This window comes from Bacillus sp. ISL-57, from assembly GCF_018613135.1.
Classification (GTDB): Bacteria; Bacillota; Bacilli; order Bacillales; family DSM-1321; genus Peribacillus; species Peribacillus frigoritolerans.
Genome location: NZ_JAGGQV010000032.1, coordinates 1 through 44975, shown reverse-complemented (window position 1 = coordinate 44975; position 44975 = coordinate 1). Strand labels below are relative to the sequence as shown.

Annotated in this window: 47 protein-coding genes and 2 pseudogenes; 21 read left to right on the top strand and 28 right to left on the bottom strand. The window is 35.1% G+C overall.

The genetic code is table 11. From position 1 onward, the window contains the following. From J7I90_RS25485 to J7I90_RS25375, 23 genes and pseudogenes are all read right to left on the bottom strand, one after another. Window positions 1-193: pseudogene (locus J7I90_RS25485) on the bottom strand (GNAT family N-acetyltransferase); the annotation flags it as partial. Window positions 194-352: 159 nt separating this feature from the next. Further along, entirely contained in the window at window positions 353-1195 is an 843-nt protein-coding gene (locus tag J7I90_RS25480; RefSeq protein ID WP_214774477.1) for a permease prefix domain 1-containing protein, read from the bottom strand. Further along, window positions 1182-1532: a PadR family transcriptional regulator gene (locus tag J7I90_RS25475; RefSeq protein WP_214774475.1), complete on the bottom strand. Its 351-nt coding sequence runs from the start codon at window positions 1530-1532 to the stop codon at window positions 1182-1184. Before J7I90_RS25475 ends, J7I90_RS25480 begins: the two co-directional genes overlap by 14 nt. A 752-nt stretch (window positions 1533-2284) precedes the next feature. Further along, on the bottom strand, window positions 2285-2449 hold the full coding sequence (locus tag J7I90_RS25470) for a hypothetical protein (protein WP_214774474.1): 165 nt from the start codon (window positions 2447-2449) through the stop codon (window positions 2285-2287). Between the two features lie 175 nt (window positions 2450-2624). Next, a complete protein-coding gene (locus J7I90_RS25465; protein WP_214774471.1) occupies window positions 2625-2918 on the bottom strand; it encodes a hypothetical protein in 294 nt (97 codons plus the stop codon). 202 nt (window positions 2919-3120) lie between these two features. After that, window positions 3121-3417 carry a DUF4181 domain-containing protein gene (locus tag J7I90_RS28200; protein WP_214774469.1) on the bottom strand — a complete coding sequence of 99 codons (297 nt, stop codon included), beginning with the start codon at window positions 3415-3417 and terminating at the stop codon, window positions 3121-3123. A gap of 383 nt (window positions 3418-3800) precedes the next feature. Beyond that, entirely contained in the window at window positions 3801-4658 is an 858-nt protein-coding gene (locus J7I90_RS25455; protein WP_214774467.1) for an ATP-grasp domain-containing protein, read from the bottom strand. Window positions 4659-5397: 739 nt separating this feature from the next. Next, the gene (locus tag J7I90_RS25450; RefSeq protein WP_214774465.1) at window positions 5398-5679 is read right to left on the bottom strand and encodes a hypothetical protein; all 282 of its coding nucleotides are present in this window, start codon (window positions 5677-5679) and stop codon (window positions 5398-5400) included. A gap of 955 nt (window positions 5680-6634) precedes the next feature. After that, window positions 6635-7411 (bottom strand): VOC family protein, encoded by a 777-nt coding sequence (locus tag J7I90_RS25445; RefSeq protein ID WP_214774463.1) that lies wholly within the window; start codon window positions 7409-7411, stop codon window positions 6635-6637. A 133-nt stretch (window positions 7412-7544) separates the two neighbouring features. Further along, the gene (locus J7I90_RS25440) at window positions 7545-8012 is read right to left on the bottom strand and encodes a VOC family protein (RefSeq protein ID WP_214774461.1); all 468 of its coding nucleotides are present in this window, start codon (window positions 8010-8012) and stop codon (window positions 7545-7547) included. Between the two features lie 460 nt (window positions 8013-8472). After that, window positions 8473-9246: an SDR family oxidoreductase gene (locus J7I90_RS25435; protein ID WP_214774459.1), complete on the bottom strand. Its 774-nt coding sequence runs from the start codon at window positions 9244-9246 to the stop codon at window positions 8473-8475. 126 nt (window positions 9247-9372) lie between these two features. Further along, complete coding sequence (locus tag J7I90_RS25430) at window positions 9373-10146, bottom strand: GNAT family N-acetyltransferase (RefSeq protein ID WP_214774457.1); 774 nt, start codon at window positions 10144-10146, stop codon at window positions 9373-9375. 162 nt (window positions 10147-10308) lie between these two features. Then, the gene (locus J7I90_RS25425; RefSeq protein WP_214774455.1) at window positions 10309-10926 is read right to left on the bottom strand and encodes an NUDIX hydrolase; all 618 of its coding nucleotides are present in this window, start codon (window positions 10924-10926) and stop codon (window positions 10309-10311) included. A gap of 193 nt (window positions 10927-11119) precedes the next feature. Then, window positions 11120-11398, bottom strand: coding sequence for an alpha/beta hydrolase (locus J7I90_RS25420; protein ID WP_214774453.1), 279 nt, complete (start codon window positions 11396-11398; stop codon window positions 11120-11122). A gap of 499 nt (window positions 11399-11897) precedes the next feature. Next, window positions 11898-12290, bottom strand: coding sequence for a hypothetical protein (locus J7I90_RS25415; protein ID WP_214774450.1), 393 nt, complete (start codon window positions 12288-12290; stop codon window positions 11898-11900). 191 nt (window positions 12291-12481) lie between these two features. Continuing rightward, a complete protein-coding gene (locus J7I90_RS25410) occupies window positions 12482-12685 on the bottom strand; it encodes a hypothetical protein (RefSeq protein WP_061465007.1) in 204 nt (67 codons plus the stop codon). Window positions 12686-12872: 187 nt separating this feature from the next. Then, window positions 12873-13415, bottom strand: a complete 543-nt coding sequence (locus tag J7I90_RS25405) for a sunset domain-containing protein (RefSeq protein ID WP_214774448.1) — start codon at window positions 13413-13415, stop codon at window positions 12873-12875. 232 nt (window positions 13416-13647) lie between these two features. Further along, the gene (locus J7I90_RS25400; RefSeq protein WP_214774446.1) at window positions 13648-14208 is read right to left on the bottom strand and encodes a hypothetical protein; all 561 of its coding nucleotides are present in this window, start codon (window positions 14206-14208) and stop codon (window positions 13648-13650) included. A gap of 36 nt (window positions 14209-14244) precedes the next feature. After that, window positions 14245-14623: pseudogene (locus J7I90_RS25395) on the bottom strand (IS1595 family transposase); the annotation flags it as partial. A gap of 412 nt (window positions 14624-15035) precedes the next feature. Next, entirely contained in the window at window positions 15036-15848 is an 813-nt protein-coding gene (locus J7I90_RS25390; RefSeq protein ID WP_214774444.1) for an alpha/beta fold hydrolase, read from the bottom strand. A 196-nt stretch (window positions 15849-16044) separates the two neighbouring features. After that, window positions 16045-16245 (bottom strand): hypothetical protein, encoded by a 201-nt coding sequence (locus J7I90_RS25385; protein ID WP_214774442.1) that lies wholly within the window; start codon window positions 16243-16245, stop codon window positions 16045-16047. Window positions 16246-16432: 187 nt separating this feature from the next. Beyond that, entirely contained in the window at window positions 16433-16666 is a 234-nt protein-coding gene (locus tag J7I90_RS25380; protein WP_063235820.1) for a hypothetical protein, read from the bottom strand. A gap of 273 nt (window positions 16667-16939) precedes the next feature. Next, the gene (locus tag J7I90_RS25375; RefSeq protein ID WP_214774440.1) at window positions 16940-17800 is read right to left on the bottom strand and encodes a LysR family transcriptional regulator; all 861 of its coding nucleotides are present in this window, start codon (window positions 17798-17800) and stop codon (window positions 16940-16942) included. Window positions 17801-18023: 223 nt separating this feature from the next. Between J7I90_RS25375 and J7I90_RS25370 the strand changes: the two genes are divergently transcribed. Continuing rightward, the gene (locus J7I90_RS25370; RefSeq protein ID WP_214774438.1) at window positions 18024-19190 is read left to right on the top strand and encodes an MFS transporter; all 1167 of its coding nucleotides are present in this window, start codon (window positions 18024-18026) and stop codon (window positions 19188-19190) included. Window positions 19191-19444: 254 nt separating this feature from the next. Here J7I90_RS25370 and J7I90_RS25365 read toward each other — a convergent pair whose 3' ends face one another. After that, window positions 19445-19705, bottom strand: coding sequence for a VOC family protein (locus J7I90_RS25365; protein ID WP_311381019.1), 261 nt, complete (start codon window positions 19703-19705; stop codon window positions 19445-19447). A 357-nt stretch (window positions 19706-20062) separates the two neighbouring features. Here J7I90_RS25365 and J7I90_RS25360 point away from each other — a divergent pair, with 357 nt between their 5' ends. The 3 genes from J7I90_RS25360 to J7I90_RS25350 all read left to right on the top strand — a co-directional run bounded on the left by J7I90_RS25360 (window position 20063) and on the right by J7I90_RS25350 (window position 21588). Then, window positions 20063-20362 carry a hypothetical protein gene (locus J7I90_RS25360; RefSeq protein WP_251025476.1) on the top strand — a complete coding sequence of 100 codons (300 nt, stop codon included), beginning with the start codon at window positions 20063-20065 and terminating at the stop codon, window positions 20360-20362. Between the two features lie 238 nt (window positions 20363-20600). Beyond that, window positions 20601-21011, top strand: a complete 411-nt coding sequence (locus J7I90_RS25355) for a hypothetical protein (protein WP_214774436.1) — start codon at window positions 20601-20603, stop codon at window positions 21009-21011. After that, a complete protein-coding gene (locus tag J7I90_RS25350; protein ID WP_214774434.1) occupies window positions 20998-21588 on the top strand; it encodes a hypothetical protein in 591 nt (196 codons plus the stop codon). Before J7I90_RS25355 ends, J7I90_RS25350 begins: the two co-directional genes overlap by 14 nt. A gap of 594 nt (window positions 21589-22182) precedes the next feature. On the opposite strand, the gene J7I90_RS25345 is transcribed toward J7I90_RS25350, so the two are convergent. Together J7I90_RS25345 and J7I90_RS25340 are read right to left on the bottom strand one after the other, a co-directional pair. Then, window positions 22183-23826 carry a helix-turn-helix domain-containing protein gene (locus tag J7I90_RS25345; RefSeq protein ID WP_214774432.1) on the bottom strand — a complete coding sequence of 548 codons (1644 nt, stop codon included), beginning with the start codon at window positions 23824-23826 and terminating at the stop codon, window positions 22183-22185. Next, window positions 23826-24311, bottom strand: a complete 486-nt coding sequence (locus J7I90_RS25340) for a hypothetical protein (protein ID WP_214774430.1) — start codon at window positions 24309-24311, stop codon at window positions 23826-23828. Before J7I90_RS25340 ends, J7I90_RS25345 begins: the two co-directional genes overlap by 1 nt. Before the next feature lie 1400 nt (window positions 24312-25711). On the opposite strand from J7I90_RS25340, the gene J7I90_RS25335 reads away from it, so the two are divergent. Further along, the gene (locus tag J7I90_RS25335; RefSeq protein ID WP_214774428.1) at window positions 25712-26836 is read left to right on the top strand and encodes a hypothetical protein; all 1125 of its coding nucleotides are present in this window, start codon (window positions 25712-25714) and stop codon (window positions 26834-26836) included. Window positions 26837-27891: 1055 nt separating this feature from the next. On the opposite strand, the gene J7I90_RS25330 is transcribed toward J7I90_RS25335, so the two are convergent. After that, window positions 27892-28794, bottom strand: coding sequence for a hypothetical protein (locus tag J7I90_RS25330; protein WP_214774425.1), 903 nt, complete (start codon window positions 28792-28794; stop codon window positions 27892-27894). Between the two features lie 723 nt (window positions 28795-29517). Here J7I90_RS25330 and J7I90_RS25325 point away from each other — a divergent pair. From J7I90_RS25325 to J7I90_RS25285, 9 genes are all read left to right on the top strand, one after another. Next, entirely contained in the window at window positions 29518-30768 is a 1251-nt protein-coding gene (locus J7I90_RS25325) for a ParM/StbA family protein (RefSeq protein WP_214774423.1), read from the top strand. 57 nt (window positions 30769-30825) lie between these two features. After that, window positions 30826-31287 (top strand): hypothetical protein, encoded by a 462-nt coding sequence (locus J7I90_RS25320; protein ID WP_214774420.1) that lies wholly within the window; start codon window positions 30826-30828, stop codon window positions 31285-31287. A gap of 467 nt (window positions 31288-31754) precedes the next feature. After that, the gene (locus J7I90_RS25315; protein ID WP_214774418.1) at window positions 31755-31898 is read left to right on the top strand and encodes a hypothetical protein; all 144 of its coding nucleotides are present in this window, start codon (window positions 31755-31757) and stop codon (window positions 31896-31898) included. Window positions 31899-32284: 386 nt separating this feature from the next. Further along, window positions 32285-32566, top strand: a complete 282-nt coding sequence (locus tag J7I90_RS27585; protein ID WP_214774486.1) for an amidohydrolase family protein — start codon at window positions 32285-32287, stop codon at window positions 32564-32566. Between the two features lie 318 nt (window positions 32567-32884). Continuing rightward, complete coding sequence (locus J7I90_RS25305; protein ID WP_214774416.1) at window positions 32885-33184, top strand: hypothetical protein; 300 nt, start codon at window positions 32885-32887, stop codon at window positions 33182-33184. Window positions 33185-33439: 255 nt separating this feature from the next. Beyond that, window positions 33440-33589: a GNAT family N-acetyltransferase gene (locus J7I90_RS27580; RefSeq protein WP_251025475.1), complete on the top strand. Its 150-nt coding sequence runs from the start codon at window positions 33440-33442 to the stop codon at window positions 33587-33589. A gap of 143 nt (window positions 33590-33732) precedes the next feature. After that, window positions 33733-34170 (top strand): GNAT family N-acetyltransferase, encoded by a 438-nt coding sequence (locus J7I90_RS25295; RefSeq protein ID WP_214774414.1) that lies wholly within the window; start codon window positions 33733-33735, stop codon window positions 34168-34170. 146 nt (window positions 34171-34316) lie between these two features. Beyond that, window positions 34317-34832: a hypothetical protein gene (locus tag J7I90_RS25290; RefSeq protein ID WP_251025474.1), complete on the top strand. Its 516-nt coding sequence runs from the start codon at window positions 34317-34319 to the stop codon at window positions 34830-34832. A 306-nt stretch (window positions 34833-35138) separates the two neighbouring features. Further along, window positions 35139-36499, top strand: a protein-coding gene (locus J7I90_RS25285; RefSeq protein ID WP_214774412.1) for an IS3 family transposase whose coding sequence is annotated in 2 segments (ribosomal slippage) — window positions 35139-35595 and window positions 35595-36499 — 1362 coding nt in all. Because the reading frame shifts where the segments join, the coding sequence is not laid out codon by codon here. A gap of 433 nt (window positions 36500-36932) precedes the next feature. On the opposite strand, the gene J7I90_RS25280 is transcribed toward J7I90_RS25285, so the two are convergent. Further along, complete coding sequence (locus J7I90_RS25280; protein ID WP_214774410.1) at window positions 36933-37790, bottom strand: LysR family transcriptional regulator; 858 nt, start codon at window positions 37788-37790, stop codon at window positions 36933-36935. A gap of 502 nt (window positions 37791-38292) precedes the next feature. Here J7I90_RS25280 and J7I90_RS25275 point away from each other — a divergent pair. From J7I90_RS25275 to J7I90_RS25245, 7 genes are all read left to right on the top strand, one after another. Beyond that, window positions 38293-39738 (top strand): aminotransferase-like domain-containing protein, encoded by a 1446-nt coding sequence (locus tag J7I90_RS25275; RefSeq protein WP_214774408.1) that lies wholly within the window; start codon window positions 38293-38295, stop codon window positions 39736-39738. Window positions 39739-39944: 206 nt separating this feature from the next. Continuing rightward, on the top strand, window positions 39945-40958 hold the full coding sequence (locus tag J7I90_RS25270) for a TauD/TfdA family dioxygenase (protein WP_251025473.1): 1014 nt from the start codon (window positions 39945-39947) through the stop codon (window positions 40956-40958). A gap of 126 nt (window positions 40959-41084) precedes the next feature. After that, a complete protein-coding gene (locus tag J7I90_RS25265) occupies window positions 41085-42332 on the top strand; it encodes an MFS transporter (protein ID WP_214774406.1) in 1248 nt (415 codons plus the stop codon). A gap of 20 nt (window positions 42333-42352) precedes the next feature. After that, entirely contained in the window at window positions 42353-42964 is a 612-nt protein-coding gene (locus J7I90_RS25260) for a flavin reductase family protein (RefSeq protein WP_214774403.1), read from the top strand. Between the two features lie 260 nt (window positions 42965-43224). Next, window positions 43225-43569, top strand: coding sequence for a VOC family protein (locus J7I90_RS25255; protein ID WP_214774402.1), 345 nt, complete (start codon window positions 43225-43227; stop codon window positions 43567-43569). A 232-nt stretch (window positions 43570-43801) separates the two neighbouring features. Further along, window positions 43802-44338 (top strand): helicase, encoded by a 537-nt coding sequence (locus J7I90_RS25250; protein WP_214774480.1) that lies wholly within the window; start codon window positions 43802-43804, stop codon window positions 44336-44338. A 225-nt stretch (window positions 44339-44563) separates the two neighbouring features. After that, window positions 44564-44956, top strand: a complete 393-nt coding sequence (locus tag J7I90_RS25245; protein WP_214774400.1) for a hypothetical protein — start codon at window positions 44564-44566, stop codon at window positions 44954-44956. Window positions 44957-44975 lie beyond the last annotated feature (19 nt).

The window sequence follows — 44975 nt, the reverse complement described above, 5'->3', positions numbered from 1 at the left end:
AATGTAATAAAAAGAAACCTATAGGTTCATTCTCACTTAAAATAACAATCCGATGTTCCCCTTCTGTCGCCTCTAAAATCTTGTTTGGTAATGCAGTGAACTGCACTTGTTCTTCAGGAAGTTCAAAAGAATTTAATACATCTAAATATTCATTCGAAAAATGTTTTAACTCAACGTAATCAACTTTTTCCATAACCTTATTCCCCCTCAATTTATTTACAGATTATCATCCAAACATACAATTGTAAATTATTGTTAGTCAACTAACCTGCCCCTTTAGTTCCATAAAGAAAGAGCTGCCTTAAGACAGCTCCGATCTTCAGCTAACGCACCCGTTAGTTCATTAAGAAATTCAGTTTATAAGTCCTTTTAAATATGTTTTATGATATTTTTTTAAGAATCCCCAAACAATAATTAGAACCCCAAACACTACAAAGAACAAAATCGGCAGCTGAAAAATATCCATGTAATCTCCTAATGCCCATGAATTATTTGCTTCAATAACATTCTGGTAGGTATCCTTATATTCATATTGAACAATCCAATTATCCTTTGTACTCGCCACTGTTCCTAAATCATAATCATCGCTAACAATTCCTTCTTTATTAAAAATTTCATACGGATCTTCTATCATAAATGTTGCATACTGATATTCAATGGGGTAAGTGGTAGAAGGTTTTTGTGTTATATTAAATTCTTTCAACCAATCTTTTAATTGAGCGTTCTCTTCTGTGTTAAATATTGCAAGATAATTCAAATGATCCTTATGTTCGTCGAAAAGAGTTTGAATATCCTCTTTTTTGGAGTCAGAAATCACATCATCATCACCTACAATGGTTAACACATCGTTCATGATGATGCTTCTTTCTTCCTTGAAATTATATATTTCTAAGGAGGTATTTACAAAAATGATAGCTCCTAGCACAAGTGAAACCAATGAAAATAATAAGATATAACGAGCAAATCTCTTTTGTACACTAAAAAATTCTGATAATCCTTTAATCATGTGTTTTTTATCTCCAAAGTTTTCAATAGCCATTCTGCTCGCTTCTTCTTCTGATACTCCCTTTTCTTTTAACTCATGGGCAGCCTCTAATAAATGCGATTGCATTTCCTCTTTTAATTCGTCAATTTCATTTTTATCACCATCAACATTTCGATAAACAGAATTAACATACTCTTCAATTTGCTTCAATCTTTTCTCCCCCTTCCAAAAACGTATCGATTAATTTTTTTACAAATTTCCATTCCGAACGCTTTTTTTCAAATTCTTCTTCACCCATGGCTGTAAGCTTGTAATATTTTCTTCTTCCTCCTGGCCCTTGTTCATCCCCCCAGTAAGAAGAAACCCATTCATTCTTTTCTAATCTCTTTAAAGATAAATAAAGCGTACCTTCTTTTAATTCAAATTGGTCATCACTCTTTTCTCGGACGATTTTGGCTAATTCATAGCCGTACATATCCCTCCTATGTAAAAGAGAAAGGATGAGAGTGTCTATATGACCTTTCAAGACTTCCTTATTAATTTCCAATTTTCCCACCTCTTGGTATAAATATATTTTACATTACCTTATAATGCAAGGTATTCCTTCAAAAAAAACAGGTTGTTCCTTAATTAACTATCCTGCCCCGTTAGTTCCATAAAGAAAAAGCTGCCTTTTAAAGTCAGCTCCGATCCTAAGCTAAAGCATCCGTTAGTTAAATTAGAATAGTGATATTTCAATTCCCATTTATGTCATTGAAGATATATAAACCTACACCCAATATAAAAATAAGAATAAACACAATCCACTTTGTATAATACCAGCCCTTTATTCTATCAATAACCACAAAAAGAGTAATAATAATAATAAGAGATATACCCAAGGATACACCCAATGTTATCCATATGTTCCTATATTGGATAGGAAGTAATTCAGTTATTAGATAAAAACTTCCAAAAAAAAACAAAATGCCTGGAGGCTGCTTCCTTTTATATTTTTCAGTTCGTTTGGGGTATAATTCCATTTACTCTTAAACACCTCAACTATAATTCCTAAAGTGATAAAGTTCAATTAACTCATATTTTCTTCAACTCTTGCACCTGTTAGTTGGAACAAGCTACTTACATTTAATTACTGTACTTTTATTATATCATCTTAATGAAATAAACTGCCCCGTTAGTGCCATAAGAAAAAAGCTGCCTAAAAGACAGCTCTGATCTTAACACACCCGGTAGTTCAACAAGAACACAGCTTAATAATAGAGTTTAGAGTTTTATTTCAATCACTTATTAGTACAATTATTATTTTTCCCTAAGATGATTTAATAGTGCAATAGCTAATAAAATTATTGATAAGCCAGTCCCTGAACTATCAGGTCCTTCATCGAAGAAAATTGGAGAAACAAAGTGATTTAAAACTGTAATGATTACAGCAAATGTAACCAAAGAAATATTTGTTATCTTCAAAGGAAAAACCCTCCTATTAAGTATCGAAAGCAAGTAAAAATTCTCCTATTATAACTCTTATGGAACTATCCTGCCCCGTTAGTACCATAAAGAAAAAGCTGCCTTAAAGACAGCCCCAATCTTCAGCTAAGCACCCGTTAGTTCTATAAAAAACATTACGAGCCACTTGTAAATGCTATACCAAAAATACTACGAACCATATAAAAGCAATACCAAAATCTAATAACATCTGACTCTTATTTTCCTTTTTTAAAAAACTTTCAAATCCATCTATTATTGAACCAATTCCTAATAAAAGAATTATATATTTTATGAAATTAAAATTAAAATCATTAATTATAACTAGGATTAAAATTAAGCCCATTAATATTCTCATTAAATATCCAATCAGTATAAATGGTTTAGTACGTTTAGTACTTTCTCTTTTTTCAAAAAACAATCCCATTACATATTTCAACTTATTTGACACTAAATTTCCCCCATAAACTACAAACTGAATTTAATAAACTATACCATAAAGCAAAAGGGTCTTCGTCAACTAACCTGCCCCTTAAGTTGCATAAAGAAAGAGCTGCTGAATCAGCTCCTGGTAATGAAGTAAAGCACCCGTTAGTTCTATAAGGACACAGTAAAAAAAGTCCCTTATTGGGGCTGTTTTTATTTAGATAATATTAAATTAAATAAAAGCCTGTGACCAAAACAAAAAGGTAAATAAACATAGAGTATAGAGTTAAGATGTATTCCTTTTTTTCTCTTTTATATTTCCATTCCATGAAAGTACGAAAACTTAATGAAATAAGGAAGTACCCAATAAGCAAGGGGATAGTATTATCAACAAACCATATTAAGATAAGAAACGCTATTAGCATAGACATTTCAATCCACTTGTGATATTTATTAACACTTTTATAAAAATGACCCTCACTTTTACCAATCTTTAATTTCTTCTTCAACCAACGTTCAAACACTATTGCAATAATTAAAAAAGCTATAATAAAAATGATGTAATTTAACAAAAAACTCACCTGCCCTGGCTACCAATTATAAACTATTTAATGATGTGAATTATTTACATTGTTCCTTTTTTTAAGCGAAAACCCAGCAGCTAATAAAGATACTGTCGCTAAACCAACTCCAATAATCATAGAATAGTCGAAATAATTTATAAGTGCCATACCACTAGAAATAGCTACAATAAACAAAAGTAAAAAGAAAACCGTATAATTCTTTTTTATAATTCCTCACCACCCTTTAACTATATTACCAAAAAAATCAAAAAAACTGTTGAACTAAACTGCCCCGTTAGTCCCATAAGAAAAAGCTGCCTTAAAGACAGCTTTTTCTTATGGGACTAACGCACCCGTATTCTTTTATTATTTTGATTAATTTCAAGTGCCTTTATTAATGATTTTTTCAATGTTTCTATAAATTTATCGCATACTTCAGGCGATAGCATAGATAAAGACAAATAAGGATTTAAATCTTCGTGTTCAACTAGTAAAAGATTACCATTATTAGTTCGACAAGCATCTACCCGTTCAATTCCCCAATCTAGATTGTTCCATTCAACAAAACGCTGTGCAAATGATAAATCCTGCTTGGTTGGAATATACTCTTTTAGTTCCCACCTTTTGTATTTGTCTGGTGCATAAAGGGCATATTGAAACACTTTGTCAATGAAGTAGAAAGAAACCTCATATTCAAAGTTAACAAAAGGCTGTATTAAAGTATTTTTTTTATTTGAGTCAACTTTAATATCAAGCTTACTTTTAGAGACAAACTCAAAACCTATTGAATCTGCTCCATCTTTTGGTTTTATAATGTACTTTTCTACATCAGGTAAATTATCTAAATCATCCAAAGTGTCAATAGTTGGAATAACAGGGTACCTAGCTTTTGTTAGCTCAATTAGATACTCTTTCCCATTCATGTCACCTTTCCCATTAAAGGAATTGTAAGTTTTTAAATTATTAGAAACCACCCTATTACGAAATGCCTGATATTTATCCTTGTAACGTACAACCGGCCCTGCATTTCTAAATACAATTAAGTCAAAGTCTTTTTCAAACAATTCGGTGTCTTCAGGATGACAAATTACTACTTTATAATCTTTCCTTAGTTGAGAAGTAAGAAATAAATCTTCTTCACAGTAAACTCGTGATCCTTGCGCTTCATAATATAAGTCTGTTACAAACAACAATCTTTTCATATAACTCCTCCTGCTGATTATTTATATAGATCTGAACGAAATCTTAATTAGAATAGTGAACAACACATCTATGTATGTATTTATCTAATTTATTTACTAAATCCTAAAAAGTACCTAAAAATAAATAGTAACTATACATTTATCTTTAGGTGCTTTTTTAATAACCTAATAATTTATTTTGTCAAAAGTCTTTTTCTCTTAAACAAACCAAATAAAGCTTAACTCAATAATCTTCATAAAACTTGTTTGTTCTTCATCTGCCTGAAGTAATAGCCCCCTCCTAAACGAAAAGTTTATCCCCCTTTACAAAAAGCAAATTTACACTCATTACAAAAGACCCAAAAAGACATTTGTATATTGGAAAGTTTTATATACCGACTTTCTATATAGTACTATTTACATATAAAGATAAACAAGGTAATTTCGACCTATCTACACAAATTCCGTCATTTTATACGTTAAATTATTGTATATGTGTAAAAGAAAGATGGTTTTTATCAAAAGAATGTTAATTTGTCTACATCTACACGAGTAGCAATGCCAATTTGATTTCTGTATTCATCAAAAATTTTTAATTGTTCATTTCTTCCCCATTAAAAGTTTTAATCTCACCTTATAACTCTTCCCAATGCTTAATCAACTAATCTGCCACGTTAGTGTATAAAGAAAAAAACTGCCTTAAAGACAGTCCCGATCTTAAGCTAACGCACGTGATATTTCACAAGGTCTAAATAGCGTTTTATCCATTAAAGGGCGAAACAGCAACAATGAATGAAAAGATTATTGCTAATATTGCATCTTGTCTCGTAGTTGTTCTTATCAGTGGCATCCAGCTAATCTTACCCATTAGGCTAACAAGTCTTGCAATAATAAAAAAGATAACAAAAAAACTAAAAAACGTTCCAATCATAATATCACCTTGCTTCATTTTTCTTTTATTGTAACATTCATCTTCAACTATCCTACCCCGATAATTCCATAAAGAAAAAGCTCCATTAAAGATAGCTCTAATCTTCAGCAACCTTTATCAAAGGCTGTTTTCGTATAGATTGTTGTTTTTAGTTAAACAAGGAATGATATGCATTTTATGGTAATTTATACGGTATATTCAAAGAGCAGGTTGGTTAAGGAAGAATTTTTATATTTAAGGAGACAGCAATGAAGGCAAGCATACAGTTTAAATTAATGATTTCAATAGGAATAACATACATTCTTTTTGGCTGTTCAACTACGGATGAATGGAAAGAATCAGTTTCTAAATCTTCTCCTATTAGTAGTTTTTCTTTTTTGACAAGTCATTCTCCAAATTTTCTTCATATTGCTTTTTTCCTTCTATATCAATATCCTTTGATGTATTGGGTAATTTGTGTCACCTTAATAATTACTTTTGTTCTTGGGATTTACTTTATTCTAGCAATGATCTAACTCCTCTTTGATATGCTTCATTGAAAAGCTCTTCCCATACGGTTTAGATTGATCTAAAAATGCCTGAACTTGGCTTCTCCTTTTGCCACATCCAGACCAACAACTGGATTCATTGTTTTTTCCTCCTCTACTTACTAACCAGTACCCCTAGTCCTCCATGTAGTGTCATAGCTTCGCTTGTTATACGAGATCTGCGTCCCAACCAGCCTCAAACATGTTTCTACAAGTAGGGGGCCGGACAGTTTAGTTCACGGGATCAAGTCCCACGCACCCGTACGTCCTACCCTGGCTACTGATATAATAGATTCTATTAAAAAAAGGTCAACCAGTAATTTTTACTGGTCGACCTTATAATACGAACGCACCCGTTAGTTTAAGTAGATTTCTTCACAAACTTTTTAGTATTTCAGTTAATACAGGAATGCTGCCCCGTTAGTTCCATAAGAAAAAGCTGCCTTAAAGACAGCTCCAATCTTCAGCTAACGCACCAGTTAGTTCTATAAGTAAAATCTTGCCTCGGCAACCCAGGTTTTAAAACCTCTATCAGTAGTTTAAATAGGTAAATTTAAATTTTCTATCAATGAGTCATTAAATTCAGGAGAATGTTCAATACAAAAAGTATAATTATCCCTTTTTAAAAATAGTTTCTTAGAGTCTAAAAAAGAGTTATCTATTTTTTTTGAAAGGTCATTAATAAACTTTCTATTGGGTGTGCCGAATGTCACCACCATCTTTGGTGGTAATGCCTTCATAGCGATAGGGATCCAAGGTCTTTGTTTTGAAACAACTATTGCATGTGCTGTTCCACTAATTACGAAATTAAACATATCTTGATCTTTTTCCGTTTTCATTCCCAAGTCACTTTTCAACCAATCTCGAAAGCTTGGGACCGAATCCACAGGAAATCCAATCTCTCTTAAATACAGTGTTTTTAACATACCGGATGTGTTTATTTGATCCTCATTTACATAATCATGTGCAATAATTTCGAGTAGGTGACCATCACCATCACGAAAATATAGATTTTTTCTCCCATTCGTTTCGTCGATAAACTGGCCATGTTCTTGTCTTAAAATCAATAATCCTGATTGTTTTACAAAAGATGCTACTTCGTCAAATTGAGAATATGAAACTTGAAAAGCAAAATGCGCTGGAGGAATAGGTTCACACGCTTCTTTAAAACTTAATGTCGTATATGGCGTAAGCTGAAATCGAATAAAATCTTTATATTCAGATATAATGGGTAGCTGCAGGCGGTTAGCATAGCATTGTTTTACACCTTCTATAGAGACTGTTATTAATTCTAAATCTGAAAAATGAGTAATCAAATTCTTTCCCCCTGCTACATATAGTCTAGTTCTCTACACTAACTATTTTTTATATTCTGCCCGTGAGTGCCATAAGAAAAAGGATAGCCTCGCACCCCTTGTCAAACTCAAGCATACGTTACTTGAAGCAGAATCAGTTGTGAGCAGTATTTCGTCTATACCAATCCTCTAATGACATGTCTCCAAAATATTCCTCAAAGTCCAATCTTAAAGGAGCAATCAATTCAAGAGCATTTCCGTCTGGGTCATCAAAATAAATAGCTGCGTGAGCTTGTGGATTGTTATCAAGAACTAAAGGTTGTTGTTCTTCAGTTAAGTCAAAGGTTGTACGAACTTCGATTCCTTTACTATTTAACCAATCTTTTGCTGATGTCATGTCCTCTATATCTATTTGTAAAGCTACATGTCGTATTGAAGGATGGTACGGAATTTCTACATGGTTTGTTTCCCAAAGACCAATCCAACTTTTACCTTTCTCAATCCAGAAGAAAGCTAATCTATCATTTTGATATGCAATTTCTAAATCTAACTTTTTATAAAATTTTATTGAGTTTCCTAGATTACTTACAGGTAAATGTGCCTCGTAAAGACCCTTTATCATTTCTCGTCCCACCTCGTTATGATATCTATAAATTCCTTATATTTACTGTATCATACTAATATTTGGATTCTCTAGATATAAGCCTGAATGTACGAAGACACAAAGATAAGTACATTGGGGACATGAATTTGAGTACATAGAGTTATTAATCCACTCAAAACCGCGCCTATTCAATCTCTAACTGTTTTGAGATACAAAATCGAGTACATTATAACCAATACAGTTATTTAATTTATCTGTAAACACAAAGGGGGAGGCAATATCTATACCCTCCCCTTTTTTGAACACAACTTATTTTTTTAATCTTCTTGATTATTTTATAAAAAAGATTGATCATATTTGTGATCCTTAATCAACTAACGCACCCGTTAGTTTAAGTAAAATCCTTCACAAATTGATATCTATCCTAGAATTCAATACAACAAAAAGGTTCTAGAACCAAAGCCTTTTTTCGTTTAATTTACCTTTTAAATCCACCTTCTGAATGAATAATCTGACCTGTAATCCAATCTGCTTCATCGCTCACTAGGAATTTAATAGTTTTTGCAACATCTCTCGGTTTTCCTATTCTACCGAAAGGAAACATCGGTTTTAATTCATTTTTTATTTCCTCTGTCATCCACCCTGTATCAGTTGGACCTGGATTTAATGCATTAACCGTTATTCCTAAAGGGGCTAGTTCAGCCGACAATGTAATAGTTAGAGCATCAACTGCTCCTTTTGTTGTCGCATATGCTAATTCGCCAGGCATTGGTCCTTGAAACTGACCTGAAGTAATATTGACTATTCTTCCACCTGATTTCTTATTAAATCTTTGAGCAAATTTACTACTTAATAGTGTCGTTGCACGAACATTTACCATGTAATGTTTATCTAATTCATCGGCAGTTAAATTAGAAAAATCGTTGTTAGTTGAGTATGCTGCGTTATTAATCAAGATATCAGGATAACCAAGTTGTTCAGAAACTTTATTTATAAGTTGTTCAGGTGCATCATATTGAGTTAAATCCAACTCCATACATGATACCTTAACACCTTTTTTTATTAATTCCTCTTTTAATTTCATGGGCTCATCTAATTCAATGCTCCAAGGCATTTTTTTATCATATTCCGTCCAATAAGTAAAAAATATATGATATCCCGTTTCAGCTAACTCCTTACAAATAGCAGCTCCAATCCCTTTCAGACGGCTTACACCCGTAATAATTGCAATTTTCCCTTTTAATTGGTCCATTATAATATTCCTCCATTACAAAAGTAAATTTAAGTCTTAATACTTCACTAACCATTCATAACAAAAAGAATGCTTCAGCAACCTCTATTATTGGAGTAAAACATTCGTTAGCGAAATAAGAACTTTTTACCTTCTAACGAATACCGAATATTCCATTGGATTTTCGAATCCTAATCTTTCAGCCAGCTTTATCGACGCAAAATTGTTAACATCACAGTCCCAATTGGGTTTCAAATTTCTTTCAATACAATGTTCAATGAATATTTCTGCAACATTTTGAGCTAGGCCCATTCCTCTATACTTATTTTGAGTTGCAATATCAATTTCAGCAAATTGTGATGAACTAAATATAGATGTACACTCACTTACAACGGTATCATTATGTAACAAACAATAACCAAAACCATTCTCTAGAAAATTTGATACTGAACCCCAATATTCATTATAATAAGATTCATTAAATTCCAGACTTTCAGTAATTATTTTTTCATCTATTCTCTTTACTATAAAATCTTTAGGGACTTTTTCCTTTTTTATTGTTGAATATGTATCCTTATTAAAATGAAAAGAATATCTTTGCATTTGTCTTAACTCTTTTTCAAACAACTTATTTATAACTTGATCCCATTCTTTTGATGGAGAAAACAAAGTGAATCGCTTTTTATCATTTTTTCTACTTCTATAAATCTCTAAAAATATGCTGTTAAGACCATTGTTCATTTCGTCTCCACCAACAACAAAAATACCTGAATCAGTACCAACTAAAACTGTTTTTTTTAATTCATCCATATAAACCTGTCCAGGAATATAATTATTTAATACAGAGTAAGCAAATGTCGGATAAGTTTCTTTATCATTTATTTTCAGTAAATTTATTACCTTTTCAAATTCATTATTCATACACTGGTTCCCCTTTTGTTTTTTGCTATTCCTCATACTTTTTGCAATTTCCTTCTCACTAACTTGCCTCGATAGTTCCTGATGAAAAGAGTTCCAGAGCAACCTCCTTATTGAAGTAAAGCACCCATTAGTTCAATAACTGAATGGAACTCTATTAAAAAATTAATCAAAATAAACGGGTTCTTGAGGATTTTTTAAATTCCTAAATGCCATCTCAATTTGTGTTTTTGTATTCCGAGCTATTGATAACTTTGGTAGTTCATTTTCAGCAAAAAACTCAACTGCACTCGTTTCTATGCCTTTTACTGGTCGTCCGCCAATTATTTCACATTGGATAAACATTTTATAAACGTGATAAAGCGAAGGAGGATGCGGGTGACACTTCTTATCAAGTACACCCAACAATTTGATTGCTTTTACTTCAAATCCTGATTCTTCTTTTACTTCTTTAATTGCGACTTCACTTGGAGTTAATCCGATGTCACCCCACCCACCAGGTAGCGCCCAGCCACCATCAGTATTTTCTCTTACCATTAATATTTTATTGTCCCTAAAGACCACAGCCCTAATATCTACCTTAGGGGTTGCATAACCTGTTTCACTTGCAAATAAATCTTTTATTACTGTCCTATCCATATCTGTTTGTTGTGATAATATTTCAACGCTAATATTTCTTATTAATTCAAATCTCTCTAAGTCATAAACATCTTTTGAATAAGTAAGTCCAGCTTGTGCAATGGATTGAAGTTGTTTCGCCCAATCAAGCCATTTAGGTTCCATTTACATCACCGCCAATTTTTAATTACTAATATTACCATATATACCTCGATATTGATAAATTCTAACTGACTATCCAGCCAATATAGTTGCATAAAATAAAGCTGCCTTACAGACAGCTCTGATCTTCAGCTAACGCATCCGTTAGTTCAACAAGAATAGGTGATCATCTTTATCAGAATCGCCACCGTTAATTTTATTGCATTATTAGTGGTGGGTAACCTGCCTCACCCAAAAAATATGCGAATATTGTAAAGCCTAAAATAAGAAGTGCAATAATGATGACTGCAATCGATAAAATTAAGTTTTGTTGGCTTTTAACCGAGCATATACCAGCAATTAAACTTGATAACCCTATAAATAAACAAACGAAGGCGGCTACCATATTATTTATTTTTGGTAATAAAGTTCCAAAGAATAAAATAAAGAAAACTACTTGCAGACTAATTCCAAGTTGAGGAAAGTTTCGAGCCATTAAATTACCACCCTAACATTGATATTGAAGACAATTTCCTGAAAATTATACCATAAAACACCAATTCCTTATGGCACTAACCTGCCCCGATAGTTGCATAAGAAAGAGCTGCCTTAAAAGACAGCTCTGATCTTCAGCTAACGCACCCGTTAGTTGAAGAAAGATTTTTATTTCTTACCTCTTTTCTGTTCTAAAAATATAGAAAGACCAAGTACAATTATTGCAATTGACACCACCGTAAATAGCCAAAATAAGTCTATATCTGTAAAATACTCAATGGTACTTATTATCAAGTTTATAAATAAAAGTATGAATAGTAATACATCTTTTTTTGTTAGTTTCCTTTTTTCAAAAAACAAACCCATTATATTCACCGCCTATGGTTTAAAAACTAATCAAAATATAACACATTATTCTTCCACTAAACTGCCCCTTTAGCTGCATAAAGAAAAAGCTGCCTTAAAGACAGCTCCGATCCTCAGCTAACGGACCCGTTAGTTCAAGAAGGATCAGATTCTATAAACTGTTCATAATATTTTTTAGGGTTACTTATTTTGTTTTCAATGAAAAATTCAGCCTGGTTTTTAACCATATCAATATAGTCACTATCACTTTGACCCTTACGAGTATTCTCGATACTGCCGTCAACCTTAACATAATTTGATTGTACATTTACAATTACCGTCATAATTTTCTTATCTTTAAACGAAACTGTTCCTATAACTTCTTTATTTTCTAAATCAACAGAAGGATAGTCCACTGTTATCCCAGAGGATTTGAACACAGTAAACCCTGGTATTGGTACCTTTGGTCTAATATATTTAAATGTAATATAAAGACCAATACCAACAATCGGTATCAACAAAATTTTCAAGACAAGCGAACCACCCATTACTGTCCTCCTAACAACAATTCTCTTTCCTAAATAATACCATAAAGTTAGAGTTCCTTCTTCAACTAACCTGCCCCGTTAGTGCCATAAGAAAAAGCTGCTTTAAAGACAGCTCCGATCTTCAGCTAACGCACCCGTTAGTTCATTAAAGGCTGTCGAGGGTTTCTCAACAGCCTGAGCCAATCAATGTATTAATGATCGGCTTTTTTCTTACCAGAATCTCCAAATAACCAAAGTAAAAGTGAAAGAAATGCTACGAAATAGAATGCGTATGCTAAATTCCCTAACCAATTTATCGTTTGTCCCCTGAAGTATTGCAGACCAGAGCTTGCAAGATACTTGAGTATGATACCCACTATACAAATAATGAAGAATCTTTTCTTTGTTATTGCCATAAATTCATACCACTCCTATTCTTTGGCGGGCAATCCAACTAACCTGCCCCTTTAGTTCCATAAGAAGTAAACAACTTTATTATTTTTTATATAACTATATTGTAAATTAAACATCTATATTATAACTGCACAAAACCTTGATAAATGAAAAAGGGTGCTACTTAATTAACAGTAGCACCCTTTTTTCTTACCTTTTAGATTCTCTATAACCAGCAGACTTTGCTTCTCCTTCAGTACAAAAAGTCTGTTCTGGATTTGTCTTGTCATAGAATTGTCCACCTGGTACATGGTAGATTTTTTCTCCCGAGCTTGATGTATTACCTTTAATATTAAGGCATGCTTTTTCAGTTTTCGCCTGATCTGCTTCCTTTTTATCCTGTTCTGCCTGTTGTGCCTTTTCTTGTTCCTCTTGTTCTTTCTTAGCTTGTTCAGCTTTATCCTTTTCTTCTTGTTCCTTTTTAGCTTGTTCGGCTTTTTCTTTTTCTTCTTGTTCTTTCTTAGCTTTGTCCTTTTCTTCTTCCTTTACATTGACGACTTTATTATCTACCTTTTTATCGGAATCATCTTCATCGGTACCACCAAATAGTGCAACACAGCCCCCTATGAGTACTATTAAGATGAAACCTAAACAACCGCAACCACCACAGCCCCAATACCACTTTTTCTTTTTCTTTTCTTCGCCTTCTATAGGTATTGCAACCTTTTTCTTATCTTCCTTTTCTACTGTCATAACTATGTATCCCCTTTAAGTAACTAACTTTCCTTTGAATATAGCATAGTATTTTAATAAATAGGTAATCAGTCTGAGATTTTCCAATTTAATTTTGCGAAATTTTTTTCCGGAAAAACGGATATACAACGTAAAGAGGTACTCTGTTAAATAATATTGTTGATAAAAGAATATAAATTGAGGACCTCAAATCAGGTCCTTGATTTTGTTCCTATTTAAGCTACTCCGCCCATCAAATGTCACTGTTTTCCAAATCAAGCGAGTAGGCTTCCGATATATAGTGTGTAACTTTTCTAGGGGAGTTGTATTTGTCATTCTTACTAAATATAGTAAGTCCAACCTCGTGTACATCAATAAATGTATCGACCTTTTCAAAATCAAGGTTTTTAAATTCAGTAGGTTTATCCCAGCTTCTTGTTGGAACTAAATTCCCTTCAGAAAGTCCCTGTCCAAAGAAAATAAACACGCTCAATCCATTTAAAACTAAATCAACCGTACAATCACAAATTACTTCTAGTGTGTCAACCGAATCAACTTTGATAATAAAACCGTCAGAAGCAAATTTGTAGGAAGGGATTCTCTTTTCTAAAATAATCCTTTCAATGTGTTCAAAAATCACAGATTCCAGCACAAAGAAAACAGGAAAGCTTAACATATTTTGAATCAACGTAAAAAGAAAGTCAGTTTCTATGTCTCTAATTCCAACATCGATTGATTTAAATATATCTTTGGGAAGGGCAAAATCATTTATTATGCTATCGTGTGAGCTCTGAACGAAATAATCTTTTTTCAAATTCTTCCCTCCTACTTAGGTTATTTTTAAGGCAAGCTATAACTTAAATGTCGATAATCTTAATTTATCATAAGTAGCATCGGTGGATAACAAGCACCTATCAATAACCATTTTGCTTAACGTTGTAGAATCATTACGGAATCTAATTAAATCCAGGAATTGAAACCAACTCAAATAATGGTCGAGGTATTTTGTTGCCACACCATTAAAACGGTCCATCCAACCTTTCAGACGGCTGTGATAGTTATTGACATTTTGGATATGGTAAAGCCCTTTTACACGTTCCTTCCCATCTGATTTGAAGGGGATAGTGCTCCAATCCTTTATCTTTTGCATAGGTTTTGAAAGCCCGCCAAGCATCTGTACAAAGGGTATTCGATTTAGATAACTTGGAGCCGATTGCTTTCTCTAATCGTTTAACATAGCCTTTTCAATAATAGATTTATTTAATCCTACTTGTCTTATGCAACTAACCTGCCCCTTTAGTTCCATAAGAAAAAGCTGCCTTATAGACAGCTACGATTTTCAGCTAACGCACTCGTTAGTTGAAGATGATTTAAATTATTTTTTTGATAACTTCTACAATTTCATCCCTTGTATATAACAATTTATTTTTTATAATTTCAGAATCGTGATCTAAAATGCAACAGACAAAACCGTTCTCGAAGACTAGATTCACAGGTGCAATTTTATTAGCTAAACTACACCCTAAATCCTTGGTTTTATGTAAACCTCCAGAAAGTCTTGCACTAGTATAAGTTTCCTATTCACTTTAGGAAAAAGTACCAATTACCTTATTTCCTTCAGTTTAAGTTCCGTCACGGATATTAACGTAAAACCTCGTGCAGTCTCTCAGCAAACTTCTTATGAAGCTCTGAATTGTAGCCCCCATGATGCCCAGGAAACTCCACAAAATTTGCTCCTAGTTGTTCCGTTAATGCTACCGAGCATCCATAAGCAAAAAATTCTCTTGAAGCAATGCCACCGGCTGGAATTACCTGCATCGATGAAGATTTTAATGCAGTCTTCAATGTATCGATATCTAGTGAATAGTTTATAATTCCCGGGATTTCATGTTCAACAAAGTAAGTTGAATTACTTAAAAGACGCTCTGTTATCACATCCTTCGATTGCTCGGAATTACTTGTGTCCCTTTCCGAATTTGACAATAACTTTAAGACTTCACTTTGATGATTATTCTTAAGGGATTCCAAGAATTGCTTTGCCTGTACGAGCTCATTACCGATTAATAATTGTAATAAAACTGGTTCGTGTGGTATCAATATTCGTATTTGCTCCGGGTGGCGCATGGATAAATCGAGTCCGATGACTGCACCAGAGCTGCTTCCAAATACGTACGCCGGTTCATCAGTCAATTTAGCTAGCAGGCGGTGAGCATCGTCACTATGTGTCTTCACCTGGTAATTCTGAGTTTGATTGAAGAGACTACTGCGGGAATGTCCACGGCGATCATAGGTAACAACTGTGTACCGGTTAGCAAGATTGTCTGCGACAAATTGGAATTTATCTGCATCTCCACCTCCACCATGTATCATCAAAAGTAGAGGACCAGAGCCACGTACTTCATAATAGAGTGTCGCCCCAGACACTGCCAAAGTCCCTTTCCTGATTCCAAGCATCTATAACTCCCTCTCCTATTTTTCTTTTCCCTTTTAGACATTACATATATACCGATGTCGTAATTCTATATATTCTTGGGTAACATTTATAATTCCTTCTTCAACTAAACTGCCCCGATAGTGCCATAAAGAAAAAGCTGCCTTAAAGACAGCTTCGATCTTCAGCTAACGCACCCGTTAGTTTAAGTACAGTTCTTCACAATCTTGCTAATGGAATATAAAAAAGGCGACCTTCCTCTTGAAGAATCGCCTCCGTTACTAAAATATCCTTACTTTTTTGCTTTCTTGAAAATTTAATCAAGAACACAATCAATGAAATCAATAGTACAAATATAATAATTTGAAAACCTACATCAAACCAGTTAATTTGGCTCCCAACATTAATTACTTCATCCAAACAAAAATCCCCCCAGTAATACTTAAATAATAATATGGCAACTTAAATTTATCCTACTTGTGTCCCCCTTTTCAATTTAGAATTATTCTCAATATCCTCGTTTTCTTCTTCTACAAACCTGCCCCTTTAGTTCCATAAGAAAAGGAGCTGCTGATCAGCTCCGGTAATGAAGTAAAGCATCCGATAGTTAAAGAAAGACATACCTAATGAATGAATTTCCAGTTGTAAAAATGAGTAATACACCACTACCGATGAAAACAATCCGCCAGAACCAATAACTACCTATAAAAGGTAAAATATCAATTTTTCCTTCTTCAACTTCCTTTATACCCTTATACAACCACTTGTACTGAAACAAACCAATCCATAGAAAAATAACTCCCGTTACAAAAACAAATGAACCACCTATCATTTCCTCCATTTCATCGAACTCCCTTTTTCATCCTACCATTATCTTAGTATATATTACTCTTCAACAAATCTTCCCCTATTGTTGCATAAAGAAAAAGCTGCCTTAATGACAGCTTTGATCTTCAGCTAACGCACCCGTTAGTTCATTAAAAAAGCGATTCTTATTAAAGAATAGCGCCCGATTGTTAAACTGTCTTACTTCATGCTTTATTTTCACCAAATAAGAAACGCAAGATCAATAATAAAAGTGAATATTAATCCATTAGCTGTCTGTATTATAAAACTAACCAACAACTTTTGATAAAGATTGATATAAGTGCTGCCCGAGTTTGGTGTTCTGGGTAGCCAATGAAATAGATCTCTTTTTCCCGAAGTTAGTAATCGGTAAAGCGAAAAGCTGTTGATGACCAATATGCTTAGCCATCATTTCAGGGACAATAGTTATTCCCATTCCAGCCGTTACAGCTCCAAAAATAAAGTCACCAAAAGCTACCTCGCTTATTATATTAGGCTTTTGACCCAACGAATACATTTGTTCGATAATACGCTTCCTTGTATCACAAGGGGCTTGATGAACAATCAGTGGCTCTTCACACAGTTCAGCTAGATCAACCGTTTTTCGCGATTGAAAACGATGACCTAAAGGAAACACCGCATAGTAAGACTCCTTAAACAATTCACAACTCCACAACGAATCTTTTATATACAGTGTATCAAGAACGACTGCGTCGAGTCTTCCTTCTTGTAATGACTGTACCAGTTCTTCAGAAGTGTTTTGAATCATTAATGTCATAGGTCTATTTAAAAACTGAATTCCCTTGATCCTTGAAGGTAAATAGTAAGTTGCCAAACTAGACAAACTTCCTATTGCTATAGGAGTCGTCCGGTAAAATTGTCGTAACTCTTGACGAACCGCGTTAAGTTCGGCAATGACAGGTATAATACGATTGTGGAAACGCTTGCCAGCTTCCGTCAGTTCAATACCTGTAGAAGTCCTATGAAACAATACTACGTTAAGGTCATTCTCCAGATTGCGAATATGTTTGCTCAATGCTGGCTGGGAAATGTTAGTTGATTTAGCGGCCTTTGACAAACTCTTTTGTTTAACTGCTTCAGAAAAGCTTTGCAACCACTCTGTATTCATTAATTCCACCCCAATGGGTATAACCATTGGTTATACCCTTATAAAATAATGATTGTTCCATTCCTCTTATCCCTCTGGTAATATTTCTAACATCTTAACTCATTCTAACATACACATTGTTTTAGGGATCAGAACATGGATTCCCTAATGTCAAAACAATTGCAATAGCCTAGGTCGATCAATCTATCAAATATACATGTTTATATACGAGGGGGGTCCATTTATGAAAAAAGTTATATTATTGTCAATTGGTATGTTCGCCTTAGGGTTTGATGCCTACATAATCGCAGGTATCATCCCAGGAATTAGCGATACTTATCATAAAAGTGCTTCTCAGGTAGGGCAAGCTGTCAGCGTGTTTACTTTGTTTTATGCTGTATCTGCTCCGCTCTTTTCGTCTCTTCTCGCTGGAAGACCGATAAAAAAAGTATTGTTATGTTCTATGTTAGTTTTTGGAGTATCTAATGGGGTAACAGCATTGGCTTCTAATTTTTCCATCTTCTTATTATCAAGAGCAATAGCTGGTGTTGGAGCTGGTTTATTTTCACCTTTGGCTATAGCAGGGTCAACTCAATTAGTTCCAAGTGAAAAAAAAGGCAGAGCAATAGGTTTAACCATAGGAGGCATGAGTATGGGGACAGTATTAGGTGTCCCACTAGGCCTTTACATCTCTAACTTATTTGATTGGAAACTAGCCATTTGGTTTGTTGTCATACTCAGTTTTATTGCTGCTTTAACTATTTACAAGTTTCTACCTGAAGTACCTGTTTCTGCACCTCCAGCTATGAAAGAAAGATTATTAATGTTATTAGATAAAAGAGTCACTATAACCGTTTTAATCACTTTTTTTGCAAGTGTGGCTAGCTTAGGTCTATATACCTATTTAGCACCATTGTTACAGGATCTTACATCTTCAAGTGAACTAACAGTTTATTTATGGGTATGGGGGGTAGGAGGATTATTTGGTAGTCTGTCAATTGGTTATTTAATTGATCACTTTAAAAAGACTAAGTCTCTACTGACAATAATTTTAATTACGTTGATTCTATCTATAATATGTATCCCTATAATGATTAATTTATCAATAGTGAAATACTTACCCTTTTTCATCTGGGGAGCAATGGGATGGGCAGCTCAGGCGCCCCAACAACATATTTTGTTGTCTTATCACCCAAAACAAGGAAGTACAGCAGTAGCGCTGAATAGCTCAGTTAATTATTTAGGTAGTGCTGTAGGGGCCACATTAGGCGGATTAGTATTAGCGATGGGAATAGGAACCATATCATTGATTTATTTTGCCATTATTTCTACAGGGATTTCCTTAAGTCTTCATTTTTATAGTATGAAAGGTATGTATAGGGTGAGGGAGAGTAGCAGGAGCCTTAAGTAATAGTCAATACTTACAAAAAAGCCCAAGTGCATGCTGTACCTAATATGAACAATTGGCGCTGATCCTTATTTCGGATACGCGCCCGTTTGCGGAACAACTTTATCGACGCGATTACAAATTTCACTGGCGGTATGTCAAAATCCATCAATTATTGGCCCAACAACTATTAATTACCCTTAATTTATTTGATTTTCTCCGCCAACTCTAAAATAATTCCTTCTGGTCCACGACAGTAGCATAACTTATAACTTTCTTCATAGTGTTGTATCTTTACTAAAGACTTCCGTACCTTTCTTTTTCAATTTGGCAACAACAGCTTCAATATCTTCAACAGCAAATGCAATATGCCGGATACCCAGGGTATTTGCATAAGGTTGCTGAATTTCTTTTTCATCTGAGGGCGTATAAAATTTAATTAGCTCTATCCATGCCTGACCGCCTGGCTTCCCCAATCCTACACATGCTACTTTAACGTCATTAAGCCCACTCATCTGATCCATCAACTCTCCTTCCATTTCCCATTCCCCTTGCACTTCAGGATAGAAAATTGGGTCTGAAACTAAACTACGGAGTTTTTGGGGTTAAAAGGTGCTCAAGCAACTATATTGTCGAAACAAAAGTACTTTGATTTAAAGAAAACTAGTCCGTTTCTCGTCCATTGAAATCCATACTTTGGCTATTACAAGAAAAAACTCATAACTTTATAATAATCTAATCTAATCTAGTCTATTGTACAATTCCAAAAACCAGTTTAGACTAAACTAGTTTAATTATTTCCAGATCAAACTGATTTTCTTGTCCGATGATATATGACCAAATGGCATTTTAACCAGAAGACGTCCATATACTATTGGTAAAAGGGAGGCAGGAAAATGGTGTATAGACCTACCGTAAGATACCCCGATGCTTATAAAAATTATATAGAGAATGTTTATAAAGCGACCGATCTAGATCGAAATCAAATTATCCGTTTAGCCTTATTTGTCGCCGCACATTCAAAAGAGTATAAAACTATCCTCCAAAAACATAAAATTGCTGACGTCCCTCTCCCCTGCCCGGATTGGGGGCAGGATGAAGATGGTTACTGGAAAGATCAAAACTATATAAAAAAACAGAATCTAGCTCCATTTAAAATCACTGAACAGGGTGGAATTAAGATTATTTTGGGTTAATTATTTTTTTTTAGATTCATTTGTGCTCTTTACGTAATGTAACGTGGATGCCTTATTAGCAAGCTTTTCAGCCAGTTCTTTTGATATATTTTTACTCATTTCGTATCACCTCACTTAAAAAAAGCCTTGCCACAATTCATAGCAAATATACCTCCCTTCACTCTTGGGATTGCATAACGACGTAACCAACTGACCAACCAACCCAAAGAAAAAGACAATTTTGAAAGGGGAATAACAAATGGGAAAGGTTAACCATTTAAATCCAGTTCTCTCTTCTTCTAAAAAAAAAATGATTGAACCACAAAAAAGAAAAGTTCGTTCGGATAAGCTGCATGACATAAAAATTCCCGTAGACGAACGCGTGGACATGATATTAAGAAGGGAATCCCGACGATACTGGAATGGCTCTAAAACAGCCTTGGGAACGGAAATACTGTTATTTGGACTTGAAGAGGTGCTCGTTTATCCTGACGTCACCTATACAGACCAAAATTACACAGTTCATTGCAAAGTAAATCATGAAACTTATCAAAAAATAGGCGATTATGCGGCCGTTTGGAAATGTAGCGTTCGAAAAGCAGCTCATCGAATATTTGTAGAAGCATACAATAAAAAACAACTAGGGGGCGTAACCGATGGGGAAATATAGCCAAGTCAATCTTATAGATGAAGAACTATCTTTGATCGGATCATCAAACTTTATCGGAAAACTTCTCCATAAAGCAAATAAATCTTCAACTGTCATACTGAGTATAGAAGTTCCCTTGAATCTATTTTTAAGAGCAGAAGTTTTCTGTGAAGATATTCAAGACCTATCAGACATGCATTTCGAACAAAACGACTTAATGAATCTTTTATATAATGACTTCTTACTTTTTGCGAAAAAAAATCCAGATTCAAGGGCCTTATTCCGATTGCTCACCTCATTGGATAAGTATGCTGATAAAAATTCAAGACTTGAAAAGTATGGTGAATCTACCTTTAAATTAATCCATATAGATAAGAATCAAGAAATGAAAACATTGAATTTACGCATGAGAAGGAAATTCGCCTTGCGTGGAGAGGTGTTGCTTGCCGATATGGAGGAAGTTCAGCCTGAACATGGCTACACACTTGAGAAAGTATTTGAGCTTCTTTATATAGACTTTATTGATAAATTTCGAAAAGGTGATCATGCGGGCGTCATAGAAAATATCCTGCGCCTGCTTGATGATGAAACCGAATAGAATATATACGAAAGGCTAGGGAAAACATTTGAAGGGGAAAATCGATTAATCTCAGACTAAATTTCAAAATATGAACTAATGCATTCACAATGCAATTTGCATAGGTATGAACTTGTATAAGTTTCTCCAAGCTCATTACCTATGTTTTTTGGTGTTCTGCACTAGCCCCCTTCGTTAAACCAATAACCTCTCTTCTATCTTTTCACAGTTTGTTGCTGCTATGTAACATTAACCTTTTGCGGGAATAGTATATTCCGAGCAAGGCAACTTAGTCACCAATAGCACTTTCACCAGCGATCCTTGCTCTCTGCTTCAATCACAAAAAATTTTAATGTCCTGAACCTTTTTTGCTTGTTCAATAAACTATAAACGTTCTATTGATTCTTGTTTAAATCATTTAAAATCATCCCTTGAAACACACATTTCACCATAAACATTCAATGCCATTTTTTCACAAGCGAAATAACAGATCCTTCATACACCCTGCATGATTTATGTCAGTGCAAAATAAGATGCCTTTATCTTTATTTCTTGAGGTGATGCTCGCATGATATGTTAGAAAATCCTCAAAAAAAATAAGCACCTTTTTGATGCTTATTTTGCATTTAACCACTCTTTCATCTTTTCTAAACTAACTGTATATGGGCGTTTAATTAGATTCCTTTCATACCTGGACAAGGTACTATGGGAGATTCCCATTTCCTTAGCCGCCTCAAAAATGCTTAATCCCCGATCCGTTCTTTCCTTATTTATCGTTTCAGGAGAAACTTGCTTTTCTTCAACCATCTCCTTGGTTGCACCAGTCTCCCTGTCCGTCATCCCCTTCAACATAGTTAGAAAATTGTCCTGATCCTCGATCAATAATAAGTCCTGGTCATCTCCCATTCCCGTGATTTCAGTAGGTGGGATGATTTGGACACGTGCCCTCAACCAAGTATTCGCGAACCAATTTCTCTCCTGCTCAATTTGTTTCTCTAGGTTTTTTTCCTTATAGCTCCACCCTTTAATGATTCCATCCTGTTGCAGGGTGTCCAATATTTCCTCAAATTGTTCTCTAATCCTTGAACCGTATCGCGGATTCACGTCCAAATCCATGACTTTTAAAAGCCCTTTGTCTCCCCCAATATGATAAGCCCTGAGATAATCTGCACTCTTCTGGCGAATCCTCCACTGCCAGGACAGGTACCTGGATAACCGTTTATGGTACTTTTGTTTAATTGGATGGTATTCTAGCGTCTTTAATGCAAGCAGCCCACTGCTCCTTTGGGAACCGTATAAAAAGTTTGCGAGCATTTCCCCTGGTCGAATGCTGCATTCATAAATACCAATCGGGTTATCCCCCCGATAGGCTACCGTCACGCTATCCACCAAAAACAAGGGATTAAACTGGACTTGTCCAAGTTCTTCAAAATCTCCCTGGTCCTCATTAATGAACCTCAAATTCTCTTTTTCAATTCTTATCCATATCGTTGTGAGAGCGGCCAACCTTTTCATGATATCATCACGTTCTTTTTTTCGATAAGACATTTGATATCCGTCTAAATCTTCTTTCCGACCTTGCAATCTCCTTAGATTCAAAGCATCATCCGTATGAAAATGAATCATTTGGTCCTTATGAGTAGCCTGTTGCATCCAAAGAATCGAGACAATATCAAAAATATCTGCGGTTAAGTCGTCCATCGACGTGATGGCTTGAGAGGTGAGATTTTTCCATTGTTCGATGGCTACATTGGATTTCATCATCAGATAATCATTTTCTGCCCTCACTTGAGCCGTCGCTTCTAAAGCCCTCTCCGCAATCCTCGCAGTAGGAATATCAGTCGTAATGTCGAATTCATTTTTACTGATGGTCTCCCTTAATTTATGAAATAATAAGGCCGAACCGGACTCAGCAAAATTTTGATTCAACAAGGCATTTATCACTTCCCTGTTGTTTGACTTTGGGGAATGTGCTGAATTCTCTTCTCCTATAATCTGTATGTATGGAAGGACAAAATCTCTAATTTCTTCTATGTAATCATCAACCCATTGTTCCATTTCCTCGAACTTCAATCCATAATTTTTCACCAAGCTATCCAAAATCACAAAAAATGCTTTTAATGTTTGGCTAGGCTGGTAATCATCTTGACCGGACATAAGATGGTTGATATCCATATTCCAATCGACAAAGAGTTGAGGAAAATCCGGGAAAATCGTTTTCATGACATTCAAAAATTTCGTTTGCAGGGGTTGTAACATTACTCTTTAACCCACCCTTCTTTTGTCGACTCTATGTCCTCAAATGAGTACTGTTGGATGTAATCTTGAAAAACAACGGTTTCCAAAATACCCAAATCGTGCAGAAAGCTAACGGACTCAAAAGAAAGGAACTGAACGATCGGATTTTTTTCTAAGATGGCATTTTTCAACTGTTGAATGTCCTTTTCCTGATAAAGAATATAATTTCCCATCTGTTCTTTAATGTCCATAGGTGAATAGATTGTATCTTTGAAAGGTTGATTACGCATACATTCATAGACCATCTCATCTTTTATATAATAAGTCCTGACACCAAATTCTTTCCCATCCTTAAAAAATTCGATTTGTTTTCGAAACCATATGGGACCACTGTATAAATGGACCACTGGTTTAGGAAGCACGCCACGCAGCTGATAGGTGGAGACCTTTCTCCGATCCCATCCGAGAATTTCCCCCACCTCTTTAACTCCTACTAAAAAATCCATCTAGGTTCCCTTCTAATCTAGTAATATGGTAATTATGAGTGAGCATTGTTGCTTTTGTCAACACACGGTTTAAACGTGCAACTTTTTTTATTTTGACGTTTCCTTTCACAATGTGCACAAAACACTTCTTTTTTGTTCACTTGCAATATTTCCCCTTTAAACTTGCGAAGCGCATCAGTTCACCAAAGGGGATGCTTTTACCCATTTGCAAGCAGAATGAAAAAACGCATAAACAATCGCTCCTGCAAGTTGGGCACTTAGTTTTTTAAATTGCGCTAGCGTCCGAAAGTATAAAGTGTGGTGCCCGTTGATCTATTGGCTGCCTTCTTGGCTTCCTGCCGGAAAGGCTCTAAGAAGGTTAGGCTTGCGATGCTTCACCATTGGGAATGCAACTGATAAAAATAAATCAAAAAAGCAGCCGATTGGATACTCTCCATAAAATTGCTACTTATCTTTCCTTTGACGTTTCCTCTCACAATGTGCACAAGCCTGATTATTGAACTTCTATTAAAATATAGGTTCTTTACCTAAAGCCTTGCATAAGGAATCCCCTCTGGTCAAATAAAAGGGAATTAACGTTTCCTTTCACACGTTATTGTGCAAGTTTTACGATTTTAGTTCGATTATAAATGGCTTTTTTCATTAGATTGTTGATATACCGGGGATAACCTCCTCCCTAAATGATTAAAGCATGACGTTTCCTTTCACAATATGCACAGCATTATATAAGATTGCAACTTTTCCTTCAATGGGCGTTTGCTCTCACAATGTGCACAATGATAAGGGGATGCAAGTTTATATCCGTTAACAACCTCCCCTAAGCTCGGCTCTTTCTTGCATCTAGCCTCAGCCATAATAAGCTGTGCAACTTTTTCAGGTTTGACGTTTCCTTTCACAATGTGCACAATTCTCCTTTTTTGAATTGAGATTTTTCCAAACATTTTAATCAACCAACCTTTTACACCCCTAAATCACCAACAAAAATTCAGCAAAAGTGAAAAGCCCAAACAAAATAGTGCCTAAATTTATCTCTTTTTGTTCTAAAATGAAGAAAAATGACGTTTGCTCTCACACAAACTTGCACACGTTTCTGTGCAAGTTTTTTTATTCTTTTCCATTTATGGATGGACTATTTCATGAAAACATTGATATATCAGCGTTTGTCCTAATGTGCTTATCTATTAATTCATGACGTTTCCTTTCACAATATGCACAAATGGTGTGAAAAAATGACGTTTCCTTTCACACAAAAATTTTTAGTGTTTTTTTCAATCCCTTGCCCCCCAAGGGATGAGCACATGTTGTGCAACTTTGAATTTCCCTTAATAAAGGACAGCATTTCCTGTTTTTCCATTCTGCTATAATTCAAACTAGAAAAATAGACGTGAGGAGGGCCTAAAATGAAAGAATCCAGAATAAGAATCGATGGTTTTAGAATGCATCACGCCATCTTAAAAGAATTCCATTTTCTTCGTGATCAGTCATTTGAGCGCCCTCCTGCCTCTGCCTATGTCGTATATATGACCATGTTAAACCAATTACAAGTAGAACAAAACCAACGAGGCATACTTAAGGAATATAATCTTTCTTACTGGGCAAAGAAACTTGGAATCTCTTATTCTACCCTTTGGGGAGGAAAAAAGTTTTTAGAAGATCATCATTTTGTAAAAGAGGAAATCCACGAAGGGTTACCTGTTATCATGTTAAAAGATGTTGACAAGTATAATACACCTGAACTTAATGGTGTATCTCTCAACTACCTAATCATACCGCACGCCCTTTTTGAAACGAATATTTTAGCGGAATTCGTACGTACCTCGAACCCAGAAGGTATCGAACTACTCTTATCCTTACTTAACCAGTTCCGGACTGGTCTGTCTTTCAGCAAGACAGGTGAAATGGAGAAAATAAAACAAGAACGGACAATGAAGACACTTAAACTTCAACTAAACAAAAATGCAAAAGGGGTTCGTAAAACTTTAAGCGTTTTAGAAGCTCTTTTTTCCATCGAATTCACAGGGATGGAGATTCGTGGCAAGCAAATATGGATAAAAAAAGCCTCCTTTTCCTTGAAGCCAGAATGTGTGGAAGAAAACACGGATGAATTCAATGTCAACTCACTCATGGCGAAACTATCAAAAGAGCTCACCTACTTCTTTGATGGACATCAAATTAAATTTAAACCAAGAGACCAAATCGATGTCATGATTTCCTTTAAGCAGGAAGTAATGAAAAAACTGAATTATCTTATGGATGATGAGGACTATGAAAGCTTCACCATACGTGATCGATTCATGAAAAACTTCTTTTTACAAACAATGGATCAGATAGGAATTCATATACATACAGAAAAACAACGAAAAGGTTCATTCCATTTCTACTCGATTGGCGCCTTTTTCAGAATGGCCTTTAGAAAGTATCTTCCTGGGGCCTTAAAAAAGATTCCTTATGAATTAATCCATGAAGCCAAAATCAGGGAATACACCAAAACCGGCCAAACACCAGAGCTACACGGTGTAATTTAATAGATTAACCAGCCTTGTGAAAAAATAGGACATTCACAGGGCTATTCGAATATACTAAAAAAAAATAATGAGGTATTCCCTTAAAACAAAAGTCTTTCCTTCCCTCTTCTGTCACGATTTCTGGCAGAGTTTTCGAGAAGGATTATTTTTTTACGCCTAATAGATTCCGAATGTAGCCTTGTGAAATAGTGGATATTAAAAATACCATCCTGTGAAAATGTAAATAGTTAAAAAAAAGCCTTGTGTATATGTGACTTCTTTTACATTCTATATGTGGGAAAGTGGAAACTCTGTTAAAACCACTCTTAGGAATGGCCAGAACCCTTGTCCCTCAATGGATATACATAACAATTGAAAAATGCCTATCACTTCTGTTTCTTTTATTAAATCTGTTTTCTCTTATTAAATTTGCCTTTTTATTAAATTTGTTTACTTACGAAATAAATCACTTTAAACAGAATTTAAAATATTAGATTATTAAGAATAATGTACTCGATGTAAAACAATGTGACTTTCAAAAATTACATATTGAAAACTAATGAAAAGATTAATCAACCATATTAGTTAGATTAAGGTTCATTTATTATAAATTTTAAACAATCACCAGAATAACCTTCCAATTAGTTGGGGCGAGCTTAAAACGGCACCTATGAACATTCAGCATAAGTGAAATGAGCAGCACTCTATAACACCTTTCACGAAATCGCTTTTCACCAAAAATTCTGTAAGTAATACCTAAAAAAAGAAAATACTTTGTAACAAAATTAGACCACCCAAGACGGTGGCCTAAATTTATATCATTTTCCTGCATTCAACGTATTTAAATAAGGGTCAAGGGCCCTTTGCCCCTCTTAATTGCTATATAGCTCTACAGAGCTCATAGAGAAGCTATAGACCCTCATTGATCTTCACAAAGCAATAGGACACGCTTATTCCTAATTTCACTCTACAAAATGAAATGTTAAATATCCAACTTCAAGCAAGTGTACTACATATAAAACTTTGGGAGGCTCCAATTTTCCTCCTTAATAGACCGAAAAAATAAAAAAGAATCATTAATCTTCCATAGATTGTTCTAATACTTCCCTTTCATTTGTTAGGAGTGCTGTTTCAGATTTCAACCTTTTTTCTAAAGCAAGTGATTCTTCTTCAATTTGACTAATCTTCTGCCTTATTGTGTTAATTTCATCAATGAGTTCCACTTCTATATGATCAGCTTTGATATCCCTTTCATCCACTAGTATTTCAGATTCTATATTCAGAGTATCTTCTGTATTTTTTTTTGAAAAGAAAGAGAAAAAACCTGTACTTTTCTTTTGCTCCAAACTTTTTCGTAACACATTCGCTGCTTGTCGATCCATTTTTCGATTTAACCGATGATTTTTAATCTTTTCTTCTATAACTTCAATTTGTCTTTGTCTATCAGCTATTCCAGTTCTCCTTCTCAGCAACTCCACTTCAATTAGATTGATTGTGTTTTGTAGCGTGAAGGTTCTCATCATTACATTCTGCCTTCTATCAAATTCCGAGAATAATTGATCTAAGGTATCCTCGTTATATTTACTCCCTTTTGCTTTTCCACCATTTTGTTGAGGAATCGATTTTAGCGATAACTTAACTTGAATATCGGAAATCGTTTCTCCCCTCTCAATTGCCAGTAAAGTCATATGGATTTTAAATACAGTGAGAAATGGCAAACGCTTCTTTCTACCTTCTACATAAATCTCTAAGTATCCCTCTAGCATCCTAACGTAATACCTTAGCGTGGAATTAGCGATATTAAAAATCTTATCGGAACAATCGGTAGTTGAATACATGGCATTGGGATCCAACTCTAGTATATCTTTTTTGAATAGTTTGGCACTGTATTCCTTATCAAGCACCAACGAAGTGAATAAAGCATCGTCACGAAGTGCTTCTATAATGAAATCTTTATTAGCCTGGACTCTATTTGACACGATAACCCTCCTCTTAACGCTAGTTTAACTATAGCTTATTTTTATCAACCTATCGCTAAGCGTCAATTTATCTGTATCTATAGTTTACCTACTAGATAAAGACTAATCAACTAAGTTTGTTTGCTTTAATAGAAATAATAAACGATTCCGTCTAATTTAATCTAGACTAGATTAAATTAGAAGCACGATAATAATAACCAGTCTAGTCTAATCTAGTTTATATTTCCGGCGAGTTTCTTCTATATTTCTTACGTTAAATAACCGATAACGCTAATCTAGCGGTAGAATACAACAATATACAATTATTAGCGTTAATATACGGGTGATAATCTCATTTCTAAACCAATCTAATCTAGTTTAGTATGGTTTGTATGGGAGTGAATTCTCTTATACAACCAACGTTAAATGATCGATAACGTTAATTTGACGATAAGTAGCAATAACGCGGATTAGTTTAGCGGTAAATCGCGGACAGTTATCTAGTGATAAAAGAAGTCGAAAATTCGATAACGCCAAATTGTCGGCAAATATATAGTTAAAATGACATAACCGTTCGTAGAGGTTGTGTTAAGCGTTGAGATAGCGCTAATTTACCGATATAATATTGGCGATGGAATATCGATAACGACAATTTAGCGCTAGTTTTTCGTTGACTTTAATAGGAAATCTCTATATATTGGATAGTAAGTAGACTAAACTAGATTAGTCCGAAGGAGGAAGATCATGACAAAACTTGATTTTTTATTTAAAGAGGATTATTTAATTGCAGGAGTGGATAGTGGGAACATTTCTAATAAAATTACATATATCGATCAAAAAGGAAATGTTGTTTCATTAAATATCGCGAGTATTATCGGGGAAAACGCGGAAACGACTGCAGAAGATATGCCAGATGAAAGCGCAGATAAATCTTTTCCTGATGATATGATTCTTCATTTACATATTAAAAGTAAAGCCTTACCAAAGAATCGAACAAATGCTTATTATACAGTAGGGGAATATGCTCAAATTTCAACGAATGACAAAAATAATTTAAGAGAAACCAGCAGTGATGCTAGAGATAAATTAGGGAATGAAATCCATGTAGTAACAACTTTAGCGGGATTAGCCTTAGCTGCTTGGAAATCAGGTAAGACCAATAAGGTAGACGTTCCATTGAGTTTTGGGCTTCCAATAGAAGAGGCTAAACAGGCGTCTTCCGAAAAAATCAACTTATATATGGGGGAACATGAAATTACAGCAATAAAAGGACCTTATAAAGGCAAAACTATAACCATTAACATTACGGATGTTCAGCTTAATGTAGAAGGCGTAACGAGCTACTTGGCATTGGCTTTTGATTTAGTGGATGGGGAAGTGGTGGAAACTGAATTTTCATCACAAATCCATGATGAGTTTGCCATAGCTGATTTGGGAGCTGGAACATTGGATTTAGCTCTTTATGATGAAAATGGTTTAAATTCAACTAAATCTACAAACCATCTGATAGGTACAAATAAATATATTGATTTAATCATGAAAGAAGCAGCGGAACTAAAGGAATTCGACAGCATAAGGGCTCGGTTTGAAAGGGTGAATAAAACTCCTAAGATTTCGTTTACACGTGAAGAATTCATGAGGAAGTTCATCAAGCCGGAAATCGATAAAATGGTTAAAAAACCTAAATATTCTCCTGTCTTTAAAGCGACATGGCAGTCCAAAACAGCAGATATCACAAAGATTGTAGAAAAATATACAAAACAATATGCTGAAGAAGTGAAAGATAAAGTCATCCGGTATTTTGTTGATACAAACGTTGGGCAAATGATTATCGTCGGGGGAGGACTTCTCTTCGCCTATCAATACCTAGCGGAACTTAAAGAAGAAGATTGTCTGTTTCCCCCGAATATCGATCAAGCCAGTTTCTTTACAAGTAAGGCATATCTCTTGAAAAATATTATTGCTGAAATTGAAAAACAATCAATTGAAGCATAAAAATTCAAGGATAGGAGTAGCATCTTCTTTTAGTTGTGATACAAGGTGGTGGTAACGTTGTCCAATAGAAAAATCATTCCAGGTCGGGGAATTCAATATACCCCAAAAACCTCGATAAAATGGGCTAATGAATTTAATGAGTTGGTAGACAGCTTTAAAAGCAGAAATGAACTTATTAGCGCGCTTATTGAAGATGGATTAAAGGTTCGGAATGGGTCTTATAAAGAACAAGGTATATACCTTCCACTAGACACCTTTGCGAATGATCAATTAGCACTTTTGAAAACCGAGGAAGGGCAAAGGATTCTTTATAATATCGTGTCTTTAATTGTAGGGAATCCCGAAGGGACGGCGCTTGCCCAGCAAATGGTGCAGCCGGTATCCCATAAAAGTAAGCCAGCTTCTTCACCAATCGTTCCATCTGAAGCGCCAGTGAATCATGAAGAAGGTAAGGGTCAATCAAACGAAGCCCTTTCTAAACTATTGAAGTTGGGGAAGATGACCAATTTAAAAGGGTAAAACATTTTTTATAAATAGAGCTCAGATATATGTAAGAGGTTGATTCAAAAGGTCGTTGAATAACGACAAATTTGAATCAACCTCTTTTTTTTGTTAATCTTACTCCCAAATCAAAAGCAAAGAGCCCTTTTTAACTGGAATTTTATATATAGGGGGTTCCAGAGAGTGACTGGATCTTTAAACGAAGTGCTCAAAGCATAGACGTACCCTTTCATATTCGAGGGTGTTGTCGAAAGTTGTATGATAGTAATACTGGAGAATGTAAGCGTTTTCTTTTATGATTGAAACAGGCGAATGGCGTGTGTGGCCATCATGGTATCTTGGCGTAGGCGTGGCTAATACTACATTTTTAAAAATGTGACTAATTAAAAAAATTACTTTTTCTAAAGGAAATGTAATGAACTTCAAAAAGGGTGAGCGATTAAAGATCTGGATGATATAAAAAGTAAAGTGAAGGGGAGGAAAAGATGGAAGAAGAAATTAAAACCCCATTTGTCAATTTTATTCAGGAAGATCGATTTGAACTAAACTCCTATCTTAATTATTTATTTAACCAATTTAATGAATATGTTCCAAAGCATTTGGGCGACATTGAGATTCTCGAACAATAACGATTTTTGTTTTCTTTCTTCTTAAATAAAGGTTTTTACAGTTATGATCTTAAAAATCTTAATTAATCAGATTTAGCGGTTGATCTAGCCAGAAAAGAATAGATTAAGGATTAGTAAAAAGGATAATAACAAGACTAAAGTCTCAAGAATGCCAACCAGAAAAGTTAGGGTTATATGACTACGAATCCTATAAAATGGTTCATTTTTTTTAGTTTTTTGGTTGATTTTATCAATAAAAGGAATATCGCTGGTAAAGAGAAGCGTCAAAGGTATTGCAATAGAATCAAATATCACGTGAGTTTCTTGCAATATCATATTACCTTTTTCGCAAGACATTTCAGGTCTCTACAAGATGAGGAAAAGACATTTTAAAATAGTGGAAATGGATATCAGGGAGTGCAGAGTGTTCTAAGCTATTTGCTGTAGACCTTACAAATCTCAAAACGAACGATGAGTACGTCAAGGCAGTGGCTGATTTCAAAAAGAAGAATCCTGATGCTAAGATCATCACTGGTCACGGGTGGGCAAACGGACTATATGAACAATCAGATAAAACCAATCCCGGTCCAACCAAGGAAGATCTTGATAAGATCGTTTCTGATATCCCTGTCCTTTTAAAGTCCATTGACGGACACTCGACTTGGGTAAACTCCAAAAAGAAACCCTAAAAAATGGGTTCCAGACACAATCATTTTTGGGAAGAAGATATATATTCGTGGGCGGTAATTGCAAATTTAACGCGGATTTATACCGTTAAGGATATTCTAGTATTAAATAATCCCAATCTCTCAGTGATATAAATGAGAAATAGGGATTTAATTATTCAACAATTGCTTCCTATTGAGGAACAAGTGTATTTAATTTCACCATTATACGAGATAGTGTTGTAAGTAGTTGTTGTTATATAGAAATAAAGTATATGGATGTAAACAAGCCCATTCAGAATTAAAGTGGGGTGATGATTTTTTAAATTTTCACATGTTTTTATGAGAAATGATTCGATTGAAAGATCGGTCAACGATTCCATGCTTACGATTGCTGACTTTATTCTACAAATGATTGAACAGTCTAAACAAAAAAGTTTAGATAGGAAAAGTCTCATGAACCAGGAAAAGATGAGTTTGAAACAAGATTCCACTTCTTGGTCAACCAAAGAAAAGACAGAGGCTGAATATGAGCTATATTACACCATGATAAAGGAACATCACCCTCAGTTATTTGAAATAAAAGGGGATTCCATTGAAACATTCCCAGTCGATAAGGAAAAAAGTGTTTTTTCATCCTGAAGGATAAAGGTGCGTATTTCGGGGTCTATAAACAAGAATCTAAGGAAGCGCACATCGTCACACCAGCATTTTCAACCAAAGAGGATATGCTTCAAAAAACACTTGGAACCTCTCAATTTGAAAAGTTTAGAGTGCACTCATTCTTCATTGTGGATAATGGAAAAGCATTCTCCCTCCATGACAATAAACAACTACGGCTAAATTTAGCAAAATCTTATAAAACCCTAACAACTTAAAGCAGATAGAATAACAGTAATGAATGACCTTTATGTAGTCAAAGAATTTAGAGAAACAGGTGTAGCTCAAGAACTATTTAAAACTTGTGAAAACTATACTAAAGACAACGGCTATGTCCATATGTCATGGATAACAGCTACCTATAATTTTCCTGCTCAACGCTTTTGAAAAAATGGGAGGAATTCGTGGTGATTGGTTAAATTTTTCCATTTAATATCAGGTTGATGCCAAAAGATTTACCTTTTAATAAGGGGAATAAGGATATTATGCTAAACTTTATAAAAGGATATTGAAAGGACTCGACATTATTAATGGATATTAGAAAACCTAACGATTCGGAACTCAAAAAGGTTATATTACTTTCTCCACAAGCTGTATTTGATGGCACATTGGGTGAAGTAAAACCTACAAATGAAAAAATCAAACATCTTGTTGAACCTCTATTGGAAAAGGGAAGCTATTATTTAATAGCAACAGAGATGGATAAATTAATGGGATGGATTCTTATAGGGGCAAGTAAAGATCAATTTACTGATAAGATGAGTGGATTTATTTATGAACTATTTGTTATAGAAGAATTTAGAGGGAATGGAATTTCTAAACGGTTAATGAGAACTGCCATTGACCATTTAAGACAAGATGGATACTCTGAAGTCCACCTCAGTGTATTTGCAGAGAATCAAGCTATTAAACTGTACGAAAAAATGGGATTTAACATTAGGGCAGTTACTATGAGTTTGCCATTATAAGCAACGGCTTCTTTCACTAATGGTTGCTTTACTTCAATAAGGGGGTTGCTACGGCAGCCTTTTTTTATGGCACTAAAGGGGCAGTTTAGTTGATTAAGTAAAAAAATGATAAACAACGAAAATGGGATAATATGGATTATTGATGTATGATTGGATTGAAATTAGAAAGGGTGAAAAATAGGGGGTATGAAATGAAAGGCTTTTTTAGATTATTTATAGGAATGTTTTTAATTTTTATATTAACAGGATGTATAGGAGAAGATTATGATGTTGGTGTTCCAACTGCTCATTTATATTCAGAAGACCTTGCTACATCTGTGCAATTAGCAGAAGGAAATGTCAGTTGGAGTTCATCAAGTGGAGATGTAGATCAAAAAATAGATGATATTCAAGAATTCGGATTATCACAAGAAAAAATGAAGGTTACTGCTAACGAAAAAGTTTCCTTAGATTTTCAAGAGAACGTAAGAAATGGTGGAGATATTTGGACAGACCCAAAAATAACAGTTGCCCTACTGAAAGATGAACAACGAATTGAACTCGAATTGTATGAAAATAGGGAATTTCAAATCCCCAATAACAAAGGGGGGTATGTTTTAGAAGTTGTATTCACAAGTTCAAGAGGTACAGCCCAATATGTAGGGAATATCTTAATTCAGTGATAGTAAAAATCCCTTCTTTTTGAACAAAAGGGGATAATGCTTTAGTTTTTCACCTTAGAATGCGGTGTTTGATACCATAAACGATTATGATTAATCAAAATCAACCAAGTACTTTAACATAGCCTTTTCTTATCTTGAAACGGGGCAGCATTCCTGTATTAACTGAAATACTAAAAAGTTTGTGAAGAAACCTACTTAAACTAACGGGTGCGTTAGTTGAAGAAGAATAACTAAAAAAGTCGATTCCTTGAGTGAACTGCACCCCAATTGTTAGACACAACTAACAATTGGAGGTGCAGTTTTTTTATGGCGAGATTTTCTTCAGAAGAAAAAATACAGGCAGTAAGACAATATATAGATGGTAATGAGGGAGGACAAACTATTGCTAAATCTATTGGTGTTCATCCGAGTTTACTCCATCAGTGGATTAAACAATTTGCACTTTTTGGTGAGGATGCTTTTGAAAAACGCTATACACCCTACCCCGCACAGTTTAAACTAGATGTACTCAATTATATGAACGAACACGGGACGTCTATCAGGGAAACAGCGGCGATTTTTAATATTCCATCTTATGAAACGCTTCGAAAATGGAAAGTTGCTTATGAAACAGAAGGATTTGATGCCCTACAATCAAAGAAAAAGGGGCATCCATCCATGAAAAATAAAAATAATAAGACATCAAATACTCAAGTACCCGATGAAGGATCAATTGAGGCTTTACAGGCGGAGAATGAACGTTTACGTATGGAGAATGCCTATTTAAAAAAGTTGAATGCCTTAGTTCAAAACAAGGGAAAATCACCAAACAAGACAAAGCACAAGTAGTCTATGAATTAAGGAATGCATTCCCGGTGAAAGCACTTATACAGCTCGCAGACATTCCGCATAGCACGTATTACTATTGGGTGAAAAACTTCGGTCGTCCTGATCCAGATGCAGAACTGAAAGTATTGATTAAATCTGTTTTCGATGAACATGAAGGTCGGTTTGGTTACCGTCGAATTCGTGATGAACTTAGAAATCGTGGACACAAAGTAAACCACAAAAAGGTACAGCGTATCATGAAAGAACTAGGGCTAAAATGTCTGGTCCGTATGAAAAAATATCGCTCTTACAAAGGAACTGTAGGCAAGATTGCACTAAATATTTTAGATCGCAATTTCAAAGCTGAAAAACCAAATGAGAAATGGGTTACGGATATTACAGAGTTTAAAATATTTGGGGAAAAGCTATATGTATCGCCGATATTGGACTTATTTAATGGAGAAATTATTACGTATACAATCGGTTCAAGACCAACCTACTCACTCATTTCAACGATGTTAGATCAAGCTTTTGAACGTTTAACAGACGACGATACTCTCCTTATTCATTCAGATCAAGGCTGGCATTATCAAATGAAACAATACCGTAATGACCTTAGGGAACGTGGCATTACGCAAAGTATGTCTCGCAAAGGGAATTGTTACGATAACGCTGTTATGGAAAATTTCTTTGGTATCATGAAATCGGAACTTCTTTATCTAAAAGAATTTGAAAGTGTGGAACACTTTAAACAAGAACTAGCAAAATATATAGAATACTATAATCACAAACGAATCAAGGCAAAATTAAAAGGCATGAGCCCGGTACAATACCGAGCTCATGCCCAACGGGCTGCCTAACGAAATAACCTGTCTAACTTTATGGGGTCAGTTCATGAGATGGAAATCGGCTTTTTTAATAGGTGACATTTCCTTAGCGTTGTAAATCTGCATTTTCCTGACGCTACCCCTACTAAACAGAATCGTCTAAAACTTATAAGTTTTAGAGACTTGAAGAAACACTTCAATTCCCCCTGTTACTTTTGGTGATAATTTGCACTTATTTTAAGTGCTATTTTGCACGTATATTATTACTGTTACTTTTCATTTATTTTGTCGTTTTTTTGTTATCGAAAAAGACGTATAGAAGGGGTACCGCCATGACGCTACCCCTATAGGAGATATTTCAATAACAGATGTTATCAGAATTCAATGTATCTAGAAGCTTATAAAAATGCCCTCCAGTTAAGCGATTCTGGAGGGCGTTTATGTTCAAATAATGCATAGTTGCTATCTAATAGTTACTTAGATTAAGAATCTCTACAAATTTACGAAATGCAGCAGAAAGCAATATGTCTTTTCGCATAATAAAATGTGTAGGAACTTTTGCATACTTTTGTGGCAAAGCCTTTACATGTAGGGATTGCTGATGGTCTTTTAACACGGATTGAACCATAACAGCTATTCCCATGCCAGCCTTAACACAACCTATAATGGCCTCAATTGTACCAAATTTAAGGATTCGCTTTGGGTAGAGTCCCTCTTCTTCTAGCCAACTTTCCAATGCATCCCGATAGTGGCATCCATCACCAAAGACCATCATATTAAACTGACCCAAATCTTCAAGTAAAGAAAGGTCCTTATGACTAATCATAACCAATTCTTCCTCTTGAAATAAAAGGGAAGTTATTTCTGGGTGATAAACTTCACCTGCTACAAACGCTCCATCCAGCTTTCGGCTTAACACCTGTCTTATTAACTCTGCACTGTTATGTGTCTCTACTACCAGGTCTACCTGGGGATACAGCTTATAATATTGCTTTAGTATGGGAGGCAACCGAACTGCAGCATTTGAGTTGATGGATCCAATTGTAACCGTACCAACCGGAATAGACTCATTAATTTGTACAAGTTTGACCGATTGTTCAACCAAATGTAAGATTTGTTGAGCTTGTTCCAATAATATTTTACCGTTCGAATTTAAAACAACCCCTCTTCCATTTCGGTGAAATAAAGAAACCCCTAGGTCAATTTCCAGTTGTTTAATCTTTGTTGTCACATTTGATTGTACATAGTTTAGTGACTTAGCTGCTCTTGATATACTCTCCTCTTCTGCCACCCTTTGGAAAACAATTAAATCTTTTATGTCCATATAGCTCGCTCCTGTTATCAAATTTATTGATGAATCATATACATATTATTCATTTTACTTTATATCTGTACTTTCCTACAATTATAGAGGAACAGGAGGAAAGAATAATATACAACCTGAGATGAGAACCTTCGGGAACTTAATAGACAATTACGGGAGAGCGATGGATTGTAGGATTAGGGTTCCTAGATAATTTTATTACCAATAACTATGTTTTGTTGTAACCAAAAAGGTATGGAATAAATAATGTTAGTATTTTGTTACACCTTTATTCAAGTTTTATTAAGACTAGTATTTCGAAATGGAAACGTAACATAAAAGTTCGTTTTTGCTACAAATCCAATCGATACCAATCCATTGGTAAATATTGTATCACTAAGGTCTAGTTTTATCGGCCGAATCCTGTATTCGTACCAGTACTAAAATCGCCTTACCTAATTTGTACTTCAATACAGACGGGTCAATATTACAGTAAATTAACTCCATGAGGTGTAAATACATAATGGTTTGTGAAATTTGGAAACCAAAGAGAAATTCAGATAAAAGCATCCACCAACAAATTTTTCATTATTTAGAAGATAGAATTATCACCGGGGAATGGCCAGCTGGTTATAAGCTAACTCCTCAGAGGAAATTAGCTGAGGAGTTGAATGTACATAGGAGTACTATAGTAAATGTGCTTGAGGATTTAAAGTCTTCTGGACTTATTGAAGGACAGAAGGGATCAGCTACAAGGGTTACAACTAACATAAATGCCTTTCTAACCAATGGGAACAGAGTAAACTGGGATTTTCGTATTAAGAATGCCATATATAAAGAAAGTCCTCCATTTCTAAAAACTATCAATAATTTGGAGTTAGACTCTAACATTATCCAGCTTAGCAGGGCAGAGCTAGCTGATGAATTCTTTCCAAAGTATCAAATGAGAGAAATAACTAGATTAGTAGGAGAGAACTTGAATTATTTGGGTAAAGAGGATCCAAAGGGATATTTCCCCTTAAGAGAGTCCATTGCAAGACATCTTAAAAATTATGGTATTAATACATCCCCAGATTGCATTCTTGTGACATCAGGAGCTACCCAAGGGTTGCAACTTATAGCATTAGGGCTACTAGAAAAGGGATCAACAGTATTTTTAGATATACCATCATATCTATATTCTAGGCATGCTTTCCAGTCTGCCGGTATTAATTTACGGGGTGTATCGATGGATGAAAAGGGGATGATTCCTTTTGAAATTTGTAATTTAAGAAATTACCAAAATCGTGCTGCAATCTATTCAATACCTTCTTTCCATAATCCAACGGGGATAGTTATGCCTCCTTCTAGAAGAAATTCTATACTGGAAATGTGTTTAAAACAAAGACTTCCTCTAATTGAGGACGATGTGTATCGAGATCTATGGATTGACGAACCAACGCCGCCACCAATGAAATCCATGGAAGGAGGCAATTCGGTTTTATATGTTGGAAGCCTATCTAAATCTCTTAGTCCAGGGCTTAGAATTGGTTGGACAGTGGCAAACAAGCAAGTTATTGAAAGATTAGCTGACATTAAACTGCAGTTGGATAATGGGTCCAGCATTTTATCTCAACACATCGCCTATGAATGGTTAAAAGGTCAATTTTATAATGAGTATCTAATGGAGATTCGTAAGAAACTCAGAGTAAGAAGAGATTTCTTACTTTACATGTTAGAAAAGCACCTAGGTGGTATAGCCAGTTGGAAAGTTCCTACTGGTGGACTCTTTATATGGGTTAACCTTAACAAATGCAAATCTGTACATCACTTATATCTTAGATTACTTAATAGAGGAATATTAATCCATCCTGGATCAATATATAATGAGGAGCGTCATAATTATGTTCGTCTTTCCTTTTCTTATGCTTCTATGGAAGAACTTGAAGAAGGTATTGTAGTGTTGGCTGAAGAACTTTTAAAACTATAATAAATGCGTTTAACTGATATTATACATATTTAGATTGTTAAAAATTGGTTTGGTAATATTTCTCTCAATTGGTAGGTTACTTCTAGTGAAGTTTGAATTATTATTAGTGATGTTCTTTAGATTGATTATTGACTCTACTATGATTTCTAAGGAACTAACTGGTACGAAGGAATTGAAAGATTGTCATTGAGAGGGGAAAAAGTTTCATGGATTCAAAATATATTTTTAAGTTAAGTGACAATGAAAGGGAGATATTGCGGCAAGAATTTAGCCGTATTAAGTATGATCCTACGGGATCTACGTCATATATTACCGAGGTCCGGATGGCAGCTCATAGAGCTATGCCAAGTCGTATTATTGAGTGCTTAAATGAGCAAAAGGCCTCCCTAAATCCAATGCCTTATATTGTAATTGAGAATCTCCCATTGGATGAAAAAGTAATCACAACTCCACTTCCGCAAACCTATGCACCTGAGGCCAAGTCAGGTTTTATTAGTGAGAACCTGGCTATTTCAGTTGGAGCTCTAATTGGGGAACCTTATTCTATGCTACACGAAGGGCATGAAATTGTTAACAATTTGATTCCATCTGTTGAAGCTAAAAAAGAATATACAGGACTTGGTTCGGAAGTCGAACTGGATTTCCATATTGAGAATGCAGCATTAAAGTTTATGGGAGACAGAAATTACTCACCATTCGGCTTAGTCTTGACTGGGGTAAGACACGATCCAAAAGGCCCTCTAACTCGTATTTCAGATGCACGTAAAGCATTGACGCTTCTGTCTCAAGGCGATGTTGAGAAACTTAGTCAACCCTTGTATCAGATAAAGGTTCCATATCGTTGGAGATCAGCAATACCAGGAAATTTGCAACAAACTGAACTTGTACCACTTATTCAAGGAAATACAAATTTCCCAGAGGTAGCTGCTGTATTTTATCCTGACATGGTTATACCTATTAACAGTGAAGCTGCTTTAGCATTCCAAAACTTCTATGACGCCATACGTGAGGCTTCATTTGGCATTGATGTTACTCCAGGAAGACTTGTATATATTGATAATCGCTTTACCTTACACTCTAGGGATGCTTTCAGTCCGAGTATAGATGAAGATGGGAATCCGTACAGATGGGTACAACGGGTAATTGTTGCACCTAACCTATGGAATCATCGTAATTTAAATCAGGTGAAAGAACGAGTATTTGAACCAGTGTTCGCATAGTACAATTACCGGACTGCAATTTAGTTTTACTTTGCAGTCTTTTCTTGCTTTTTTTACAATCAACTAAATCATTTATAAATTAATTATTGTGTATTTATATTCTAACTTCTGGAGGGAAAGGGAATTATGCTCTCTATACATAAGGTAAGGAAAAGAGAAAGATACAAGTGGATAATCCTTTTAATAGCAACATTTTCACAGACATGTGCTACTTTTGTGACATACGGTATGGGACCTTTGGCAACCTTTTATCAAAAAGAGTACAGCTTATCTCAATTTGAAACAGGTCTAATTGTTTCAGCAATTAACATAGGTCCGATTTTCTCTATGCTTGTTTTTGGAAATCTTATGGATAGGTATGGGGAACGTTGGATAGTTGGAATGGGCTCTATTTTCCTCGGACTTAGTGTTCTCTCTGCCAATGCTACAAATCAATACTTAATGCTCTTAGTCATTTTGACATTTGTAGGTATATGGTATGGAACTGCACAACCAGGTGGAAGTACTGCAATTATAAAGTGGTTTCCTAATAAAAATCGCGGTCTCGCTATGGGAGTGCGTCAAACAGGCATACCTATTGGGGGAGCATTAGCCTCTGCTACATTGCCTTTCTTCTTTTATAAATATGGACTATCATCTGCAATAATCACACAAGCAGTAGTAGCCATTTTAGGTGGTGTTATATTCTTAATCTTGTATAGGGACTACAAAGTTAATGTAAGTAAGCGAGAGACGTATAGGTTTGTAGATAAAATTAAGAAAATAAAGAATAATGCTAAACTTTATCCTATTTTTCTTATTGGAATTACAATGATGTCTCTTCAAATGATTATAGTGGCACACCTGATGAGTTATCTAACAAATGCTATTAACATAAGTCTTAATTTAGCTGGATTTTTCTTAAGTACGGCTTTAATCGGCGGAATGGTTGGTAGAATCGCGTTAGCTTGGATTAGTGACTACTTTTTTAAAGGTAATAGGGTTAATCCATTATTTATAACAATTGTCTTAACAGTAATAATGTTGCTAAACCTGACATTCTCTTTAGATTATTTGCCTACATGGGGGATTAGTATCTTATGCTTTGTTATCGGTTTTTTTGCCATTGGATGGTATAGCCTCTTTATCGTTTTAGTCTCTGAAAGAGCTAATCCAAGTTTTATTGGTCTGACAGTAAGTTTTGCCCTGACACTGAATCAATTTTTTATTGTATTAGCTCCATCTTTGTTTGGATTATTGGTAGACTTCTTTCACGGATATCAGGTTCCTTTTGTAATCTTATCTGTATTTATCTCTATCGGGGGAATATGGCTGAAGATCACAGATAGTCGTAAGATTAAGGTGACGAAATCGAAGGACGCATTAAATGGTTAAGAAAGGAGAGTGTTGATTTTATGATTTCTATTGATCCAAACACCGAAAGTGAACGGGGGAATTATAAGCTACTTATAGGAAGCATTATCCCGCGGCCTGTCGCCTTTGTGACCACCCTTGCAGAGGACGGCACATTGAATGCGGCACCATACAGCTACTTTAGTATAGTTACAGCAAATCCCCCGATGGTATCAATTTCTGTACAAAGAAAAGAGGGCCTCCAAAAGGATACCGCACGGAATGCGGCATACAAAAGAGAATTTGTTGTCCATATTTCAGATGAATCTTACATCCATGCTATTAATGAGACAGCCGCGAATCTCCCTCCAGACCAAAGTGAGGTCGAGCTCGCCAAGTTAACACCTATTGAAAGCGAAATAGTTTCTGTTCCCGGTATCCAGGAGGCAAGTATCCGTATGGAGTGCCTCGTCGATACAATCCTTCCATTTGGGGGCACTGACGGAGCAGCCGCATGCGATATGATTGTCGGCCGCATCGTACGCTTCCATATCGCAGAGCATCTGTATGACAAGGGCCGCATCGACGCACAGGCATTGAAACCAGTAAGCCGCCTTGCAGGAAACGATTACGCATTACTAGGAGCCCAATTTTCAATAGAACGCCCAGAGTGAAGTAGGAGAGTAATTCGACGACCACTCAAAGAGCAGGAAAGAATGAATACAACGGCATAATAGAAATTGAGTCAGAAAATGAACTACCAAATCATTATAATGTAAAGTTCAAACTCGATGATAATCGAGTTTGCTTACAGTCTGAAAGATCCAACTCTTTATTAGAGTTGGATTTGTTTTGTTTAAAAAGGTGATTAATGATAACGAGCTTTATGTAAATAGGTAGACAAAGAAACGATGACATTGCCTTTCTTTGGATTGTGCCAAACAAAACATGGCTAGGTCTTTGGAAAACTGATATTTCTAGGGATAGGGAGCCTGCCATTTTTCCAGGTAATGGTCGGCATTTAGCTTTTGAAGTAGATTTCGATGACATTAAAAAAGCAAGTATATGGCTCACTGAAAAAGGGATCACCCTTCGTTCTCATAGTGGATTGGAACCGTTGGAACCGATAGTTAGACCGCATCAGCAGAATGTATCAATTTATTTTGATGATCCAGATGGAAACGCTTTAGAATTGATGTGTAAATTGCCAGATGGTAGCCCGACTGAACCAAATGAAATGATGTATTTGAGCCAACTTGAAAAACTTATCCAAAAATAATTCCATAAGTAACAGAAACTTTACTTATTCCACTTAAGGGCGAAAGTCTTTGATTTTCATACATTCAAACTCAAGTAAAAAAATACCCTTTTTGAACTACCGGAGCAGTTTTCTTAAAGAAGGAGAAGTGCCTTAAACTAACGAAGTAGTTTAATTGAGCGAGGGAATTTTGAAAAAGTATAGAATGTATTGATTTAAATCCTTCTATCCGATTTGTAAGGAGTGACCAAGAATAGGAATATATCCTGAATACCCAGGTATCACAAGAATCATAGAGGTTGGTGGGCTAACGAAATTGCAGCTTATTCAAAAATTGCAACAACACTCCATCTTGATGAATGGGTATGGTGAGAGACTATTGTCTGATGATAAATTCACTACTTTTAAAACAAAGTACAGCCTAAAGACCGTTGAACTAACCGTTAGGGACCTTGGGTTTCCTGATGGGGCGACTTTGCCGCAGACTTTTAAACGAGCGAGCGAACTTGGTTTGGAATTGTGTCCACTTGAGGTGGGACCTCACTTAAGACTACAGTTTCTAGATCAGCCTGAAGGTTATAAGGGGAATCTTTCACAACAACAAGCTCCTTCTGGCTCCATTACAATAGCATCAGAGATAGTAGATGAAGACGATTATTTTCCGAAAGGATTTTACCTTAGGAAAATTAACGGAGGGTTGTGGCTACGCGGATACATTGCTGATCATCTGCATGTTTGGAATCCTGATGATCACTTTATCTTTTGTCAAACAAAAAACTTAAAGAAATGAGAAATTAAGAGAGAGTATTACCCAATTTTTTTAACTAACGGGTGCATCAGGGGCATAAGAGGCCGCCAATTGGCGGCCTTTTGAATATGCGATTCTTACACTTATGGTACATTTGAAAAATGAAGTGAAAAACCCTTAATGAACTAAAGGGGCAGATTAGTTGAAGAAGGAACTCTAACTTTATGGTATTATTTAGGGAATATAATTGTTGTTAGGAGGACAGTAATGGGTGGTTCGCTTGTCTTGAAAATTTTGTTGATACCGATTGTTGGCATTGGTCTTTATATTACATTTAAATATATTAGACCAATGGTACCAATACCAGGGTTTACTGTGTACAAATCCTCTGGGATAACAGTGGACTATCCTTCTGTTGATTTAGAAAATAAAGAAGTTATTGGAACAGTTTCGTTTAAAGATAAGAAAATTATGACGGTAATTGTAAATGTACAATCAAATTATGTTAAGGTTGACGGCAGTGTCGAGAATACTCGTAAGGGTCAAAGTGATAGTGATTATATTGATATGGTTAAAAACCAGGCTGAATTTTTCATTGAAAACAAAATAAGTAACCCTAAAAAATATTATGAACAGTTTATAGAAGCTGATCCTTCTTGAACTACCATGAAAATAGACT

Bases quoted from the DNA above. Each gene is read 5' to 3' on its own strand.
- J7I90_RS25275 (WP_214774408.1), top strand. From the start codon at position 38,293: ATGGTTTGTGAAATTTGGAAACCAAAGAGAAATTCAGATAAAAGCATC.
- J7I90_RS25370 (WP_214774438.1), top strand. From the start codon at position 18,024: ATGAAAAAAGTTATATTATTGTCAATTGGTATGTTCGCCTTAGGGTTT.
- J7I90_RS25405 (WP_214774448.1), bottom strand. From the start codon at position 13,415: ATGACAGTAGAAAAGGAAGATAAGAAAAAGGTTGCAATACCTATAGAA.
- J7I90_RS25425 (WP_214774455.1), bottom strand. From the start codon at position 10,926: ATGGAACCTAAATGGCTTGATTGGGCGAAACAACTTCAATCCATTGCA.
- J7I90_RS25315 (WP_214774418.1), top strand. From the start codon at position 31,755: ATGGAAGAAGAAATTAAAACCCCATTTGTCAATTTTATTCAGGAAGAT.
- J7I90_RS25415 (WP_214774450.1), bottom strand. From the start codon at position 12,290: ATGGGTGGTTCGCTTGTCTTGAAAATTTTGTTGATACCGATTGTTGGT.
- J7I90_RS25305 (WP_214774416.1), top strand. From the start codon at position 32,885: ATGAGAAATGATTCGATTGAAAGATCGGTCAACGATTCCATGCTTACG.
- J7I90_RS25410 (WP_061465007.1), bottom strand. From the start codon at position 12,685: ATGGCAATAACAAAGAAAAGATTCTTCATTATTTGTATAGTGGGTATC.
- J7I90_RS25325 (WP_214774423.1), top strand. From the start codon at position 29,518: ATGACAAAACTTGATTTTTTATTTAAAGAGGATTATTTAATTGCAGGA.
- J7I90_RS25355 (WP_214774436.1), top strand. From the start codon at position 20,601: ATGGGAAAGGTTAACCATTTAAATCCAGTTCTCTCTTCTTCTAAAAAA.
- J7I90_RS25335 (WP_214774428.1), top strand. From the start codon at position 25,712: ATGAAAGAATCCAGAATAAGAATCGATGGTTTTAGAATGCATCACGCC.
- J7I90_RS25360 (WP_251025476.1), top strand. From the start codon at position 20,063: ATGGTGTATAGACCTACCGTAAGATACCCCGATGCTTATAAAAATTAT.
- J7I90_RS25280 (WP_214774410.1), bottom strand. From the start codon at position 37,790: ATGGACATAAAAGATTTAATTGTTTTCCAAAGGGTGGCAGAAGAGGAG.
- J7I90_RS25290 (WP_251025474.1), top strand. From the start codon at position 34,317: ATGATTGGATTGAAATTAGAAAGGGTGAAAAATAGGGGGTATGAAATG.
- J7I90_RS25440 (WP_214774461.1), bottom strand. From the start codon at position 8,012: ATGATAAAGGGTCTTTACGAGGCACATTTACCTGTAAGTAATCTAGGA.
- J7I90_RS25245 (WP_214774400.1), top strand. From the start codon at position 44,564: ATGGGTGGTTCGCTTGTCTTGAAAATTTTGTTGATACCGATTGTTGGC.
- J7I90_RS25340 (WP_214774430.1), bottom strand. From the start codon at position 24,311: ATGGATTTTTTAGTAGGAGTTAAAGAGGTGGGGGAAATTCTCGGATGG.
- J7I90_RS25375 (WP_214774440.1), bottom strand. From the start codon at position 17,800: ATGAATACAGAGTGGTTGCAAAGCTTTTCTGAAGCAGTTAAACAAAAG.
- J7I90_RS25265 (WP_214774406.1), top strand. From the start codon at position 41,085: ATGCTCTCTATACATAAGGTAAGGAAAAGAGAAAGATACAAGTGGATA.
- J7I90_RS25350 (WP_214774434.1), top strand. From the start codon at position 20,998: ATGGGGAAATATAGCCAAGTCAATCTTATAGATGAAGAACTATCTTTG.
- J7I90_RS25380 (WP_063235820.1), bottom strand. From the start codon at position 16,666: ATGGAGGAAATGATAGGTGGTTCATTTGTTTTTGTAACGGGAGTTATT.
- J7I90_RS25260 (WP_214774403.1), top strand. From the start codon at position 42,353: ATGATTTCTATTGATCCAAACACCGAAAGTGAACGGGGGAATTATAAG.
- J7I90_RS25295 (WP_214774414.1), top strand. From the start codon at position 33,733: ATGGATATTAGAAAACCTAACGATTCGGAACTCAAAAAGGTTATATTA.
- J7I90_RS25430 (WP_214774457.1), bottom strand. From the start codon at position 10,146: ATGAATAATGAATTTGAAAAGGTAATAAATTTACTGAAAATAAATGAT.
- J7I90_RS25390 (WP_214774444.1), bottom strand. From the start codon at position 15,848: ATGCTTGGAATCAGGAAAGGGACTTTGGCAGTGTCTGGGGCGACACTC.
- J7I90_RS25455 (WP_214774467.1), bottom strand. From the start codon at position 4,658: ATGAAAAGATTGTTGTTTGTAACAGACTTATATTATGAAGCGCAAGGA.
- J7I90_RS25345 (WP_214774432.1), bottom strand. From the start codon at position 23,826: ATGTTACAACCCCTGCAAACGAAATTTTTGAATGTCATGAAAACGATT.
- J7I90_RS25365 (WP_311381019.1), bottom strand. From the start codon at position 19,705: ATGGAAGGAGAGTTGATGGATCAGATGAGTGGGCTTAATGACGTTAAA.
- J7I90_RS25435 (WP_214774459.1), bottom strand. From the start codon at position 9,246: ATGGACCAATTAAAAGGGAAAATTGCAATTATTACGGGTGTAAGCCGT.
- J7I90_RS27580 (WP_251025475.1), top strand. From the start codon at position 33,440: ATGAATGACCTTTATGTAGTCAAAGAATTTAGAGAAACAGGTGTAGCT.
- J7I90_RS25270 (WP_251025473.1), top strand. From the start codon at position 39,945: ATGGATTCAAAATATATTTTTAAGTTAAGTGACAATGAAAGGGAGATA.
- J7I90_RS25420 (WP_214774453.1), bottom strand. From the start codon at position 11,398: ATGGCTCGAAACTTTCCTCAACTTGGAATTAGTCTGCAAGTAGTTTTC.